This is a genomic window from Gordonia sp. DT219, from assembly GCF_049847065.1.
Lineage (GTDB): Bacteria > Actinomycetota > Actinomycetes > Mycobacteriales > Mycobacteriaceae > Gordonia.
The window spans coordinates 56,957-114,627 of record NZ_JBNCNR010000010.1 but is presented as its reverse complement, the minus strand read 5'-3'; the positions used below and the strand labels follow the sequence as shown (position 1 = coordinate 114,627).

The 57,671-nt window shown below is 67.6% G+C and carries 50 protein-coding genes and 1 tRNA gene (2 of these 51 running past the window's edge); 23 read left to right on the top strand and 28 right to left on the bottom strand.

Going from position 1 to position 57,671, the window contains the following annotated elements; genetic code table 11:
* From thrB to ACPXB3_RS13810, 7 genes are all read right to left on the bottom strand, one after another.
* On the bottom strand, nucleotides 1–393 hold the start of the coding sequence (gene thrB, locus ACPXB3_RS13840) for a homoserine kinase (protein ID WP_425727952.1). The gene continues 576 nt to the left of window position 1, outside the view; 393 of the gene's 969 nt are visible here — the first part of the coding sequence; the start codon lies at nucleotides 391–393; the stop codon falls past the left edge of the window.
* Nucleotides 374–1,468: a threonine synthase gene (gene thrC, locus ACPXB3_RS13835; RefSeq protein WP_425705530.1), complete on the bottom strand. Its 1,095-nt coding sequence runs from the start codon at nucleotides 1,466–1,468 to the stop codon at nucleotides 374–376. Before thrC ends, thrB begins: the two co-directional genes overlap by 20 nt.
* Nucleotides 1,461–2,795, bottom strand: coding sequence for a homoserine dehydrogenase (locus ACPXB3_RS13830; protein WP_425727950.1), 1,335 nt, complete (start codon nucleotides 2,793–2,795; stop codon nucleotides 1,461–1,463). The genes thrC and ACPXB3_RS13830 overlap by 8 nt, the downstream gene beginning before the upstream one ends.
* A complete protein-coding gene (gene lysA / locus ACPXB3_RS13825) occupies nucleotides 2,796–4,214 on the bottom strand; it encodes a diaminopimelate decarboxylase (RefSeq protein ID WP_425705528.1) in 1,419 nt (472 codons plus the stop codon).
* Entirely contained in the window at nucleotides 4,211–5,863 is a 1,653-nt protein-coding gene (gene argS, locus ACPXB3_RS13820) for an arginine--tRNA ligase (RefSeq protein ID WP_425727948.1), read from the bottom strand. Before argS ends, lysA begins: the two co-directional genes overlap by 4 nt.
* Before the next feature lie 102 nt (nucleotides 5,864–5,965).
* Nucleotides 5,966–6,556, bottom strand: a complete 591-nt coding sequence (locus ACPXB3_RS13815; RefSeq protein ID WP_425727946.1) for a class II glutamine amidotransferase — start codon at nucleotides 6,554–6,556, stop codon at nucleotides 5,966–5,968.
* 40 nt (nucleotides 6,557–6,596) lie between these two features.
* On the bottom strand, nucleotides 6,597–6,839 hold the full coding sequence (locus ACPXB3_RS13810; protein WP_425705525.1) for a hypothetical protein: 243 nt from the start codon (nucleotides 6,837–6,839) through the stop codon (nucleotides 6,597–6,599).
* A 172-nt stretch (nucleotides 6,840–7,011) separates the two neighbouring features.
* Here ACPXB3_RS13810 and ACPXB3_RS13805 point away from each other — a divergent pair, with 172 nt between their 5' ends.
* From ACPXB3_RS13805 to ACPXB3_RS13795, 3 genes are read left to right on the top strand one after another with little or no spacing between them, the layout of a single operon-like run.
* Nucleotides 7,012–7,389 carry a cupin domain-containing protein gene (locus tag ACPXB3_RS13805; protein WP_425705524.1) on the top strand — a complete coding sequence of 126 codons (378 nt, stop codon included), beginning with the start codon at nucleotides 7,012–7,014 and terminating at the stop codon, nucleotides 7,387–7,389.
* Between the two features lie 59 nt (nucleotides 7,390–7,448).
* Entirely contained in the window at nucleotides 7,449–7,952 is a 504-nt protein-coding gene (locus ACPXB3_RS13800; protein WP_425705567.1) for a helix-turn-helix domain-containing protein, read from the top strand.
* Nucleotides 7,909–8,631 (top strand): nucleotidyl transferase AbiEii/AbiGii toxin family protein, encoded by a 723-nt coding sequence (locus ACPXB3_RS13795; protein WP_425705523.1) that lies wholly within the window; start codon nucleotides 7,909–7,911, stop codon nucleotides 8,629–8,631. The genes ACPXB3_RS13800 and ACPXB3_RS13795 overlap by 44 nt, the downstream gene beginning before the upstream one ends.
* 108 nt (nucleotides 8,632–8,739) lie before the next feature.
* Here ACPXB3_RS13795 and ACPXB3_RS13790 read toward each other — a convergent pair.
* The 5 genes from ACPXB3_RS13790 to ACPXB3_RS13770 all read right to left on the bottom strand — a co-directional run bounded on the left by ACPXB3_RS13790 (nucleotide 8,740) and on the right by ACPXB3_RS13770 (nucleotide 15,345).
* Nucleotides 8,740–8,812: transfer RNA gene (locus ACPXB3_RS13790), tRNA-Arg, on the bottom strand.
* A gap of 56 nt (nucleotides 8,813–8,868) precedes the next feature.
* The gene (locus tag ACPXB3_RS13785; RefSeq protein WP_425727944.1) at nucleotides 8,869–11,835 is read right to left on the bottom strand and encodes an AAA family ATPase; all 2,967 of its coding nucleotides are present in this window, start codon (nucleotides 11,833–11,835) and stop codon (nucleotides 8,869–8,871) included.
* Between the two features lie 10 nt (nucleotides 11,836–11,845).
* Entirely contained in the window at nucleotides 11,846–13,045 is a 1,200-nt protein-coding gene (locus tag ACPXB3_RS13780) for an exonuclease SbcCD subunit D (protein WP_425705521.1), read from the bottom strand.
* Between the two features lie 69 nt (nucleotides 13,046–13,114).
* On the bottom strand, nucleotides 13,115–14,644 hold the full coding sequence (locus tag ACPXB3_RS13775) for an MFS transporter (protein ID WP_425705520.1): 1,530 nt from the start codon (nucleotides 14,642–14,644) through the stop codon (nucleotides 13,115–13,117).
* Nucleotides 14,641–15,345, bottom strand: a complete 705-nt coding sequence (locus ACPXB3_RS13770) for a helix-turn-helix transcriptional regulator (RefSeq protein ID WP_425727942.1) — start codon at nucleotides 15,343–15,345, stop codon at nucleotides 14,641–14,643. Before ACPXB3_RS13770 ends, ACPXB3_RS13775 begins: the two co-directional genes overlap by 4 nt.
* Nucleotides 15,346–15,447: 102 nt before the next feature.
* On the opposite strand from ACPXB3_RS13770, the gene ACPXB3_RS13765 reads away from it, so the two are divergent.
* The 4 genes from ACPXB3_RS13765 to ACPXB3_RS13750 all read left to right on the top strand — a co-directional run bounded on the left by ACPXB3_RS13765 (nucleotide 15,448) and on the right by ACPXB3_RS13750 (nucleotide 25,170).
* Complete coding sequence (locus ACPXB3_RS13765) at nucleotides 15,448–16,512, top strand: glutathione S-transferase family protein (RefSeq protein WP_425705518.1); 1,065 nt, start codon at nucleotides 15,448–15,450, stop codon at nucleotides 16,510–16,512.
* On the top strand, nucleotides 16,509–17,234 hold the full coding sequence (locus ACPXB3_RS13760) for a hypothetical protein (RefSeq protein WP_425705517.1): 726 nt from the start codon (nucleotides 16,509–16,511) through the stop codon (nucleotides 17,232–17,234). The genes ACPXB3_RS13765 and ACPXB3_RS13760 overlap by 4 nt, the downstream gene beginning before the upstream one ends.
* Nucleotides 17,231–21,115, top strand: a complete 3,885-nt coding sequence (locus ACPXB3_RS13755) for an ABC transporter ATP-binding protein (protein WP_425727940.1) — start codon at nucleotides 17,231–17,233, stop codon at nucleotides 21,113–21,115. The genes ACPXB3_RS13760 and ACPXB3_RS13755 overlap by 4 nt, the downstream gene beginning before the upstream one ends.
* A gap of 209 nt (nucleotides 21,116–21,324) precedes the next feature.
* A complete protein-coding gene (locus ACPXB3_RS13750; RefSeq protein WP_425727938.1) occupies nucleotides 21,325–25,170 on the top strand; it encodes a multifunctional oxoglutarate decarboxylase/oxoglutarate dehydrogenase thiamine pyrophosphate-binding subunit/dihydrolipoyllysine-residue succinyltransferase subunit in 3,846 nt (1,281 codons plus the stop codon).
* A 111-nt stretch (nucleotides 25,171–25,281) separates the two neighbouring features.
* Here ACPXB3_RS13750 and ACPXB3_RS13745 read toward each other — a convergent pair whose 3' ends face one another.
* Nucleotides 25,282–25,926 (bottom strand): TetR/AcrR family transcriptional regulator, encoded by a 645-nt coding sequence (locus ACPXB3_RS13745; protein ID WP_425727936.1) that lies wholly within the window; start codon nucleotides 25,924–25,926, stop codon nucleotides 25,282–25,284.
* Nucleotides 25,927–26,000: 74 nt separating this feature from the next.
* Between ACPXB3_RS13745 and ACPXB3_RS13740 the strand changes: the two genes are divergently transcribed.
* The 5 genes from ACPXB3_RS13740 (at nucleotide 26,001) to ACPXB3_RS13720 (ending at nucleotide 31,549) form a co-directional block, all read left to right on the top strand.
* The gene (locus tag ACPXB3_RS13740) at nucleotides 26,001–27,524 is read left to right on the top strand and encodes a flavin-containing monooxygenase (protein WP_425727934.1); all 1,524 of its coding nucleotides are present in this window, start codon (nucleotides 26,001–26,003) and stop codon (nucleotides 27,522–27,524) included.
* A gap of 29 nt (nucleotides 27,525–27,553) precedes the next feature.
* The gene (locus tag ACPXB3_RS13735) at nucleotides 27,554–28,384 is read left to right on the top strand and encodes an SDR family NAD(P)-dependent oxidoreductase (protein ID WP_425705514.1); all 831 of its coding nucleotides are present in this window, start codon (nucleotides 27,554–27,556) and stop codon (nucleotides 28,382–28,384) included.
* A 161-nt stretch (nucleotides 28,385–28,545) separates the two neighbouring features.
* A complete protein-coding gene (locus tag ACPXB3_RS13730; protein WP_425705513.1) occupies nucleotides 28,546–28,806 on the top strand; it encodes a FeoA family protein in 261 nt (86 codons plus the stop codon).
* Entirely contained in the window at nucleotides 28,803–30,863 is a 2,061-nt protein-coding gene (gene feoB / locus ACPXB3_RS13725; RefSeq protein ID WP_425727932.1) for a ferrous iron transporter B, read from the top strand. The genes ACPXB3_RS13730 and feoB overlap by 4 nt, the downstream gene beginning before the upstream one ends.
* Nucleotides 30,864–30,868: 5 nt before the next feature.
* The gene (locus ACPXB3_RS13720; RefSeq protein WP_425727930.1) at nucleotides 30,869–31,549 is read left to right on the top strand and encodes a NifU family protein; all 681 of its coding nucleotides are present in this window, start codon (nucleotides 30,869–30,871) and stop codon (nucleotides 31,547–31,549) included.
* Nucleotides 31,550–31,592: 43 nt separating this feature from the next.
* Here the strand turns inward: ACPXB3_RS13720 and ACPXB3_RS13715 are convergent, their stop codons facing one another.
* Entirely contained in the window at nucleotides 31,593–32,510 is a 918-nt protein-coding gene (locus tag ACPXB3_RS13715; protein ID WP_425727975.1) for a glycine betaine ABC transporter substrate-binding protein, read from the bottom strand.
* A gap of 165 nt (nucleotides 32,511–32,675) precedes the next feature.
* On the opposite strand from ACPXB3_RS13715, the gene ACPXB3_RS13710 reads away from it, so the two are divergent.
* The gene (locus tag ACPXB3_RS13710; protein ID WP_425705563.1) at nucleotides 32,676–33,755 is read left to right on the top strand and encodes a magnesium and cobalt transport protein CorA; all 1,080 of its coding nucleotides are present in this window, start codon (nucleotides 32,676–32,678) and stop codon (nucleotides 33,753–33,755) included.
* 25 nt (nucleotides 33,756–33,780) lie between these two features.
* On the opposite strand, the gene ACPXB3_RS13705 is transcribed toward ACPXB3_RS13710, so the two are convergent.
* Both ACPXB3_RS13705 and ACPXB3_RS13700 read right to left on the bottom strand, forming a co-directional pair.
* Nucleotides 33,781–34,356 (bottom strand): suppressor of fused domain protein, encoded by a 576-nt coding sequence (locus tag ACPXB3_RS13705; protein ID WP_425727928.1) that lies wholly within the window; start codon nucleotides 34,354–34,356, stop codon nucleotides 33,781–33,783.
* 71 nt (nucleotides 34,357–34,427) lie between these two features.
* Nucleotides 34,428–34,715 (bottom strand): FmdB family zinc ribbon protein, encoded by a 288-nt coding sequence (locus ACPXB3_RS13700; protein ID WP_425705509.1) that lies wholly within the window; start codon nucleotides 34,713–34,715, stop codon nucleotides 34,428–34,430.
* Nucleotides 34,716–34,865: 150 nt separating this feature from the next.
* On the opposite strand from ACPXB3_RS13700, the gene fmdA reads away from it, so the two are divergent.
* From fmdA to ACPXB3_RS13685, 3 genes are read left to right on the top strand one after another with little or no spacing between them, the layout of a single operon-like run.
* The gene (gene fmdA, locus ACPXB3_RS13695; RefSeq protein WP_425705508.1) at nucleotides 34,866–36,119 is read left to right on the top strand and encodes a formamidase; all 1,254 of its coding nucleotides are present in this window, start codon (nucleotides 34,866–34,868) and stop codon (nucleotides 36,117–36,119) included.
* A gap of 44 nt (nucleotides 36,120–36,163) precedes the next feature.
* The gene (locus ACPXB3_RS13690; RefSeq protein ID WP_425705507.1) at nucleotides 36,164–36,850 is read left to right on the top strand and encodes a metallophosphoesterase family protein; all 687 of its coding nucleotides are present in this window, start codon (nucleotides 36,164–36,166) and stop codon (nucleotides 36,848–36,850) included.
* Complete coding sequence (locus tag ACPXB3_RS13685; protein WP_425705506.1) at nucleotides 36,840–37,697, top strand: chromosome partitioning protein ParB; 858 nt, start codon at nucleotides 36,840–36,842, stop codon at nucleotides 37,695–37,697. The genes ACPXB3_RS13690 and ACPXB3_RS13685 overlap by 11 nt, the downstream gene beginning before the upstream one ends.
* Before the next feature lie 15 nt (nucleotides 37,698–37,712).
* Here ACPXB3_RS13685 and ACPXB3_RS13680 read toward each other — a convergent pair whose 3' ends face one another.
* The 5 genes from ACPXB3_RS13680 to ACPXB3_RS13660 form a co-directional block, all read right to left on the bottom strand.
* Nucleotides 37,713–38,927 (bottom strand): ABC transporter ATP-binding protein, encoded by a 1,215-nt coding sequence (locus tag ACPXB3_RS13680; RefSeq protein WP_425705505.1) that lies wholly within the window; start codon nucleotides 38,925–38,927, stop codon nucleotides 37,713–37,715.
* Nucleotides 38,928–38,930: 3 nt separating this feature from the next.
* Nucleotides 38,931–39,761 carry a carbohydrate ABC transporter permease gene (locus ACPXB3_RS13675; RefSeq protein ID WP_425705504.1) on the bottom strand — a complete coding sequence of 277 codons (831 nt, stop codon included), beginning with the start codon at nucleotides 39,759–39,761 and terminating at the stop codon, nucleotides 38,931–38,933.
* Nucleotides 39,762–39,767: 6 nt separating this feature from the next.
* On the bottom strand, nucleotides 39,768–40,952 hold the full coding sequence (locus ACPXB3_RS13670; protein ID WP_425705503.1) for an ABC transporter permease subunit: 1,185 nt from the start codon (nucleotides 40,950–40,952) through the stop codon (nucleotides 39,768–39,770).
* Complete coding sequence (locus ACPXB3_RS13665) at nucleotides 40,949–42,433, bottom strand: extracellular solute-binding protein (protein ID WP_425705562.1); 1,485 nt, start codon at nucleotides 42,431–42,433, stop codon at nucleotides 40,949–40,951. Before ACPXB3_RS13665 ends, ACPXB3_RS13670 begins: the two co-directional genes overlap by 4 nt.
* A 198-nt stretch (nucleotides 42,434–42,631) precedes the next feature.
* A complete protein-coding gene (locus ACPXB3_RS13660; RefSeq protein WP_425705502.1) occupies nucleotides 42,632–43,120 on the bottom strand; it encodes a general stress protein in 489 nt (162 codons plus the stop codon).
* Nucleotides 43,121–43,224: 104 nt separating this feature from the next.
* Between ACPXB3_RS13660 and ACPXB3_RS13655 the strand changes: the two genes are divergently transcribed.
* The 4 genes from ACPXB3_RS13655 (at nucleotide 43,225) to ACPXB3_RS13640 (ending at nucleotide 47,628) form a co-directional block, all read left to right on the top strand.
* Nucleotides 43,225–44,505: a magnesium transporter MgtE N-terminal domain-containing protein gene (locus ACPXB3_RS13655; RefSeq protein WP_425705501.1), complete on the top strand. Its 1,281-nt coding sequence runs from the start codon at nucleotides 43,225–43,227 to the stop codon at nucleotides 44,503–44,505.
* Nucleotides 44,502–45,041 (top strand): DUF1003 domain-containing protein, encoded by a 540-nt coding sequence (locus ACPXB3_RS13650; protein ID WP_425705500.1) that lies wholly within the window; start codon nucleotides 44,502–44,504, stop codon nucleotides 45,039–45,041. The genes ACPXB3_RS13655 and ACPXB3_RS13650 overlap by 4 nt, the downstream gene beginning before the upstream one ends.
* A 370-nt stretch (nucleotides 45,042–45,411) precedes the next feature.
* Nucleotides 45,412–46,449 (top strand): lytic transglycosylase domain-containing protein, encoded by a 1,038-nt coding sequence (locus ACPXB3_RS13645; RefSeq protein ID WP_425727926.1) that lies wholly within the window; start codon nucleotides 45,412–45,414, stop codon nucleotides 46,447–46,449.
* A gap of 36 nt (nucleotides 46,450–46,485) precedes the next feature.
* On the top strand, nucleotides 46,486–47,628 hold the full coding sequence (locus ACPXB3_RS13640) for an Mrp/NBP35 family ATP-binding protein (protein ID WP_425705498.1): 1,143 nt from the start codon (nucleotides 46,486–46,488) through the stop codon (nucleotides 47,626–47,628).
* Nucleotides 47,629–47,659: 31 nt separating this feature from the next.
* Here ACPXB3_RS13640 and tatB read toward each other — a convergent pair whose 3' ends face one another.
* The 4 genes from tatB to sigE all read right to left on the bottom strand — a co-directional run bounded on the left by tatB (nucleotide 47,660) and on the right by sigE (nucleotide 51,053).
* On the bottom strand, nucleotides 47,660–48,163 hold the full coding sequence (gene tatB / locus ACPXB3_RS13635) for a Sec-independent protein translocase protein TatB (RefSeq protein ID WP_425727924.1): 504 nt from the start codon (nucleotides 48,161–48,163) through the stop codon (nucleotides 47,660–47,662).
* A gap of 60 nt (nucleotides 48,164–48,223) precedes the next feature.
* Entirely contained in the window at nucleotides 48,224–49,813 is a 1,590-nt protein-coding gene (locus ACPXB3_RS13630; RefSeq protein WP_425727922.1) for a trypsin-like peptidase domain-containing protein, read from the bottom strand.
* Nucleotides 49,814–49,816: 3 nt separating this feature from the next.
* Nucleotides 49,817–50,344 (bottom strand): hypothetical protein, encoded by a 528-nt coding sequence (locus tag ACPXB3_RS13625; RefSeq protein ID WP_425705495.1) that lies wholly within the window; start codon nucleotides 50,342–50,344, stop codon nucleotides 49,817–49,819.
* 103 nt (nucleotides 50,345–50,447) lie between these two features.
* Complete coding sequence (sigE, locus tag ACPXB3_RS13620) at nucleotides 50,448–51,053, bottom strand: RNA polymerase sigma factor SigE (protein ID WP_425705494.1); 606 nt, start codon at nucleotides 51,051–51,053, stop codon at nucleotides 50,448–50,450.
* Between the two features lie 272 nt (nucleotides 51,054–51,325).
* On the opposite strand from sigE, the gene ACPXB3_RS13615 reads away from it, so the two are divergent.
* Complete coding sequence (locus ACPXB3_RS13615) at nucleotides 51,326–51,982, top strand: O-methyltransferase (protein ID WP_425727920.1); 657 nt, start codon at nucleotides 51,326–51,328, stop codon at nucleotides 51,980–51,982.
* Between the two features lie 68 nt (nucleotides 51,983–52,050).
* On the opposite strand, the gene ACPXB3_RS13610 is transcribed toward ACPXB3_RS13615, so the two are convergent.
* The 3 genes from ACPXB3_RS13610 to rfbD form a co-directional block, all read right to left on the bottom strand.
* Nucleotides 52,051–53,121, bottom strand: coding sequence for a sugar phosphate nucleotidyltransferase (locus ACPXB3_RS13610; protein ID WP_425705561.1), 1,071 nt, complete (start codon nucleotides 53,119–53,121; stop codon nucleotides 52,051–52,053).
* 56 nt (nucleotides 53,122–53,177) lie between these two features.
* Complete coding sequence (locus ACPXB3_RS13605; protein ID WP_425705492.1) at nucleotides 53,178–54,158, bottom strand: glycosyltransferase family 2 protein; 981 nt, start codon at nucleotides 54,156–54,158, stop codon at nucleotides 53,178–53,180.
* A gap of 71 nt (nucleotides 54,159–54,229) precedes the next feature.
* A complete protein-coding gene (rfbD, locus tag ACPXB3_RS13600; protein ID WP_425727918.1) occupies nucleotides 54,230–55,144 on the bottom strand; it encodes a dTDP-4-dehydrorhamnose reductase in 915 nt (304 codons plus the stop codon).
* A 220-nt stretch (nucleotides 55,145–55,364) separates the two neighbouring features.
* Here rfbD and ACPXB3_RS13595 point away from each other — a divergent pair, with 220 nt between their 5' ends.
* Together ACPXB3_RS13595 and ACPXB3_RS13590 are read left to right on the top strand one after the other, a co-directional pair.
* Nucleotides 55,365–57,179, top strand: a complete 1,815-nt coding sequence (locus ACPXB3_RS13595; RefSeq protein WP_425727916.1) for an LCP family protein — start codon at nucleotides 55,365–55,367, stop codon at nucleotides 57,177–57,179.
* Between the two features lie 40 nt (nucleotides 57,180–57,219).
* Nucleotides 57,220–57,671 carry the 5' portion of a TIGR03089 family protein gene (locus ACPXB3_RS13590; protein ID WP_425705489.1) on the top strand. It continues 268 nt past the right edge of the window, so 452 of the gene's 720 nt are visible here — the first part of the coding sequence; the start codon lies at nucleotides 57,220–57,222; its stop codon lies beyond the right edge, outside the window.

Here is a 57,671-nt window from a genome sequence, read left to right as displayed (position 1 = left end):
ACCCGAGGCGGCGGCGAGCCCCGACACCGCCGCGGCCGCCGACGATCCCAGCCCCCGGGAATGTGGAATGACGTTGGCGCAGCGCACATGCAGTCCCGGCGCCGAGAAGCCGGCGCGCGCCAGGCCACTCAGAATGGCGCGGACCACGAGGTGATTGGCGTCGAGCGCCACTCGGTCGGCGGCCTCGCCGACGACCTCCACCGACAGCCCAGAGTCGGTGGTCACCACGCTCACCTCATCGTGAACGCCCAGTGCGATACCCAGGCAATCGAAGCCCGGTCCGAGGTTGGCACTGGATGCGGGTACCCGCACTCGAGTCGAAATGCCTTCGGGCAGCTGCCTATAGACGGTATCGGGGGTGACCATGCGGGGCTCAGGCGACGCCGAGCGCATGAGCCACCGCCACCGGATCGACCTCGATCGCCTCGACATCGGGCATCCCCGACAACGCCGTATCGGGATCCTTGAGTCCGTTGCCGGTCACCGTGCACACCACGGTCTCACCGGCGCGAATCCAGCCGTCCGCGCGCGCCGCGAGCAGTCCCGCGACGCTTGCCGCCGACGCCGGCTCGACGAATACGCCTTCGTGTCCGGCGATCAAACGGTATGCCTCCAAGAGCTTTTCGTCGGTGGCCGCCCGGAACTGGCCGCCGGAGGAGTCCTTGGCGGCGACGGCCTGATGCCAGCTGGCCGGGTTGCCGATGCGGATCGCGGTGGCGATGGTCTCGGGATCGGCGACGGGCGCTCCGCTGACGAGGGGCGCCGCACCGGCCGCCTGCACGCCGAGCATCCGCGGCAGCGACGAGGCGATCCCGTCGGCGTGATACTCCGAGTAGCCCTTCCAATAGGCGGTGATGTTGCCCGCGTTGCCAACCGGCAACGCGTGCACGTCGGGCGCGCGGCCGAGAACGTCGACGATTTCGAAGGCCGCGGTCTTCTGGCCCTCGATACGCGCGGGGTTCACCGAGTTGACGAGCTCGATCTCGGTGAATTCCGCGGTGGCCTTGCGGGCGAGTTCCAGGCAGTCGTCGAAGTTGCCCTGCACCTGGATGATCTTGGCGCCGTGCATGACTGCCTGGGCAAGTTTGCCCATGGCGATCTTGCCCTGCGGAATGAGGACGGCGCAGGTGATCCCGGCCCGGGTGGCATACGCGGCCGCCGACGCCGACGTGTTGCCGGTCGAGGCGCACAGCACGGCGGTCTTGCCGTTGTTGACCGCATTGGACACGGCCATGGTCATGCCCCGGTCCTTGAACGAGCCGGTGGGATTGAGGCCCTCGACCTTCAGGTACACCTCGCACCCGGTCAGCTCGGACAGATACGGTGCCGCGACGAGCGGGGTGGCGCCCTCGAGGAGGGTGACCACCTTCCAGTCGTCGCCCACCGGGAGCCGTGAACGGTAGGCCTCGATGAGTCCGGGCCAGCCCGAATGCACGGGCGCGAGCGGGGTTGAGGGGGCGTCAGTCATCGGTACCTTCCATTCGCAATACGCTCGACACCATCAGCACGGCGTCCATGTCTTTCAGGGCCGCAACACATTCCGACTGCGCACGGTCGGGCGCCCGGTGGGTCACGACGATCAGCCGGGCGTCGTCGCCTGCGCCTTCCTGCCGCACGGCGGCCAGACTCACCGAACGCTTGGAGAACTCGTTGGCGATCTGGGCCAGCACGCCCGGACGGTCGGCGACCCGCATCGACACGTAGTAGCGGGTGGTCACATCGTCGATCGGGGCTACGGGCAGCTTCGCGTAGGTCGACTCCAGCGGTCCACGACCGCCGTGAACCTTGTTGCGGGCGGCCATCACCAGATCGCCCAGCACCGCCGAGGCGGTCGGTGCCCCGCCTGCGCCTTGTCCGTAGAACATCAGCCGGCCGGCGCTGCGCGCCTCGACGACCACCGCGTTGAACGCACCGTTGACCGTGGCCAACGGATGCGACAGCGGAATGAGCGCCGGATAGACGCGAGCCGAAACCCGTTGCTTGCCATCGGCGTCCCGAATCCGCTCGCAGATCGACAGCAGTTTCACGGTGCAGTCGAATTTCCGGGCGGCGACGAGGTCGGCGGCGGTGACCGAGGAGATGCCCTCCCGGAACACGTCGGCGGCGGTGATGCGGGTGTGGAAGGCAATCGAGGCGAGGATCGCCGCCTTGGCGGCGGCGTCGTAGCCCTCGACGTCGGCGGTGGGATCGGCCTCGGCATATCCGAGCCGCCCCGCCTCGGCAAGGGTCTCGGCATAGTCGGCACCGGTCTCGTCCATCGCGGAGAGGATGAAGTTGGTGGTGCCGTTGACGATTCCTGCCACGCGTTCGACGGTGTCGCCGGCCAGCGACTGCATCAGCGGCCGGATCACCGGGATCGCGCCGGCGACCGCGGCCTCGAAGTAGAGATCGACCTTGGCATCGGCGGCGGCCGTCGCCAGCTCACCGGTGTACTCGGCGAGCAACGCCTTGTTGGCGGTGACGACCGACTTGCCGCTCTCGAGCGCCGCGCGGATCAGTCCGCGGGCCGGATCGATCCCGCCCATCAGCTCCACGACGATGTCGACATCATCTCGGGTGACCAGGGATTCGGCGTCGTCGGTCAGCAACTCGGCAGCGATGCCACGCGCCCTGGTGAGGTCGCGGACGGCCACCCCACGCAACTCGAGCGGCGCACCGACGCGGGCGCGCAGGTCATCGGCGCTCTCGTCGAAAATGCGCACGACCTCGGTGCCCACATTGCCCATGCCGAGCACAGCAAGGCCGATGGGGCGCCCGCCCGTGCTCGCCCCGGTGGGGTCGTGTGTCGGGTTCACCTAGGTCACCTCCAGCCTCAGGAAATCGTCGATGGTCTCACGCCGCAGAATCACCCGGGCCTGCGCGTCGGCGACGCCGACCACGGCCGGGCGCGTCACCAGGTTGTAGCGCGAGGACATCGAGTAACAGTAGGCGCCGGTCGCGGCCACGCCGATCAGATCACCGGGTACCAGGTCTTCTGGCAGCCAGCAGTCCTTGACCACGATATCGCCGCTCTCACAGTGCTTTCCGACGACGCGGCTCACCGCGGCCGGGGCCTGCGACACCCGTGAGACCAGCCGGACGTCGTACTCGGCCTGGTAGAGGACCGTCCGGATGTTGTCGCTCATCCCGCCGTCGACGGAGACGTAGCGGCGGATCGCACCGCCACCGAGTGCGACGTCTTTGATGGTGCCGACGCGGTAGAGCGTGATGGTGCCGGGACCGGCGATGGCACGCCCGGGCTCGACGGCGATCGTCGGCATCGGCAGCCCGACCGCCGCCGACTCGCGGGCCACGATCTCGGCGAGCTTCTCGGCCACTGCGACGATCGGCAACGGGCGATCCTCGGGAACGTACGAGATACCCAGTCCCCCACCGAGATCCACGACAGATATCTGCGACGTCTTCTCGACGCCGAATTCGGCGACCACATCGTGGAGCAGTCCGAGAACGCGGTGGGCAGCGAGTTCGAAGCCGTCGAGATCGAAGATCTGCGAGCCGATATGACTGTGCAGTCCCACCAGCCGGAGGTTGTCGGTGGCGAAGACGCGGCGCACCGCGTCCATCGCCACGCCGCCGGCGAGCGCGAACCCGAACTTCTGGTCCTCATGAGCGGTGGCGATGAATTCGTGGGTGTGCGCCTCCACGCCGACGGTGACGCGGATCAGCACGTCGGCCACGAGTCCGCGTTCACCGGCCAGCGCGTCGAGCCGATCGATCTCGTTCATCGAGTCACAGATGATGTGGCCCACCCCCGCATCGAGGGCGGCAGCGAGTTCGGCAACGCTCTTGTTGTTGCCGTGGAACGCGATCCGTTCGGGCGGGAACCCGGCCCGCAGCGCGATGGCGAGTTCACCGCCGGAACACACGTCGATCGACAGTCCTTCCTCGTCGACCCAGCGCGCGATCTCGGTGCACAGGAAGGCTTTCGACGCGTAGTGCACACGGCCGTACGGGCCGAAGGCGTCGAGCATGTCCGCGCAGCGCGACCGGAAATCGGACTCGTCGATGACGAACAGCGGCGTGTCGAAGGTTTCCGCCAGTTCGGTGACGCCGACTCCCGCGATCTGCAACTCGCCGTCCTCGTCACGGGCGGCGTTGCGCGGCCACACCTGCGCCGGGATCTCGGCGAGCGCCGCCGGATCGTTGGGCTTCTGGGCCAGATGCGGTGCGGCCACCAGCTCCGCGTGCCGTGGCCCGGCCGGATGCGCGTTCACATCCGCTCCGGTGCGCTCACGCCGACCAGCTCGAGCCCATTGGCCAGCACCTGGCGGCTCGCCGCACACAGTGCCAGCCGGGCCCGATGGATGTCTCCGGGCTCCTCGTCGCCCTGCGGCAGTACCCGGCACCGTGCATAGAAGCGGTGATAGGTGCCCGCGAGGGTTTCCAGGTACCGGCACACGCGATGCGGTTCACGCAGGGCCGCCGCGGTCGTGACGACCTCGTCGAAATCGCCGATCGTCTTGATCAGGTCGCCCTCTTCGGCGGTGTCGAGCAGGTCGAGGTGCTCGATCTGCGGGGTGAGTCCCAGCTCGTCGGCGTTGCGCCCGAGCGCGGCGAGCCGAGCGTGCGCGTACTGCACGTAGTAGACCGGGTTGTCGTTGGATTGCCGCGCGAGCAGGTCGAGATCGATGTCGATGTTGACGTCGATGGACGAGCGGATCAGCGCGTACCGCGCCGCGTCCACCCCGACCGCGTCGACGAGATCGTCGAGGGTGATCACCGTGCCCGCCCGTTTGCTCATCCGCACCGGTTTGCCGTCGCGGACGAGGTTCACCATCTGCCCGATCAGCACCTCGACGGTGTCCGGATCGTCGCCGAGTGCGGCCGCCGCGGATTTGAGCCGCTTGATGTAGCCGTGATGATCGGCGCCGAGCATGTAGATGCACAGGTTGAAGCCGCGGTTGCGCTTGTCGCGGTAGTAGGCGATGTCGCCGGCGATGTAAGCGGCGTCGCCGTCGCTCTTGATGACGACGCGGTCCTTGTCGTCGCCGAACGCCGTGGTGCGCAGCCACCATGCGCCGTCGGACTCGTAGAGGTTGCCGTTGCCCTTGAGTTCGGCGATGCACTCCTCGACCAGCCCCGTCTCGAACATCTTGTTCTCGTGGGTGAAGACATCGAAGTCGGTCCCGAACTCGTGCAGGCTGGTCTTGATGTGGTCGAACATCAACGTGACGCCCTCGGCCCGGAACGTCTCCACCCGCTCGGCGGGCGGCTGGTCGAGCACAGCGGGAACCGTCTCGACGACCTGTTGGGCGATGTCGACGATGTATTCGCCTGCGTACCCGTTCTCGGGGGTGGGCTGCCCGAGCGCCGCGGCCTCCAATGACCGCGCGAAGCGGTCGATCTGGGAGCCGTGGTCGTTGAAGTAGTACTCGCGGGTGACCCGGCCACCGCGCGCGGCGAGCACGCGGCCGAGTGCATCGCCGACCGCCGCCCAGCGGGTGCCGCCGAGGTGGATGGGGCCGGTCGGGTTGGCCGAGACGAATTCGAGGTTGATCACCTTGTCGCCGAACTCGGTGCCGCGGCCGTACTCGCGGCCCTGCTCGAGGACCGTGGCCACCACCGTGTTCTGGGCGGCCGCGGCCAGCCAGATGTTGACGAAGCCCGGCCCGGCCACCTCGGCCTTGGCGATACCCTCCGCGGCCGCGAAGGCGTCGGCGAGCCAGCCGGCCAGATCGCGCGGTACGACGCCGAGCCGTTTGCCCAGCTGAAGTGCGACATTCGTGGCGTAGTCACCGTGGTCGGCGTTACGGGGTCGCTCCACGACGACGGAGTCGGGCACCAGCGACGCGTCGAGACCACGGTCGGCCACGACGGTGCGGGTGACAGTACTCAGCAACACGGCGAGATCGGCGGGAGTCACAACACACCATCCTATGGTCCCGACGCTGGTCGGGAACAATCGGCTCACCCGGTGCCCGGCCCCGCTCGCTCGCGCTGCGCGCCGTCCCGCGGATCGCCGTGCCTACGTCGCAGGTTCGAAGTCCTCGACGACGGGCTCGGCTCCCGCCCGGACGGTGACGAACGACCACTCCGGGATCTCCGCCCAGTGCGTGTCACGGTATTCCGGTTCCAGCGGCTCGGACACGATGATGCGCCCATCGTCGGGCAGCACGATCCGGCCGCCGTGATCGGCTGACGTGAGCCGCATGTGACCCACGGAGTGATACAACGTGCGCGACGACCGGTCGCTGGAATACCGGAGCGCGTGGATCGACTCGCCGTCGGCGGCACAGAACGTGCCGACGAACGGCTCGTCGATCCCGTGCTCGGCACGCGCCGCCTCGATGCGACCGACCATCCGCGCAAACGCATTCTTCGGGTCCGTCTCGAGGCCATAGGTCAGCGCGAGATGGAAGCACACCTCGGAGTCGGCGTTGCCCTCGACAAACGGGTACAGATCCGGCGAGATGTCAAAGGTCAACTCTCGCTTGAGTTCTGGAAAATGCGGGATTGCCCCGTTGTGCTGGAACAGCCATCGGCCGTGGTGGAAGGGATGACAGTTGACACGTTCGACGGTGCCGCCGAGCGCCGCGCGGACGTGTGCCAGGAACATCGGTGACCGGATCTGCTCGGCGAGACGATGCAGGTTGCGATCACCCCATGCGGGTCGGATGTCGGCGATACCTGCCCGGAAAGTCGCGGTCGCCGTACCAACCGAAACCGAATCCGTCCGCGTTGGTCGGCCAGTCGTGGTTGCGCATCATCTTTGTCATCGGCGAACCGGGAAGGTAGAGCTGGCGGGCCTCGAAGCTCTGATCCACCAGCGAGTGCGACGGCCGCGTCAGCAGGTCTTCGAGGTGGATCGGTGAACCTGCGTAGGCCAACCAGCGACACATGGACCGACGGTAGCAATCCACCGGTGCCGGCAACTGCTGTCCATGGAGTCGGCGGCAACGGAATCGGCGGCAACGGAATCGGCGGCAACCGAGTCGGCGACAAGGGAATCGGCAACAGCGGAATCGGCGGCAACGGTCGGCGTCGGACTCTTCTGATCGTTACCCTTGTCCCATGATTCGTGCGATCCGTCTCACCAATGACGCCGACGGCCGTTCCCACGTCGAACACGGCCACATCGACCTTGCGGAGAACGGCACGCGGTCGGCCGCTGTCGACACCACGACGTCGGTGTACCAGGAAACGAGAAGCGGCGGTTCCCTGGGCTGGCACACCGCACCGCGGCGGCAGTACGTCGTCACCCTCGCCGGAATCCTCGATTTCGTGACGCGCGACGGCGAGAGGTTCCGGCTCGAACCCGGTGTGGTCCTCGTCGCCGAGGACACCGTCGGCAGCGGACACGAGTGGACCTTGGTCGGCGACGATCCGTGGCGCCGTCTCTACGTCGGACTGGCCGAGGGCGTGGAGAGCGGATTCAGCGCCGACACCTGAGACGCGATGTTCACCTTCAACACCTGATCGCGGACTTCTTGCAAGCACCTTTGCATAGAATGAGATACATGCCTTCGAGGAATCCGGCCATATCCGATGCCGGTCATGCTGTGTTGGTCTCCGTCGGCGCGGCCATCCGTCGCCGCCGACGTCAGCTCGGGGTGAGCGCAGCCGTCACGGCGGAGTCCGCAGGAATGTCCCGAGTGACATTCCATCGAATCGAAAGCGGAGCGGCGTCGGTCACGGTAGGAGCGCTCGTGAATGCAGCCGAGGCTGTCGGTCTGCACATTCAGCTGACGAATACTCGTCCGCAGCCGGAGAAAAGCGGTGAGGTGGAAACTGCGAATCACGTCGTTCCGGAAGAAGTGAGGGTGGGCGACTACCCACTGTTGAGTGCCGCGGCCTGGCAGCTCGATGCCGATTGCCGACTGAGTGGATTCGAGGCCCTGAGGACCTACGAGCGCAACTGGCGCCACCTTGATCACGCCGCCATGGGTGACGAGGAAAGATCGCTGATCCATGCCCTCGCCGACAAGTACAGCAAGGGAGTGCTTCTTGTTTAACCGGGACCATCACAATCACATCAAGACAGTTCTCGAGTCACTGAACAGCGAATTGTTCCTCGACGCGAGGTGCTATCTCGGCGGCGGGACGGCGATAGCGCTCCGATTCGGAGAGTTCAGACAGTCGTTGGATCTCGACTTCATGGTGTCCAGTACAGACGGGTACCGAGAGCTGCGAGAGATGGTCAAGGGCCCAGGATTCGAATCCCTCACAGTTCGCGAGCTACCTCTGCTGCGCGAGCCCATGGTCGATCAGTACGGGATACGCGCAATACTCGAAGCAGCAGGCGTGCCCATCAAGTTCGAGATCATTTCGGAGGGGCGCATCAGCTTCGAGACCCCTGGCCCCGACGACGAGATCTGTGGCATGAGAACGCTGTGTCTTCTCGACATGGTGGCGAGCAAACTTCTAGCGAACTCCGACAGGTGGGCCGACACTTCCGTTTTCAGCCGAGACCTGATAGACCTCGCCATGATCGAGCCCGATGACAACCTCATGGATGAGGCGGTCAGCAAGGCAGAGGGAGCGTACGGGGTGTCTGTGGTCAGCGACCTCGACAAGGCCATCGACTATCACCGCGAAAACCCTCACCGCCTCGATCGGTGTATGCGTGAATTGCAGATGGATTCCACACCGAAGGCTCTGCTGTGGGACCGCATGCAGCGCCTGTACCGGTAGAACGCTCTAGCGTCCCGGGAAAACGGATGGAATCGACGATGCGCCTGCATGAATCTCTTTCAAACACAGTAGGCGCACACCGGCCGGAGGCCGGAAGGGATGTCACGGTGCCCCCGGTAGGATTCGAACCTACGGCCTTCTGCTCCGGAGGCAGACGCTCTATCCCCTGAGCTACGGGGGCTCATCGGGGCGGCACTCAGCGTAGCGCACCAACGGGTGGCGACCCAATCCGGCTGGTCATGACACGCCGAGCACACCGTGCATCCGGACGGTGGACCCGCTGGTTCCGCGCAGCACATGGAGTTGGGTCGGGATGCGCGCACGCATTTCGTCGACGTGACTGACCACCCCGATCACCCGCCCGCCGGAGCGGAGATCGTCGAGCACGCCCATCACCAGATCGAGCGCCTCCGGGTCGAGCGAGCCGAAACCCTCATCGATGAAGATGGTGTCGAGGACGCGTCCACCGGATTCGGCCGACACCACATCGGCCAATCCGAGGGCGAGCGCCAGCGAGGCGAAGAAGGTTTCGCCGCCCGACAACGTGGTCGCCGCGCGGACCGCGCCGGTGTATTCGTCGTGCACCTCGATGCCGAGGCCGCCGCGCCTGCCTCGCGGTCCCGCCGCGTCGGAATGGACGAATTCATAACGGCCCGACGACATCTGACGCAACCGTGCCGATGCCGCGACCAACACCTCCTCGAGCCGGGACGCCAGCACGTAGGAGTGCAGCGACATCCGACGTGCGTTCTGGCCGCGCCCGCCGACGAGATCGGCGAGGCCCTGTACCCGTGCGTGCCGTGCCCGCGCCGGGGCGAGAACATCCACCGCAGCCCAGAACTGGGGCACGAATTCTTCGAGCCGGGTGGCGATGCGCACGGCCAGGGCGTGTTCTCGTGCCGCCGTGTCATGGTGCTGCTGGGCTTCGGCCAGGACTGCCGTCAAGGCGGCGGTGTCGACCGGAGCGGCGGCCATGGCGGCGGCGACCTCGGCGTCGGCGAGCGTTTCTTGTGCACCGGCCCGTGCTGCAGCGGCCCGAGAGAGCACTTCGTCCCAGCCATCGATCTGCTGCAGGGGTGCCGCAGCCGCGCGCACCGCGACGACGTCGGCGAATCCTGCTTCACCGCACAGCTTTTGCAGCCGCTCCGTAAGGTCGTCACAGCGCCGCTGCGCACGCCCCGTCTCGGCCCGCGCCTCACGCAGCCCTTGCGCACGCCGACACAGTTCGGCGAGCTCGGCGCGTCGCTGGGCCACCCCGACGCGGCCGCCGGTGGCGTGCGCGACCTCGGCATCGAGAGCCTCGAGTTGTTCCTGCAGCGCGGCGCGACGCTCCACCCGACCCGATCTCGAGGCGCCGATCCGGCCCAGTTCGGTCCGCCATCCCTCGACCTCGGCGTCGATGGCGTTGACCGCGCGTTCGAGCGTCGGGATCGACGCCACCTGGGCCGTCGCGTCGGCGAGTTCGCGGGCGAGTGCGGCGGATCGTCGATCGACGGCCTCCGCCGATGCATCACCGATGACCTCGACAAGATGTGTGCGGCGTTCGCCCAGCGCTACCAGCGCGGTCTGCGCGCGGTTGCGGCGCTCGGCGGCACGGTCCTCGGCGCGCGCGGCGGCAGATTCCGCGGTCTTGGCGACGTCGATCTGCTCGCCTGCATCAGCCGGGGCCGGATGCGCGGCCGAGCCGCACACCATGCAGGGTTCGCCGTCGACGAGCGCTGCGGCCAGCTCGCCGGCCATCCCGACGATCCGTTGTTCGCGCAGGTCGAGGTGATGCTCACGGGCCGCATTGTAACTATCGTGAGCGGTCTGCAATTCTGCTGTGGCCGTGGCGATCTCGGTATCCAGAACAGCGCGCGACTCAAAGGCGGCGATCATCGCGTCGCATCGATCACGCTCGGTGTGCAACCGTTGCGCCACCGCCTTTGCCTCGGTCGCCGCACCCAGGGCGGCCACCGCGGCGGCCCGCCGGGCCGGTGCCGCCTCGAGCAGCGGCGTCAACTTCTCGGATCGCTCATGCGCCGAGGAGATCTCGATATCGAGCCGGCCGATGTCGGCCTGCAGGGCGGGTCGCTGCCCGACTCGCCGCGCGAGCGGCTCCCACCGTGCCGACTCCCCCGTCCAACGGTCGATCGCCGCGTCGAGGTCGGCGTCGGGTGCGAGGAGTGCGGCGCCTTCGGGCAGCTCGGCGAACTCTGTTGCGGCGCGCTCGGTTTGGTGCTGAGCGGCAGCCACCGCCGAGGCGGCGGCGGCGTGGTCGTCGGCCGGGCCCACGATGGGGGCCGCGGCACGGGCGGCGCGCGCGGCAGTACGGACGGCATCGAGCTCGGCAGCGCCGGCGTCGAGCTGCGTCAACCGCGCGGCCGCACCGGCTGCCCGACGCTGCAGTTCGGCCAACCGATTTCCGTGCGTGAGCGCGGCTTGTGCGCCGTCGAGTACCGCCCGGGCCGCGGTCAGTCGTTCATGTGCCGACCCGGCCGATGTACGTGCGTCGGCGAGACATCCGTGCGCCCAGTCGTAGTCGGGTTCGGCGGGCATCTCGCAGTCCGCCACGGCCGCGATCTGATTCGCGATCCGCTCGACTGCGGCGCTCTTGTCGCTCACCAACCGCTCCGCCTGGCGAGCGCGGTCCTTGAGCCACTCCTCGACACCGCCGAAGCGCTCGGTGTCGAAGAGACGCTCCAACAACTCTTCCCGTTCCTCGGAGCTCGCACGCAGGAACCTGGCGAAATCCCCCTGCGGCAGGAGGACGACCTGAAAAAACTGGTCGGCGCTCATCCCGAGCAACCGGGTCACCGCCTCGCCGATCTCGGGTAGGCGCGTCAGCGCGGGACCCGAATCGTCGACCCACGTCAGCGTTCCCTGTGCCTGCTCCCTGGTGAACCCGGTCCCGCGCTTCTTGGGACGGTGGAACTCCGGTGAGCGTACGATTCGCATCCGCCGGCCACCGATGGTGGCCTCCACTTCGACCTCCGGAACCTGTTGGGCGGGAGCATGATCGGAGTGCAGGCGCCGACCCTCCTGGCGTGCGCCGGGTACCCGCCCGAACAGCGCGAAGGCGACCGCGTCGAGCACCGACGTCTTGCCTGCCCCGGTCTGTCCGTGCAGAAGGAACAAACCGTCGGCGGCGAGCGCGTCGAAGTCGATCTCGGTGTCCTCGGCGAAGGGCCCGAAGGCACACATCCGTAAGCGATGCAGTCTCATCGGTACCCGATCACGCGGTCTTGGGTGTATCGGCGTCGAGGTGGAACAGCGCCCACTCGTCGGTACCGGATACGTCCGCCTCGGGTTCACCGACCACGTCGCGCAACGCGCGTTCGATCAGGTCTCGTTCGACCGCATCGGCCTCGTCGCGAACGTCGGCGACGAACGCGGCGATGATCTGCGCGTCGGTGCGGCCGCGAACGCGTGACGCATAGTCCAGGCGCGCAACGGGTTCGGGACGTTCCCAGTGCACGTGCACCGTGTGCGGGAACCGCTCACGCAGACGCCGCATCGCATCGAGCGGCCGGATGGCGTCGGTGAGCGTTGCCTCGATGTAGTGATCGCACACGTCCGCATACTCTGCCGCGGTCAGCAGGTCGTCGAGAGTGCCTGTCAGAGCGCTCAATCCGCGCACGGACGGCAGCTCATGCAGCCCTACGCCTGCTACCCCGCCGGCATCGAGATCGACGAGCCACACGCCCTTGCGGTGGGTGTTCTCGCCAAAGGAGTAGGGCAACGGCGACCCGCTGTAGCGGACTGCCGGGGTGATCTCCTGTGGTGAGTGCAGATGACCGAGCGCAACGTAGTCGATTCCGGAGAACGTCCCGGCGGCAACGGTTTCCACGCCACCGACGCTGATCGACCGTTCCGAGCCGGTACTCGCCGCCCCCACCACGAACGCATGCGCGGCGACCACCGAACGTACGCTCCGGGAGTCGGCATCGGCACGGACACGGTCCATCGCCGCCGTCAGCACCCCCTGATGTCCACACGGATCGTCGATTCCGAATTCGCGCCGGACGGCGTCCGGTTCGAGGTAGGGAATGCCGTAGAACGCCACCTCACCCCACTCGTCGGACAGCAGAACCGGGTCGTCGATGTCGGCGACCGACGTGCGCAGGTGCAGTCCACCGGCGGCGGCGAAAGATGATGCGGCACCGAGACGGGTCGCCGAATCGTGGTTGCCCGAGGTGATCACGATCTGCGCCCCGGCGTTCGCGATTCCCGCGAGGCCGTCGTCGTACACCGCGACCGCGTCGGCGGAGGGTACCGACCGGTCATAGACATCACCGGCCACCACGACCACGTCCACCGACTCGCCCGCGACGACCGAGGCGATGTCGGCGAGCATCTGACGCTGGTCGTCGAGGAGTTCGACACCGTGGAAGGTGCGGCCGAGGTGCCAGTCCGAGGTGTGCAGAATCCGCATGGACAACACCGTACGATCGGCCACCGACAGAACGGGGGAGGCACGAGCGCGCCTCCCCCGATCCCCTCGTCACACTGCGTCGGCGCCCCCGGCGCTCACACCCTCGGCGACCACACCGTCGGCGGCCGGAGCCACCGGTTTCGGCGCTGGGGCCTGATGTTTGGGCCGGACGAGGAACAGGGTGGCGACGACGCCGATGAGCAGGACCGCGGCGGGCAGGTACAGCGACTGCCCCATGGCCGTGGCGAACGGCTCCCGCACCGCGGCAGGCAACTGGCTCACCGCGCTGCTGTGTTCGGTGGTGTTCGCCCCGGGCAGCTCGGCGGCCAGCCGGGTCTGCATCAAAGCACCGACCGCGGCCGCGCCGATCACCGATCCGATCATCCGGGTGGTGTTGTAGACGCCCGCGCCCGCGCCGGCCTGATGCCACGGCAGGTTGCGGGTCGCGGTCGCGGCCAGCGGCGCCCAGATTCCGGCCGAGGCCACGCCCATCAGGCACATCGGGATGATCAACTGCCACACCGGGGTCGCCGGTCGCGCGATCATGCCGATCCACCCCACCGCGACGGCGTTGAGCAGCAGCGCCGAGGCGATGATCGCGCTGGGGTGGACCTTGTCGAGGACACGTCCGACGATCGGCGCGAGGATGCCGGTGAGCACCGCCATCGGGACCATCATCACCGCCGAGCGGGTCGGGGTCATGCCGCCGACCAGCTGCAGGAAGAACATCACCGGGATCATCAGGCCGGAGATCGCGAAGCCCATGGTGGCGATGCCGATGTTGGACAAGGTGAAGTTGCGTTCCCGGAACAACGACAGCGGCACCAGCGGCTCGGTGCGAATCCGCGACTGCCAGTAGACAAACAACGCCATCACCGCGATCCCGCCGATGATCAGCACCCAGATCCAGCCCGTCCAGTTGTACTTCTCGCCGTCCTGGATGCCGAAGACGAGGGCCGAGAGCCCCACCGCGGAGAGCACGACGCCGATCCAGTCGAAGGAGTGGTCATGGGTCTCGACCGAGGGCACCAGGGTCGCCGCCAGGATCAGGCCGACGATGCCGACGGGCAGGTTCACGAAGAAGATCCACTCCCAGCCGAAACTGTCGGTGAGGATGCCACCGAGCAACGGACCGACGAGCGTGGCGACGCCGGCGACGGTGCCCCACACACCCATTGCGGCGCCACGCTTCTCGGGCGGGAAGATGCGGGTGATCAGGGCCATGGTCTGCGGGGTGATGAGTGCGGCGCCGATGCCCTGCAGGGCGCGGGCGGCGATGAGCTCACCGATGGAACCGGAGAATCCACACCACACGCTCGCCGCGGTGAAGACCACCAGACCGATCTGATAGACGAGTTTCGGACCGTATTTGTCACCGAGTCTGCCGGTGACCAACAACGGAACCGCGTAGGTGAGCAGATAGGCGCTGGTGACCCAGACGATGCCGTTGACATCGGTGTGCAGCGCGACCTGGATCTGGGGCTGGGCGACGGCGACGATCGTCATGTCGACGAGAATCATGAAGAAGCCGACGCACAGCGCCATCAGGGCCAGCCATGGACGGTTGGTCACCGCCGCGGGTGTGGTGGACGAACTCATTTCCGGATCACTCTCTGTGAAGATCTTGCGGTGGACGGTTCGATTGCAGGCGCCGCCGGCGATTCCGGCGCGGGGGTCGAGAACGAGTGTTGCATGGCGGCCCAGCGGGATCCCGGGTCGTCGAGCCATTCGACGCCGCCTTCGGACAGCCGGTCCAAAAACTCTGCGAGCCAATCGATCTGGGATCGCAGAGTCACGATGCGGCAGCCGGCGTCGAGGTAGAACATCTCCGGGATGCCGCGCGCGCGCGCATCCGCGTCGGCCTCGACGATGTCCGACAACTCCGCGCGCATCGCCTCGATGCGCACCGACAGCAGCTCGATCACGCGCTGCAGCGGCAACGCGTGTGCCTCCGACAAGGCCAGATACAGATCGGGGTATTCGGTCGGATGGCGTTGGAGGATCTGTTCGATGTTGGCGACCAGCGCGCCGCGGCCGGTCGCGGTGATCGCATAGACGGTCCGCTCGGGCCGGTTGCCCTCCCGGCGCACGTCGTAGACCTCGATCAAGCCGTTGCCGGCGAGGCGGTCCACCGTGTGATAGAGCGTGCCGGGACGGAACTTGACCAAGCGGTCCTCGCGCCGCTCCATCGCCGTCTGCGCCATCTCGTAGGGGTGCATCGGTCGTTCGGCGACCAGCCCCAGGATCAGTACCGCCAACGGCGCCAGCGGACCGTCACACCCCGCGCGGCAGTTCTCCATGGCAAACCTCCGATGCCCCACATCGACCCAAATACTCCACGTGGAATATACGCGATGGAGTGATCGATGCCAATGTCGGTGATGCTCATTAATGTGAAGCCCATGGGCACCGACACCACTCCGGCCGACTCCGGCACCAACTCAGCGGGCACGCAGGCTTCCTACGTGACCGGCGGTCAGGAGTTCGTCCGCGACACCGCCTATATCGAGACACGCATCACCCGCGACGGCCGCGACGGCTACCCCGTCGAACCCGGCCGCTACCGTCTCGTCGCCGCCCGCGCTTGCCCCTGGGCCAACCGCACGCTGATCGTGCGACGGCTCCTCGGCCTCGAGGACGCCATCTCGCTGGGTCTGTGCGGCCCCACCCACGACGCCGACTCGTGGACCTTCGACCTCGACCCGGGTGGCGTCGATCCGGTTTTGGGCATCCCGCGACTCAAGGACGCCTACGAGAAGCGGTTTCCGGGTTACCCCAAGGGCATCACGGTTCCTGCGGTCGTCGACATCCCCACCGGCGAGGTCGTCACCAACGACTTCCCGCAGATCACCGTCGACTTCGAACTCGAATGGACGCAGTACCACCGCGACGGCGCACCGCAGCTGTATCCCGAGCACCTGCGAGAGGAGATCGACGCCGTCAACAGAGGCGTCTACACCGAGGTCAACAACGGGGTGTACCGCTGCGGATTCGCGGGTGATCAGGGCGCGTACGACAAAGCCTACGATCGTCTCTTCACCAAACTCGACGAACTCTCCGAGCGGCTGGCCACGCGCCGCTACCTCGTCGGCGACACGATCACCGAGGCCGACGTGCGCCTGTTCACCACGCTCGCCCGCTTCGACCCGGTCTATCACGGCCACTTCAAGTGCAACCGCTCCAAGCTCGCCGAGATGCCGGTTCTGTGGGCCTACGCCCGTGACCTCTTCCAGACCCCGGGCTTCGGTGACACCACCGATTTCACCCAGATCAAGCAGCACTACTACATCGTCCACCGCGACATCAATCCCACCGGGATCGTCCCCAAGGGACCCGATCTGGCGAACTGGCTGACCCCGCATCACCGCGCGGAACTCGGTGGCCGGCCCTTCGGGGACGGCACCCCGCCCGGCCCGCCGCGGCCCGCCGAGGCGGTCCCCGCCGATCATTGGGTGCCGGCGTCATGAACGCGAAAGCTGTCAAGAATCCCTCGGGCCGGTCGGTCGAGTTCGCGGGGAACATGCTCGACAAAGCCCAGCGCCTACAGGCGCCCGCGGTCGCGAGATACGTTCGCGGCCTGCAGCGCAAGCACCCCGACGACTCACCAGCGCAGCTCATCGGTCGCCTCGAGAAACGCTACCTGCATACGGTCACCGGCTCGGGCAGCGCGGTGGGTGCCACCGCGGCGGTTCCCGGCGTGGGGACGGTCACCGCCCTCGGAGCGGTGACCGGCGAGACCGCCCTGTTCCTGGAGGCGTCGGCGTTGCTGGCCCTGGCCATCGCCGAAGTTCACGGAATCTCGATTCACGACACCGAACGCCGCAAGACCCTGGTCCTCACCGTTGCACTCGGCGAAGAAGGCCTGGCCCGGCTGAGTGGTGTGGTCGGCGCCCGGGGTGGTGCGCTCCGCCGGCTCGGAATCGCGTCCGCGCCGAGTGGGACATTCGCGAATCTCAACAAGACACTGGTCAATCGGACCGTCAAGAAATATGCGCTCAAACGGGCGCCCGTGGTCGTGGGCCGCCTCCTGCCCGCGGGCATCGGCGCGGTCATCGGGGGCGCAGGTAACCGAGTCCTGGGCAAGCGCGTGATCGCCAACGCCCGCGTCGCCTTCGGTCCGCCGCCTGCGCACGCGACGATCGACGGCGTCGTCGTCACCGACCCCGGGTTGCCCCCGGGTCAGTCGTGACGGCGTCGACCCAGCGGGCCCGGACCGAACCATCGATCACCGACGACCACGCCCACGACGCCGCCGACCGCCGCCGGGGGCCCGGCGAACGCCCCGGATGGCTGCGCCGGCTGGGCGGTGAATGCCTGCGTCACCGCCGCCTGGTGATCATCACCGTCTCGGTCACCCTGGTGGCCGTCGCCGTCGACCTGGTCGCGCCACTGTTGGCCCGCGCCGCACTCGACACCGCCACCGGCGTCGCCGGTACGTGGACCATCCCGACCATCGTGACCCTGATGATCGGTCTGGCATTACTGCGTTACCTCTGCCAGTTCGGTCGCCGCCTGACCGCGGGCAAATTGTCGATCGACGTGCAGAACACGTTGCGGCTCAAGCTCTTGGGCACTCTGCTCCATCTCGATGGGGCCACCCAGGCCGACATCCGGACCGGACAGGTGGTGTCCCGCTCCATCTCCGATCTGCAGATCGTGCAGGGCCTGCTCGCGATGGCACCACTCTCGGTGGGGGCCGCCGTTCAGGTCGTCATCGCCCTGGGCATCATGTGCTACCTGTCACCGCTACTCACCCTCATCGCGGTGGCCATCCTGCCGCTGGTCGCCGTGGTCGTCCTCACCACGCGGCGCCGACTCTTCGCGGCGACGTGGTCGGCCCAGCAGGCCGCCGCCGACATCGCCCAGCACGTCGAGGAGACGGTCACCGGAGTCCGTGTCGTCAAGGGCTTCGGTCAGGAGACGCGAGCCGTCGACGAACTGGTCGGCCTCGGTCGTGACCTGTACGCCAAGCGCTTGCGCGCCGGGAAGATCAACGCGCGCTTCACCCCGACCATGTCGGCGATCCCGCAGCTCGGGATGGTCGCGGTGATCGCCGCCGGCGGCTACCTGACGCTGTCCGGGTCGATCACCGCGGGCACCTTCCTTGCCTTCGCCACCTATGTCACCTCCATGACCGCTCTCGCGCGGCTCCTGACCAATCTCGTCGTGAGTGGCCAGCTGGCACGGGCCGCGGTGGAGCGGGTGTACGACGTCGTCGACGCGCCCACCGATCCAGACGACGCCAACACCGCCACGCTGCCCGACGGCCCGCTCGGACTCGAGCTCTCCGGCGTCGTCTTCGGCCACGATGACCGAATGGTCCTCGACGACATCGACCTGCGGATCGCCCCCGGTGAATGCGTCGCGGTGGTGGGGCCCCCGGGTTCGGGCAAGTCCACACTGGCCGACCTGGTCAGCCGCCACCGGCGCCCGGACCGCGGCACGATCGATCTGCTCTCCGGCCCCGACGCGCAGACCCACCATCCGATCTCGGAGCTGTCCGGCGACTCGTTACACGGTGCCGTCGGGGTCGTCTTCGACGAGCCGTTCCTGTACTCCGACACCATCGCCGTCAACATCACCCTCGGCGACCGCCCCGACCGGTCCGGTCCCCGGGGCCACGGGCCGGTCGAACCGCGCCTGCTCGCCGCAGCCCAAGCCGCCGATGCCATCGACTTCATCACCGCACTTCCCGACGGCTTCGACACCATCGTCGGCGAACGCGGCCTGACGCTGTCCGGCGGTCAGCGGCAGCGGATCGCACTGGCGCGGGCACTTTATGCCGACCCACGGCTGCTGGTGCTCGACGACGCCACCTCGGCCCTCGACGCGTCCACCGAATCACGCATCCTGCGTCGTCTGCGCGCAGGCGGCGCGCACCGGCCGACGATGCTCGTGCTCGCACACCGACGGTCCACGCTGATGCTCGCCGACCGGGTCGCCGTCCTCGACGACGGCCACATCCTCGACATCGGCACCGTCGCCGAACTCGATGCCCGCAGCCCACGTTTCCGTGCACTCATGTCACCGATCCCGGCCACCGCCGATGCGGCAGCCGCCGACACCGCACCGGCCGGATCGTTCTCGCTCGATGCACTATGGCCAACCGAAACACCTGCGCCAGAACATATTTCGTCGTCGACACCACAACCGTCACCAGCTGGCGGACGAGGCGGTGGCCGCGGCGGCGGCATGGCCGGCGCCCTCGGCTCCATGCCCGCCACTCCCGCGCTGCTCGCGGCGGTCGACGAGCTGCCCGCAGCCGATGAGTCGCCACGGGTCGATGTCGAAGCCATGCGGACACAGAATCCCCATTTCTCGCTCTGGTCGATCCTGGCCCCGGTGCGCTGGCTCCTGGCCATCGCGATCGTGGCAATCGGCGTGGACACGCTCACCGGTCTGGTCTTCCCGTCACTGGCGCGCACGGTCATCGACGCGGCCACCCACACCGATCAACGGACCCTGCTCATCGCGACCGGCGTCGGTGTGGGCACCGTCGCCCTCGGCTGGGTCGCGGCCGCGGCGATGACGCTCTATTCCACCCGCGCCGGCGAGCGGGTCCTGTTCGGCCTGCGGGTGCGCAGTTATGCCCACCTGCAACGGCTCGGTCTGGACTACTACGAACGGGAACTGTCCGGGCGGATCATGACGCGCATGACGACCGACGTCGATGCGCTCTCGACATTCCTGCAAACGGGCCTGTCCACGGCCATCGTCGCAGCGCTGACCCTCGTCGGCGTCACCGTCGCCATGCTGTTGACCGACGTCGAACTGGGTGCCCTGATCCTGCCGGCACTCCCGGTGCTGATCGTGGCGACCCTGGTGTTCCGCCGGATCGCCGCGCGCGCCTATACGCGATCCCGGGAGCTCGTCAGCGCGGTCAACGCCGACTTCCAGGAGAACATCGCCGGCATCAAGACGACCCGGACCTACCGCAACACCGCTCCGGCCACCCGCCGATTCACCGGTCTGACGAAGACGTGGGTGTCGGCGCGGATGACCTCACAGCGCGCGATCTCGGTCTACTTCCCGTTCATCACGCTGATGAGCGACCTGGCCACGGCAACGGCCATCGCCGTCGGCGCGCACCAGATCACGACGGGCACGTTGTCGGCCGGCACCCTGGTGGCGTTCATCCTGTATCTGTCGCTGCTGTTCGGACCGGTGCAGCAACTCTCGCAGGTCTTCGACGGTTACCAGCAGGCGGTGGTCGGCCTGCGGCGCATCGCCGATCTGCTGCGCACCCCGACCACCGTTGCCGAACGCCGTGACGCCGTCGACCCCGGCGACACGCGCTTCACCGGGGACGCATGCCTCGACGATGTCTCGTTCCGCTACGCGGGCGCGGCCGTCGACGCACTCGCCGGAATCGACCTCCGAATTCCTCCGGGGACGTCGCTGGCGCTGGTCGGCCGGACCGGCGCGGGCAAGTCGACGATCGTGAAACTTCTTGCGCGCTTCTATGATCCGACCGCCGGCGTGGTGCGTATGGACGGCACCGACATTCGCGAGTTCACGCTGCGCGGTTACCGGCGCCACCTCGGGATCGTGCCCCAGGAACCCCACCTGTTCACCGGCACCGTGGCCGACAACATCGGCTACGGTCGACCAGGAGCCGATCGCTCGCAGATCGCCGCCGCGGCGGCCGCGGTCGGTGCGGTGCCGATGATCGCCGGACTACCCGGCGGCATGTTGCACCCGATCGGCGAGCGCGGTGCCGGACTCTCGTCGGGCCAGCGGCAACTGATCGCCCTGGCCCGTGCCGAACTCGTCGAGCCGGACCTGCTGCTGCTCGACGAGGCGACCGCCACCCTCGATCAGCAGACCGAGGCGATGGTCCTCGCGGCCGGCGACGCCGTCACCCGCCGCCGTACCTCGGTCATCGTGGCGCACCGGCTGGCAACCGCCGCGCGCGCCGATGCGATCGCGGTGGTGGACGACGGCACGATCGTCGAGCTGGGAACACACGAGTCCCTTCTCTCGTTGGGCGGGAGGTACCGCGTGTTCTGGGATGCCGGTGTCGACCCGGATGCCGACGGTATCGAACCTGCCGACGAACTGATCCGCTGAGCTTCGTTCGCCTGTCGTGCACGCCCGTCCTGCACGCCTGGCGACCCGGCTCGCGGCATCCGATCCGCCGTCGGAGACGGCCGGGACTGGTCGGGCTCACAGCGTGGTGAGCGCGTACCATCGGCAGGTGGTTCACGACGATCTTCACAAGAGAACACCGTTGTGAGTTGGCGACCCGACACCATAGGGAATTGAGGCGAGAAACCGCTGTGAGCAGTTCGACATCCGAGACCGATTTCGGACAGAACGAATGGCTGGTCGAGGAGATGTACCAGCAATATCAGAAGGACCCGAACTCGGTGGATCCGAGTTGGCACGATCTTCTGAAGAACTACAAGCCCGACGGCGCGGGCCGGTCGTCGAACGGGGTGAGCGCCCACTCCACATCCACCGGATCCCCATCCGCCTCTGCCCCACCCGCCCCTACCCCGGCTGCCGACCGATCCGCACCGGCCCGCCCCACCTCCGCCGACGGGTCCGCCCCCGCCGATGCCGCGCCGCGACCCAAGCGCGGCGTGACCCTCGACCAGGGCCCGCAGCCCCGTACCGCGAGTGTGCGCAAGACACCCGCTCGCGAGGCCCCGGCGACCAAGGCCGCCTCCGGACGCAGTGTCGCCAGCCGCGACGGTTCCGCACAATCGCAGAAGGACCGCGCACCGGCCGAGAAGACCTCGGCCGGTGCCGCCGAGGACGAGACCAAGGTCCTGCGTGGACCGGCCGCCGCGATCGCCAAGAACATGGCGGCGTCGCTGCAGATCCCGACCGCCACGAGCGTTCGCGCCGTGCCGGCGAAACTGATGATCGACAACCGCATCGTCATCAACAATCACCTGGCCCGCACCCGCGGTGGCAAGATCAGTTTCACCCATATCCTCGGGTACGCGATCGTGCAGGCGATCAAGTCGTTCCCGAATATGAACCGGCATTTCGCCGAGGTCGACGGCAAGCCGAACGTCGTCACCCCCGCGCACACCAATCTCGGCCTGGCCATCGATCTCGTCGGCAAGGACGGCAGCCGCACTCTCGTCGTCGCCGCGATCAAGAAGACCGACACGATGGGATTCGCGGAGTTCTACACCGCATACCAGGACATCGTCCGTCGGGCCCGCGACGGCAAGCTCGGAGCCGAAGACTTTGCGGGCGTGACGGTTTCGCTCACCAACCCCGGAACCATCGGTACCGTGCACTCGGTGCCGCGCCTGATGACGGGCCAGGGCGCCATCATCGGCGCCGGGGCGATGGAATACCCCGCGGAGTTCCAGGGCGCCAGCGATGAGCAGATCGCCGAACTCGGCGTCGGCAAACTGATGACACTCACCTCCACCTACGACCACCGCGTCATCCAGGGCGCCGAGTCCGGTGACTTCCTGCGCCGTATCCACCAGCTACTGCTCGACGACGCGTTCTACGACGAGATCTTCACCGCCTTCCACGTGCCGTATGAGCCGATTCGCTGGCGTCGCGACATCCCCGCAGGCCTGGTGGACAAGAACGCCCGCGTGCTCGAGCTGATCGCCGCGTACCGCAACCGCGGACATCTGATGGCCGACATCGATCCGCTCATGATGGACAGTGATGCGCGCACCAGCCATCCCGATCTCGACATCCTGACCTATGGGCTGACGCTCTGGGATCTCGATCGGACCTTCAACGTCGGCGGCTTCCACGGCCAGCAGAAGATGAAGCTGCGCGACGTGCTCTCGATTCTGCGCGACGCGTACTGCCGGCATGTCGGCGTCGAGTACACCCACATCCTCGAGCCCGAGCAGCAGCGTTGGCTCCAGGAACGGGTGGAGATCAAGCATGTCAAGCCGCCGGTGGCCGAGCAGAAGTACATCCTGTCCAAACTCAATGCCGCCGAGGCCTTCGAGACGTTCCTGCAGACCAAATACGTTGGGCAGAAGCGCTTCTCGCTCGAGGGTGCCGAGGCGGTCATCCCGATGATGGATGCGGTGATCGATCAGGGCGCTGAATTCGGCCTGAACGAGGTCGTCATCGGAATGCCGCACCGCGGGCGCCTCAACGTGCTCGCCAACATCGTCGGCAAGCCCTATTCGAAGATCTTCACCGAGTTCGAGGGCAACCTGAACCCGTCGCAGGCGCACGGCTCGGGCGACGTCAAATACCATCTCGGCGCCGAGGGCAAGTACTACCAGATGTTCGGGGACAACGAGATCAATGTCTCGCTGACCGCCAACCCGAGCCATCTCGAGGCCGTCGACCCGGTGCTCGAGGGTCTGGTCCGCGCCAAGCAGGATCAACTCGACGAGGACGACGAGTTCTCGATCCTGCCGCTGATGCTGCACGGCGACGCCGCGTTCGCGGGTCAGGGCGTGGTCCCGGAGACGTTGAACCTGGCGATGCTGCCCGGCTACCGCACCGGCGGCACCGTGCACATCGTGGTCAACAACCAGGTCGGTTTCACCACCGCGCCCGAGCACTCCCGCTCCTCCGAATACTGCACCGACGTGGCCAAGATGATCGGTGCGCCGATCTTCCACGTCAACGGTGACGATCCGGAGGCCTGCGTCTGGGCCGCGAAACTGTCCGTGGATTACCGCGAGGCCTATCACAAGGACGTGGTGATCGACCTCGTCTGCTTCCGCCGTCGCGGTCACAACGAGGGCGACGACCCCTCGATGACCCAGCCGGCGATGTACGACGTCATCGACACCAAGCGCGGCGTTCGCAAGTCCTACACCGAGGCCCTGATCGGCCGCGGTGACATCTCCACCAAGGAGGCCGAGGACGCGCTGCGCGACTACCAGGGCCAATTGGAGCGGGTGTTCAACGAGGTCAAGGAGCTCGAGAAGTTCCGGCCGGAGCCCAGTGAGTCCGTCGAGGCCGATCAGCCGTTGCCGCAGAAACTGGTGACCGCGGTCGACAAGTCGGTGCTCGCCGAGATCGGCGATGTCTTCTTCAACGTGCCCGAGGGGTTCACCCCGCATCCACGCGTCAAGCCGGTGCTCAAGCGCCGCCACGAGATGTCGACCAACGGCGGCATCGACTGGGCGTTCGCCGAACTGCTGGCTTTCGGTTCGCTCGTCCGGGAGGGCCGTACCGTTCGGCTATCCGGCCAGGATTCGCGCCGTGGCACATTCACCCAGCGTCACTCGGTGCTCATCGACCGCGACAACGGGTCGGAGTACACGCCGCTCAATCACCTGACGCCGCGCGACGGTGCGGATTCACTGGGTCGCTTCATGGCCTACGATTCGCCGCTCTCGGAGTTCGCGGTCGTCGGGTTCGAGTACGGCTACTCGGTCGGCAATCCCGACGCATTGGTGTTGTGGGAGGCGCAGTTCGGTGACTTCGTCAACGGCGCACAGTCGATCATCGACGAGTTCATCAGCTCCGGAGAGGCCAAGTGGGGCCAGCGGTCCGACGTCGTGCTGCTGCTTCCCCACGGCCATGAGGGCCAGGGACCCGACCACACCTCGGGCCGCATCGAGCGGTTCCTGCAGCTGTGCGCCGAGGGATCGATGACGGTCGCACTGCCGTCGACGCCGGCCAGCTACTTCCATCTGCTGCGCCGCCACGTCCTCGACGGCATCAGCCGGCCGCTGATCGTCTTCACCCCGAAGTCGATGCTGCGCAACAAGGCCGCCGTCTCCCCGGTCGAGGATTTCACCGAGGACAAGTTCCGCTCGGTGATCGACGACCCCCGGTTCACCGCGGGCGCCGATCGCGACGCCGTCAAGCGGGTGCTGCTGGTCAGCGGCAAGCTCTACTACGAGCTGGCCGCCCGCCGCGACAAGGACGAGCGCGATGACGTCGCGGTCGTGCGTGTGGAGCAGCTCTACCCGGTGCCCCATCGTCGTCTGCGTGACACGCTCGATCGGTACCGCAACGCCGACGACTTCGTGTGGGTTCAGGAGGAGCCGGCCAACCAGGGTCCGTGGCCGTTCCTGGGTCTGTGGCTGCCCGAGTTGCTGCCGGATGTTCTCAAGGGTCTGCGTCGCGTGTCGCGGCGTCCGATGTCGGCCCCGTCGTCGGGCTCGAGCAAGGTGCACGCCGTCGAGCAGCAGGAGATCGTCGACGGAGCATTCTCCTGACGTGAGCGCCTGAGCGACAAGCGCTTTCAGGCCCAGGCCGCGGCCCACGGTCATCCGAGGGCCGCGGCTCTGCGCGACTACGGTTCGGCGCGTCGGCGCCAGCGCGTGGGGTCAGGGTGCGGTCGGCAGCACGGCACCGACTGCCGATGCGAGCGCAGGAAGCGCCGAGCTGATGACGGCCAGCAGTTCGTCGCGGGTGATGAGCGGGTCGGTGAGCCACGAGATGGTGGTCTGTTCGACGAACGCGATCCAGCCGTGCACCGTCATCTCGACAACCGGTGTCGGCTCGATCTCCAGCGCGGGCGCATGATCGAGAACCCGGCCGGCCATCACCGAGCGGGTGTGGTCGAAGACCTCCCGCATGGCCGGATCGGCGCTGGCCGCGCCCCGGATCAGGGCCATGTAGGCGCTACGGTTATCGGTGACGAAGTCGACGAATGCCGACATCGACGCGGTCAGGATGCGCAGCGGATCGCCGAGCGACTCTTCGGGTGCGGTGCATTCGAGCATCGCCTCGGCCTGGGCGCGTGCGATCGCCACGTGGAAATCCTGCTTGGAGTCGAAGTAGTGGAACAGCAAGGCCCGCGAAACCCCGGCCTCCTCCGCGATCGCATCTATCGACACCTGCTCCAGCGGCCGCTCCCCGACCATCGCCAGTCCGAGGGCGATCAGTTGGTCGCGTCGCGCCTGCGGACTCATGCGGGTACGCCGACCCGATGCGGTGGCGGCCGATGCCGCAGAGTTCCTCGTGGTCACAGGCCCACCCTAGCCTATTGATCGGCGTTCAATAGTTATTGACGAACGTTCAATAGATCTCTATCGTGAACACCATGACAACACATGATGTAGAGATCGCCATCGTGGGAGCCGGCTTCTCCGGCCTCGGTGCGGCCATCGCGCTCGCGCGCACCGGTGTCGGCGACTACGTCATCCTCGACCGCGGGCGCGATTTCGGTGGCACCTGGCGCGACAACACCTATCCCGGCGCCGCCTGCGACGTGGCGTCGAACCTCTACTCCTATTCCTTTGCCCCCAACCCACGATGGTCACGATCGTATTCGCACCAGCCCGAGATTCACCGGTACATCAACGCGGTCGCCGACGAGTACGACGTGCGGCCCAAGGCGCGTTTCGACACCGAGGTCATCGAGGCGCGGTGGGACGAGGATGCCGCCCGCTGGGTCGTCGACACCCTGACCGACGGCGACGAGAACACCTACCGCGCAAGACATCTCGTCGGCGCCGTCGGCCCCCTCTGCGAGCCCAACCTGCCCGACATCGACGGTATCGACTCCTTCGGCGGCACCATCATGCATTCGGCTCGCTGGAACGACGAGGTCGACGTCACCGGCAAACGGGTCGCGGTGATCGGCACCGGCGCGTCGGCGATCCAGATCGTTCCGGAGCTGGCCGCCATCGCCGGTCACCTCGACGTCTACCAGCGCACCGCGCCATGGATCGTGCCCCGCACCGAGCGTCCCTACACGCGGGCCGAACACTGGATGTACAAGCACCTGCCCGCCGTCCAAACTGCTTCTCGGGCCGGCATCTACGCCTTCAACGAGTTCGTCGCCTTCGGGATGACCTATTCCCCGGCCGCCCTCAAACCGGTCGAGATCCTGGCCCGCGCCAACATCTTCCGCGGCGTCCGCGACCCGCAGCTGCGCGCCCGGGTGACCCCGCACTTCCAGATCGGCTGCAAACGCATCCTGCGTTCCAATGCCTGGTATCCCGCCCTCGACCGCGACAACGTCGACGTGATCACCGACCCGATCGAGCGGATCACCGAGACCGGGATCGTCACCGCCGACGGCACTGCGCACGACGTCGACATCCTGGTCGTGGCCACCGGCTTCCACGTCACCGACTCGCCGGTGTTCTCCCGCATCGCCGGAGTCGGCGGACGCAGTCTCGCGCAGGTGTGGGGCGAGACCGGCATGCAGGGCTACAAGGGTTCGTTCGTGCACGGATTCCCGAACATGATGCTGATGATCGGCCCGTCGACCGGACTGGGCCACACCTCGATGGTCTACATGATCGAGTCGCAGCTGAACTACCTGGCCGACTACATCGCCACCGCCCGCGCGCGCAACGCGCAACGCGTGGAGGTGACCGCCCAGGCCCAGGACCGATACAACTCCGGTATCCAGCACAAATTGCGCAACAGCGTGTGGGTCAACGGCGGCTGCGCGTCCTGGTACAAGGACGCCAAGGGCAACATCACCACCCTGTGGCCCGGTTTCACCTTCGACTTCCGCCGCGAGACAAAGAAGTTCGACACCGCTGCATATGACATCGTCGGAGCGGATGCCGTCACGGCCACCCCGGCCGCCCCGGCCACCGTCGGCGCCTAACCTACCCGAACACACGAAAAGAGGCTCACATGAAGGACTTTCACGACAAGGTCGTCGTCGTCACCGGAGCAGGATCGGGGATGGGCCGTGACCTCGCGGTCAAACTGGCCCGGCTCGGCGCGAAACTGGCCATCTCCGATGTCAATCCCGAAGGCCTGGCCGAGACCGAACGGCTGATCACCGCGATCGGGACACCGGTACACACCCAGATCCTCAACGTCGCCGAACGCGAGGCGGTCCTCGACTACGCCGAGACCGTCGTCGCCCACTACGGCAAGGTCAACGTCATCTTCAACAACGCCGGAATCGCCCACCACGGCGAGATCGAACGCACCGAATTCAAGGACATCGAGCGTGTCCTCGACGTCGACTTCTGGGGAGTCGTGAACGGCACCAAGGCTTTTCTGCCGCACATCATCGCCTCCGGAGACGGCCACATCGTCAACACCTCGTCGCTGTTCGGTCTGCTGTCCGAGCCGGGTCAGGCCGCCTACAATGCCGCCAAGTTCGCAGTGCGCGGTTTCACCGAGTCGCTGAACCAGGAGATGATCGTCGCCAAGCATCCGGTCAAGGTGTCCTGTGTGCATCCCGGCGGGATCAAGACCGCGATCGCCCGCAACGCGACCGTCTCGGGCGATCACGACGCAACCGCCACCGCCAACTTCTTCGACCGCTACCTGGCGCGGACGACCTCCGAGGACGCCGCCGACATCATCTTGAACGGTGTCCGCAAGAACAAGGCACGGATCCTCGTCGGCACCGACGCGAAGATCCTCGATCTGTGGGTCCGGCTGGTCGCCTCCAAGTACCAGTGGATCACCGCCAAGGTCACCGCGCTGGCACTGTCGAAAGCGTCCTGACCCCGCATACCTCGAACAGGGGCCGTCCCGCCGGGACGGCCCCTGTTTCGCGCCCATGATCTTCTCACGCCGTTGGTGACCATCGGCCCTGTCAGCTCAGGTAAGCCGATCCTATGATGTAGTGGTATCACGGGATGGGTACCCGAAAGGAGGCAGCGGCGATGACGAACCCTGAGGTCGGCACCACGATCGGGATGAACCGGCTGACGGTGCGCGAATCGGCGCGCGTCGTCGGCTACGTCGATTCCTGTCCGCCACAGGTCCGCCGCCGCATGGTCAGCCTCGGATTCTCCCCGGGTGCCACGGTCACCAAGGTGCGGCGCGCGCTCCTCGGCGACCCATGCGTGTACCGGGTGGCCGATTACGAGATGTGCCTACGTGCCCGCGAGGCGGCCCACATCGAGTGCGCGGTGCAGTCGTGAGCGACTGCCACGCGCCCGGGTCGGACGCCTCCGACGTCGACGAGGTCGGCTCCCCCATCGAATCCGTGGCGCTCATCGGCAGCCCGAACGCCGGCAAGACCTCGGTGTTCAACGGGCTGACCGGGCTGCGCCTCAAGACCGCCAACTATCCCGGCGTCACCCTGTCCCGGTCGGTCGGCCGCTGCCGGGTCCACGTACCCGAACACTCCACTCATGCCGAGGGCCGGGGCGTCGGCACGGCCACGACGACCGCGATGATCAATCTGGAGGATCTGCCGGGCGCGTACAGCCTGGACCCGATCTCCCCCGACGAACGGGTCGTGGCCGATCTGCTCGCCGGCGACCTCGACGGTGCCCTCCCACCGGACGCGGTGATCGTCGTCGTCGATTCGACCGTGCTACAACGCTCACTGACCCTGGTCGCCGAAACGCTGAATCTCGACATCCCGGTGGCGATCGTGCTGACGATGACCGACGAGATGGAACACCGGGGCGGGCGGATCGACCCGAGCGGCCTCGGCGACGCGCTCGGCGTGCCGGTGCGGGCGGTCGTCGGAACCAAGAAGTCGACCCTCGAACCCGTGCGCACCCTGCTCGGCGATCCGGATTCGTGGAGTCGTCCGGCCGTGAACCCGCCCACCGATTCGGGACCGATGCTCGCCGATTGGGCCGCCTCGGTGCTCGCGATGGCGGACTATCAGCCGCCGCGCGCACACTCGGCGACGTCGCGGGTCGACCGGGTACTGCTGCATCCGGTCTTCGGCACGCTCGCGTTCCTGGCCGTCATGTTCGTGTTCTTCCAGGTGGTGTTCACCGTCGCCGCCCCGTTCCAGGACTGGATCGAGGCATTCTTCGGGTGGCTCGGAACCGTGGTCGGCGACCATGTGACCCAGCCGATTCTCGGCGACTTCTTGTCGACGGCGCTGATCGGTGGGGTCGGCGGCGTGCTCGTGTTCGTGCCGCAGATCGTGTTGATGTTCCTGTTGATCGCCCTCATGGAGAACGTCGGCTACATGTCGCGCGCGGCGTTCCTCACCGACCGGGTGATGAGCCGCGCCGGTCTGGAGGGACGTGCCTTCGTGGCGATGCTGTCGTCGTTCGCCTGCGCGGTGCCGGGAATCATGGCCGCGCGCACCCTCCCGTCGTCGAAGGATCGCATCGCGGTCGCGATGTCGGCACCGCTGGTGACGTGCTCGGCGCGACTGCCGGTGTTCGTGCTGCTGACCGGGCTGCTCATCCCGTCGGATGCACGTTTCGGCCCGATCCACGCCCAGGGTGCGGCGATGTTCGCGCTGTACGTACTCGGCGGGGTCTCGGCGATGGCCGCCGCTGCGGTCTTCAAGCGCAGCCGCCCACTGCGCAGCGGGCTCATGCCCTTCTACATGGAGATGCCGCCCTACCGGCTGCCCGCGGTGAAATCGGTGGCCCTGATGATGTGGGACTCCACCAGGACGTTCCTGCGCAAGGTCGGCAAGATCATCCTGCTCACCTCGATCGTGCTGTGGATTCTGCTGTCGCTGCCCGCGCACACCGCACAGGCCGAGAAGGTCCGGCAGGACGCGACCGCGGTGGCCGTCGCGCACGGCGCGAGCCCCGACGACGCCGCCACCACCGCGGACGCGCAGGCTCGCTCCTACGTGATGGACAACAGCTTCGCGGCGTCGATCGGCAAGGCCGTCGAGCCGGTCTTCGCGCCCCTCGGCTTCGACTGGCGCATCGACATCGGCATTCTCGGATCGTTCTCGGCACGGGAAGTGGTGGTGTCGACGCTCGGGCAGATCGGCGCGGCCCAGGATGCCGACGATCCCTCGGCGGCGCTGGCGGGGATGACCTACACCGACGGGCCACACGAGGGACGCCCACTGTTCGGCCCGCCGACAGTTGTGGCGCTGCTGCTGTTCTTCGTCTATGCGCTGCAATGCATGTCGACTGTGGGCACGATCCGGCGCGAGACCAACTCGTGGCGCTGGCCGCTGATCGCGTGGACCTACATGTTCGTCCTGGCATGGGTGGCCGGCTTCCTGGGATACCAGATCACCGCCGCGATCACCGGGTGAACGCCATGACCATCATGCTGCTGCCCGCACCGCTCGATCGCGACCATCCCGACGTGATCCGCTGGCGCGTCGGTCCGGGCCTCATCCGCACCGAGGCCACCCTCGTGGCCGGTGACCCCGCCGACGTCGGGTTCCCGCCTGCGGTGGCCGACCTCGTCGGTTCCGCGACCCTGCGGTCGGTGCACGTTGCGCCGGGCGCCATCGAGACCACGTTCGCCGCCGGCCACACGGCACGGACCAGCGGTGCCCGGGTACGCGCGGCATTGTTCGAGGCGCTGTCGCAGCCCGGCGGGTGGCCCGAGCCGGGTGTGACCGAGCCCGACGGCGGCCCGGACGTGCCGGCCGCCATCGCCGCGGTGCGCCGCGGCGGGGACCGGGAACTCGAGGCGGGTGTTCGCGAGGTGCTGGCCGGCGAATTCGGTCTGTACACCGCGGCGCACGGCGGGCGCGTCGAATTGGTCGACGTGACCGGCGGTGTGGTGACCGTGGCCCTGCGCGGTCAGTGTCATGGATGTGCCGCCGCGTCGATCACCTTGCGCGAGAACCTGGCGACGCACCTACGCCGCTTGCCTGCGTTCGTCGAGCTGCGCACGACCGGCGAAGACAACTGCACCAGCCCACCGGGGCGGACGATGCTCGGCTCGATCCGCCTGCGGTCGGCGGACCGCCGCGCCCGGGGTCAATAAAGCACCTGGTCGCCAGATTCCCCGTCGCCAGATCCCCCGGTCGCTAGATCCCGTGTTCGTTGAGCCAGTCGACCGCCAGGCCGGCCGGATTCGACCCGGCCCGGACCCTTCCGGCGAGGGTGGCGAGGTCGGCGGTCGTGATCTCGCCGGCCACCCGGTTGATCGCCTTCACCTGGTCACGGGTCAGCGCGGCGGTGCGATACACCGGCACGAGCACCTCTGCCGGTGGACCGGCCGCCGCACCCTGGGAACCCGACGGCGCCGACAGCGCCTCGACCTGCCCGGCCGGGCCCGATGCGGTGTCACCGGCGATCTGTAACGGCGTCAACAAGCCGAGCGCGTTGCCCGCCGCCACGCGCTCGAGCACCGTGCGCGCGTCACCCACGCGTGCCACCGGCCCCAACCGGCAGCCGGCATCGGCGAATGCATGCAGCGTCCGGGCGTCAGGCTCGTCGGTGGTGACGACGAGCAGCCCGGCGGGCAGCCGCGCGCACCCCGACAGGTCACTCACCCCGGCCGCCGCCGCGGTGGCATTACTCACGAACAACTGCGGCGTGACGCTCACCGGCGTCGCATCACCGACCGAAACACCTTCTGGCAACGAGCGATTGAGAGCCACATATCGGGCGTCGGCATTGGGATCGGCCGCGGCGGGTCCGTCTCCGGCCGCGTTACCGGAGTCGGGGGTGGCAGCCGATGCCGGTGCCAGTTCGGCGAGCAGCCGGCCGGTGAACGCCGGGAAGAGGTCGACCTCGGAGCGGCTCATCGCATCAAGCAGTGCGCCGTCGTCGCCGATGCGCGGGTCCGGCGACACGTCGGCGCCGGCACCGCGCAACGCACCGGCGTAGATCTGTGCCATCACCAGCGACTCCGGTGTGCCCGACGCGCCCATGACCAGCGGCCGGCCGACATCGCCGTTGTCATCGCTCGCGCATCCGGTGAGTACCGCGAGCAGCAGCATCAACGCCGCCACGAAGGTCGCGGCCGTACCGCCCGTCACTCGATGTCGCACGGCACTCACCGTATCGTGCGACATGTTTCGGACCGACTGCCACGCTCTGCGCGCCCATCGGTCGTGGCGACCCGCCTGCACAGTCCGACGCGTAGCATCCCAACCGTGCCATCGATGCCCCACCTGCGGCCCAGCCTCGGATTCACCACCGGTCGGCGTGAGCGCCCACCGCTGCCCCGGATACCGGTGCCGATCGCACGTGCCGTCGTCGATTGCGCGGTGTACATCGAAGGGCATCGACAGCCCGGACGTATCGGGTATGCCGAGGCCCTCGAGCAGGTACGCGGCAGCGGGGAAGGGTTCGTGTGGCTGGGCCTGCACGCTCCCGACGACGAGCAGATGACCGGTGTCGCCGAGGTGTTCGGGCTCCACGAACTCGTCGTCGAGGACGCCGTGCACGCCCATCAACGGCCGAAACTCGAGATCTACGACGACACCCAGTTCCTGGTGCTGCGCACCGTGAAATACGTCGAGCACGAGTCGATCGAGAAGGCCAGCGAGGTCGTCGAGAGCGGCGAGATCATGATCTTCACCGGGCCCGACTTCGTCATCACCGTCCGGCACGGCGATCACACCCATCTGTCGGGCCTGCGCCGGCGGCTCGAGTCGCGTCCGGAACGTCTCGCGCTCGGGCCGACGGCGGTCATGCACGCCATCGCCGACCTCGTCGTCGACAGCTATCTCGTGGTGAGCGAACGGATGGAGACCGATGTCCTCGCCGTCGAGGGAACCGTATTCGGCAACAAGCAACGGTGGCTCGGGATTGAGCCGGTCTACCTCCTCAAGCGCGAAGTCCTCGAGTTGCGCCGCGCCGTCACTCCGCTGGCCACCCCGCTGTCGCGGCTGACCGCAAACAATCCGCTGGTCCCCAAGGAGGTCCGGCGTTACCTGCGCGATGTGGCCGATCACCTGACCACCGTCATCGACCGGGTCGTGGAGTACGACGAGGTGCTGTCGTCGCTGCTCGACGCCGCAGCGGCGAAGGTCGGCATCCAGCAGAACAGCGACATGCGCAAGATCTCCGCATGGGTCGCGATCGGAGCCATCCCGACCATGGTCGCCGGGCTCTACGGAATGAACTTCGACGTCCTGCCCGCCATGCACGACGCGCAGGGCTTCGGTGTGGTGTGCCTGTTTCTGGTGATCGTGTGCGGCGGTCTGTGGCTCGTGCTGCGCCGCCACCACTGGCTCTGACACGCCACTGCCCGTGGCGCGGCGATCACATCGTCGCCGGCGACCGGTCCGGGTCGGCGAGGTCGATGCCGGCTTCATTCCACGCCTCACGCAATGCGTCGACGCCCTTGAGGCGTAACCACGCGGCCTCGTTGGCGGTGATCGGGATCGCTCGCAGGAATCTCGCCGGTTCCATCGGATCGGGCAGCGCCACGCTGCCGAGTTCGTCGTCGACGATCATCACCGCGGTGAAAGGCGCTCCATCCCATAGGGGTTCACCGAGGTCGAGCAGTGCATCGGCAGTCAGTACCAGACCTTCGACGGCCGGTGCGGCGGCCAGGGCTGCCAGCCGCCGGTGCAGGCCGGGCAGCGGCGACGCGGCGTGCATGCGGATCACCAGTTCGGCGCGTGGCCCACGTACCGGGTCCGGGTTGAGGTCGGCGGGATCGGCCATCGGATGCCGCGCGCAGCCGAGGGTCACGTAGAGGACCTCGGCGCCGACGACGAATCGGGCCACCTCGATGGGCTCGACGCCGAGGAAGGTCACCGAGGCACGCTGCGGTTGAGACCCGAGCGTCTCGACGAGATACCCGTTGATGTTGTCGGTGATGGACTGGCTCACGGTTGTCGACGGTATCGTCCGCACGACCCCGGCGTCTCGCTCGGGCGCACGTCAGCACCGGCCGGGATCGATCACGGACGCGGAAGACGTTGGTGCAGCGGATTTCTGGACACCGGGGTCGGTGTGCCCGGCGACCCGGGAACGGAGGTGACCACCGCGGGACGCTCGGCGGTGGCCCGGGTGGCATCGGCCAGACGCATCGCCACCGACCGCCCGGCGCCCAGTCGCGGTGCCGCAATCGTACGACGCGCGGTGGCACCGCAGTCGGGGCAGATCACCGCCTCGGGGATGTCGGTCATCGGATGACTCTGCTCGATGTCGGCGCACTCACCGGCACACCGGAAGACATAGGTGGGCACGTCTCGAGGGTAAGACATCGGCGCACCCCGCACCGGGCCCCCGCCGCCTTTCGCAGGGCGCGGGCGGGTTGCGCGCGGTAACGTCACCGGACACATGGTCGCATCAGCATCTCGATGAGTATCGAATCGCCCATACGGTGTGGAGGCACAATGCCCGAGTTGATCTTTCCGCTGGATTCGTCGAAGTCGTTCACCGATCAGCCGATCGTCGGACACAATCGCTGGCACCCCGACATCCCACCGGCGGTGACGGTCAAACCGGGTGACACCTTTCGCGCGCATTGCCGCGAATGGTTCGACGGTGCGATCCACAACGACGACTCCGCCGACGACATCCTCAACGCCCCGCTCAACAATGTGCACACGCTGTCGGGTCCGTTTGCGATCGAGGGCGCCGAGCCGGGTGATCTGCTGATCGTCGACATTCTCGATGTCGGACCCATCCCCCAGGAGGACTCCGGGCCACTGGCCGGCCAGGGCTGGGGCTACACCGGGATCTTCGCCAAGCTCAACGGCGGCGGCTTCCTGACCGAACAGTTCCCCGACGCATACAAGGCCATCTGGGATTTTTCCGGCCAGTCGGCGACGAGTCGGCATGTGCCCCACGTGAAGTACACCGGCATCGTGCATCCGGGCCTGATGGGCACCGCGCCGTCGACGGGATTGCTCGGCAGGTGGAACGCCCGGGAGGCCGCACTGATCGCCACCGACCCGGAGCGCGTGCCACCGCTCGCGTTGCCGCCCGAGCCCGACGGCGCGATCCTCGGTGCGCTGGCCGGCGACGAGTTCACCCGCGTCGCCGCCGAGGCGGCGCGCACCGCTCCCCCTCGGGAGAACGGTGGCAACCAGGACATCAAGAACCTCAGCAAGGGCACGCGCATCTTCTATCCGGTGTTCGTACCCGGCGCGAACCTTTCCTTCGGCGATCTGCATTTCTCGCAGGGTGACGGCGAGATCACCTTCTGCGGCGCCATCGAGATGGGTGGATTCCTCGATCTGCACGTCGACCTCATCAAGGGCGGCATGGCGACCTATGGCGTACACGAGAACGCGATCTTCATGCCCGGCAACGTCGAGCCCCGCTATTCGGAATGGATCGCCTTCTCCGGCACCTCGGTCACCCTCGACGGAGAGCAGCGTTATCTCGACTCCGACCTGTCGTATCAGCGCGCCTGCCTCCATGCCATCGACTACCTGACGAATTTCGGCTACAGCCCTGAGCAGGCCTATCTGTTGCTCGGCTCGGCTCCCATCGAGGGCCGGCTGTCGGGGGTCGTCGACATCCCCAATTCGTGTGCGACGGTGTATATTCCGACGGCCATCTTCGATTTCCCGGTGGCCCCGAGCAAGGACGGCCCGGTCCGGATCGATCCGGGCATCGGCGCTGCGCACGCCGCCTTCTGAGTCACCCGAACACCCGCCGCCGGCCGGTGGCCTACCGTGAGGGTGTGGTGAGCATCCTGGCGGTGGCCGACGAGGTGGTGGACTCGCTCACCTTCGGGGTGGGCCTCGAAGCCAAGCCGGACCTCATCCTCGGTGCCGGTGACCTGCCGTTCGACTATCTGGAGGTACTCGCCGGGCTGTGTGACGCACCGTGCGTGTTCGTACCCGGCAACCACGACCGTGAGCTGCGCGGTTACCGTCGCAGCCGGGCCGGCTGGACGCGCGCCGGGCTGCCCAGTCCCGATCCCGGCCCCCAGGGAGCGGTCAACGCCGACGGCCGGACCGTGACGGTGGCCGGGGTGCGCATCAGCGGACTCGGCGGCAGCATCCGCTACAACGGTGGCGCCAATCAGTACACCGAAACCCAGCAGCGGATGCGATCGTGGGCCTTGCGCGCGCGCCGCGGCCTGGGGCAGCCGCGGCCCCACATACTGCTCACCCATTCCCCGGCCCGCGGGGTCGGCGACGCCGACGATCGCCCACACCGGGGGTTCGCCTGCTATCACCGGTTGGTCGCGCGGCTGCAGCCGAACATCATGGTGCACGGACACATCCATCCGTACGGCGCACATCCACGCGACCTCATCATCGGCGAGGGCACCGTCTCGATGAACGTGGTCGGCTATTGTCAATTCGACTTCGACACCACCACCGGCGATTTCGCGATCGTGAGGCGCAGACATGGCTCGTGACACCGGATTCCCCGACGCCGATGCCGACGCCGACTTCGCGCGGATGCGTCGCCGCGCCGAGCTGGCCCGGCTGACGCAGTGGTTCACGCGCCAGCCGGCCGACGTCAACACCATCCTGCCGTTCGACGAGGTGGTGGCCGCGCTCGGGCGCACCGGCGAGACCTTTCTGGGCCTGCAGACCGTCGAGGTGGCCTCGATCGTCGGAAGTGTGGACCGCACCAAGGATTTCGACCGCTACTTCCGCCCGACGTCTCCGCGGATCCGCAGCCGGTGGCAGCGCTTGGCGGCCGCACAGCGGCGCGGTGAGTCGATGCCGCCGGTTCGGCTCTACCGCATCGGGTCGATGCATTTCGTCATCGACGGCCACCATCGGATATCGATCGCGATCGCGCGTCACCTCGACACGATCGACGCCTATGTCACCGAGATCCACACGCGGATCTCACCGGAGGGCATCAACATCCCCGCCGATCTGATCCTCAAGGATCACCGCAGGCTGTTCCTCGCCCGGGTACCACTGTCGGGCGCACAGGCCGACACGATCCGCTTCGCCGACCCCTTCGACTATGCCGAACTCGCCGAGGCGGTGGAGGCCTGGGGTTTTCGGCTCAGTCAGGAGATCGGCGAGTTCCTCGGACGTATCGATGTGGCTCGCCGCTGGTTCGGCGAGGAGTTCCTCCCGGTGATCCGCATGGCACGCCGCGCCGACGTCCGGCCCGACCTCGACAGCGATGCCGAACTCTACCTATGGCTTGCCGGCGAACGATATCGGCTGGTGCGCAAGCACATCTGGGATGACACCATCATCGACGAACTCCGCGATCAACCTCATCGGCGACGCCGCTGAGAGTGCGCAGGCGCCTCAGCTCGTCACGGGCACCCCGGCGGCAGCCGCAGGCCGATCGGTTCCGCGCAGACTGGCCCCGGACTGCTGGTCGAAGACGGAGATCTTCGCCGGGTCGAAGAACAACTCGGCGCTCGATCCACGGCGTACCTGCGATTCCGGTGACAGCCGGGCGATCATCTCACCACCGCCGAGAGTCGCACCCGAATCCGCCGACAGCTCGGCCAGCGCGTCGTTGGCCGAGGCCTGCGAATCGATCCGGAAGTAGGCGTAGTTGTCGGAACCCATCGATTCCAGGACATCGATTCCGACGGTGAACTTCATACCGCGCGAGAGGGTTTCGGAATCGATGAGGGTGGCATCCTCGAGGTGTTCGGGACGGATGCCGACGAGCACCTCACCGTTGCTGTGGACCTGTCCCGCCGCGGCGGTCACCGCACGCTGGTCGTGCAGGCCGATCGTCCCGACCGGTGTCGAGATGCCGTCGCTGCCGAGCCGGCCGGGCAGAAAATTCATCGCCGGGGAGCCGATGAATCCGGCGACGAAGACGTTCTCCGGATTGTTGTAGAGCTCCTGCGGGGAGCCGACCTGTTGCACATAACCCGAACGCATGACGACGACCCGGTCGCCGAGCGTCATCGCCTCGGTCTGATCGTGGGTGACGTAGACGGTGGTGGTACCCAGTCGTTGTTGCAGCCTGGAGATCTCGGCCCGCATCTGCACACGCAACTTGGCATCGAGGTTACTGAGCGGCTCGTCCATCAGAAATGCCTTGGGCGAGCGCACGATTGCACGCCCCATCGCCACCCGCTGACGCTGACCGCCGGAGAGATTGGCGGGTTTACGGTCGAGGTAGGCGCCGAGGTCGAGGATCTTGGCTGCCTCGTCGACTTTCGTGGCGATCTCGCTCTTCGACAGCTTCGCCAGGGTGAGCGGGAAGGCGATGTTCTCCCGTACCGACATGTGCGGATAGAGGGCGTAACTCTGGAACACCATCGCGATATCGCGATCCTTGGGTGCGCGCTCGTTGACGCGCTCCCCGCCGATGCGCAGTTCACCGTCGGTGATGTCCTCGAGTCCGGCGATCATGTTGAGCGTGGTGGACTTTCCGCAGCCGGACGGGCCGACGAGGATGATGAACTCGCCATCGGCGATGTCGACACTCACCCCGTGTACCGCGACCGAACCGTCGGGATACCGCTTGGTGATGTTGTCGAGGACGATCTCTGCCATGGCTTACCCCTTCACCGCGCCGGAGGTCAAGCCGGCCACGATTCGACGTTGGAAGAAGAGTACGAAGATGATGATCGGAATGGTGATCACGACGGCGGCGGCGGCGATGGAACCCGTGGGCTCCTCGAATTGCGAACTGCCCGTGAAGTTCGCGATTGCCACCGGCGCGGTGATGGCCCGTTCGGTTGAGGTCAGCGACAACGCCAGCAGCAGGTCGTTCCACGCGAAGATGAACACCAGGATCGCCGCGGTCACCACACCCGGCGCGGCCAGCGGCGCGATCACCCGGCGGAACGCCTGCCACGGGGTCGCGCCGTCCATCTTGGCGGCCTTCTCGAGCTCCCACGGGATCTCCCGGAAGAACGCCGAGAGGGTGTAGATCGCCAACGGCAGCGCAAAGGTGATGTACGGCAGGATCAGACCCGGCCACGTGTCGAACAGCCCCACTTTTCGCTCGATGTTGAACAGCGGCGTCACCAGCGAGATCTGCGGGAACATCGCGATCAGCAGGGCCGCCCCGACGAGCAGTCGCTTACCCGGGAATTCCAGGCGGGCAACGGCATAGGCCGCCATCGTGCCGAGCACCACCGCGATCACGGTCGTGATGAGGCCGATCCCGATCGAGTTGATCAATGCACTGGTGAATGCGCTCGTGGAGAAGATGGAGGAGTAGTTGTCCCAGGTCCACTCACGCGGGATGAAGTTGCCGTCGGTCACGCTCGAGGCCGGCTTGAACGACAGGCTGAGGATCCACAACAGCGGAATGACCGCGTACAGGACCACCAAGATGTTGGCGATGGCCCACCAGAATTTCGGTTTGGCTCCGGTTCTCACCGCGACCTACCTCCCCTCGCTGTCGGAACCCGGCGCCGCGGTGCCGAATCCCTTGATGAACACGAACGCGATGATCGCCACGCAGATGAATATCAAGATCGAAATCGCCGATCCCACACCCAGATTGAACGCCTTGAACAGATTGTCGTAGCCGAGCATCGAGACCGAGTAGGTGGTGTTCGAGCCGCGCGTGAGGACGTAGATGTTGTCGAAGACGCGGAACGCATCGAGTGTGCGGAACAGCAGCGCCACCAGAATGGCCGGCTTCATGAGCGGCAAGATGATGCGCCACAGGCGAGTCCACGGGCCGGCGCCGTCGACCTGCGCGGCCTTGAGCAGATCGTCGGGCACGAGGGCGAGACCGGCGAGCAGCAACAGCGCCATGAACGGCGTGGTCTTCCACACCTCGGCGAGGACGATGATTCCCAGCGACGGCCACTGCTCGGTGAGCGGCGCACTGCCGTCGGGTAACAGATTGGCCAGATATCCGGTGCCCGGCGTCCACGCGTAATACCAGGAGAACGCCGCCGCCACGGTCACGATGCCATATGGGATCAGTACCAGGGTTCGAATGGTGCCGCGCCCGAAGAGAGTTCGGTGCATCACCAGGGCGATGGCCATGCCGAGCACCAACTCGATGATCACCGACACGACGGTGATTCCCACGGTGACACCGAGTGCCGTCCACCAGTAGCTGTCGGACAGCACCGTCCCATAGTTGGAGAACCAGACGAACTCACGCTGACCCGGTGCCGAGAGGCTCGACTTGTTCAGCGACAGCCAGACGGCATAGATGATCGGATAGCCGGTGACGACGGCCATCATCACCACCGCGGGCAACACCAGCCAGAAGGCCAGTCGCCGCTCGGCTTTTCGGCCCTCGCTGAGTTTCGCGGCCGGCTTGGGTGCCGGTTGCGCCGGACGATCGGCCACCGCGGTCACCGCTCCCGCGCCCGCCGATTGGGGCGAGGCCGCCGGTGCCGGCACCTCCGCCGGCGGTTGCCCCGACGGAGACTGTCCTGACACCGACTGCGCCGGGGGCTGCCACACCGGCGAATGCACCGCGGGACCGAAGGTCTGCGGGGACGTCACATCCAGGCCGGGCTCCGCGGGGCCCGGCTGCTGCTCACCCTCGGGCAACGCGTGGCGGCCGTGACGCGTGTTCTCGTTCTCCTCGTCACCGGTGGTCATGGGATGAGCCCCTCCCCGTTGATCGCCTTGTTGACCGCGTCGGCGAGCTGGTCGACGAGCACCGCCGGATCCCACGCCCCGACCGGCGACAGCTTCGCCTGGAGCAGTGTCGAGATCGCCTGGTAGTCAGGCGACTTCGGCCGCAGCGCGGCGTTGTCGGCCTCGAGCTGCCGCTTGATCAGATCACCCATCGGATAGGTTGCCCGGAATTCCGGGTCGTCGTAGAGCGCCCGATTGACCGGCGGCGTACCGGCATTGATGGAATAGAACTTCTGCGCCTGCTCACTGGTCAGGCAGAGCGCCGCCTTGAAGGCGAGGTCACGCTGCTGCGAGGTGCTCGCGACGGCGATGTTCAGGCCACCGAGCGTGCTCCGCGGCCGGAGCCCGTCTCCCACACCGGGATACGGCGCAAAATCGAACTTCTGCCGGATCTCGTCATTGATCGGCACCAGCTCCTTGAGCTGGTCGGGCGTCGGCGGATCGGCCAGGTTGGTGAGGAAGTCGTTGTGTCGGGTCATATCCGGCAGGAACGGCACCGAACCGGCCGCCGCGTTCTCCCGGATACCGCTGAACACGAAGGGCCAGTTGACCTCATAGAGCGCACTGCCACTCTCCATGCCGAGCCGCGAGGCGGACTCGTCGGAGTTGCTCAGCGACGGGTCGTGGCCGGGCGCGGTGGCCACCGCTTTCATGACCTGCAATGCCTTCACGGTCGCGGCGCGGTGTGCGGGAGTGTCGTTGAGGGTGACCTTGCCCGGGTCCTGTGGATCGACGACCTGACCCCCGGCGCTGGCGAGCAACGAGTTGAACCACACCATCAGACCCTCGTATTGGCGTCCCTGCACCATGATCTGGGTGGGTCCGCCGCGGGCGCCACTCTTGACCGCCTCGGCGATCATGCCCTGCCAGGTCGTGGCCGCACCGCGCTGACCGAGGTCGTGCACGGCATCCTTGCGGTACCAGAGCAACTGGGTGTTGGTCCAGATCGGCATGGCGTAAAGACGCTGGTGATCGTCGGTGGGCGTGCGCCACAATGCGGTTTCGAGCGGACCGCCCAAGGTGGCGGCGGTGACCTGACCGACCTGGTCCTGCGGAACCGGCACGAGCCAACCGGCATCGGCGAATTCGGCGGTCCACACCACGTCCATGCCCATGAGGTCCAGACCGTGGTCGTTGCCCGCGAGCCGCCGCGCCAACTGGAGTCGCTGGTCGTCGGCGGCCTTCGGCAAGGGTGTGGTGACGATCCGATACTGGCCACCGGACTCCTGCGAGCACCGATCGGCCTGGATCTTGACCGAATCCGCGCCATCGGCAGGCGGATACAGGTTCAGCACGCCTTCTTGGTAACCGGAACCGCACGCGGTCACGATCGGCAGCATCGCGGCGAATGCGGCCGCGACGATGACCGCCTTGCCGCGTATACCCAATGATGCCTTCCGATTTCGCGTCCCCTCTCCGGGGTCACGTCTCACCCCGCCCATCCTCCGCCGCACGCAGCCTCCTCGATGTCCCCGGCGCGGCGGCGCGATATGTGTCTCGCGTCACCGTCGACTCTGGAGGTTACGCTATCGCGCCGGATATGTGACGATCAACACAAAGTGTTCGGCCGTGCCAGAACGGGGACCGCTCGCGATCGGTGAAGGCCTCTCAGCGGCGGGAACCCGAACACGGCCCGTCCATCAGGGATTGAGGCGCGCCAGCATGTCGCGGGCCTTCTCGGCACTCTTCGGATCGCAGAGCACGTCGTAGCGTCCGGCGACGAGTTGCATGGTCGAGGCGAAGTCACGCTGTCCGCGGGTCGCGGCATACGGGATCGTCGCCGAGATCAACCCGAAGATGATGCCGCCGACCAGACCGAACAGGATCGGCACCAGCGGACTGCCCGTGACGACCAGAGACACCAGCAACCCGAAGAACAGGCCGAGCCACGCACCGGACACGACGCCACCGCCGACGACCTTGCCCCAGGTGAGTCGTCCGATGACGCGCTCGACCTGCATCAGGTCGACACCGACGATCGTCACGTCCTCGACGGTGAAATGTTCGTCGGAGAGATGGTCGACCGCGCGTTGCGCCTCGGCATATGTCGAATACGAGCCGATCGGCCAGCCCTGAGGCGGTGTGGGCAGTCCCGGGGTCCGCCGCGACGGCTGGATCGGATTGGTCATTTCTCACTCCTTGCGGTTCGGCGCGTCCGCAGCCGGCGGCGGCGTCTCGACCCGCCACCGGGCATGCGCACGTCCCGGGGTGCGATGCAATTACCCTTACTCCCATGTCGGCGGTGAGCAAGGTGTTCGTGGCCAGGTTAGTCGGATTGGTGGTGCTCGGTCCGGACGGCGAATCGATCGGGCGTGTACGTGACGCGGTGATCTCTGTCCGATTACCCGGCCAGCAACCGCGTGCCCTCGGTCTGGCGGTCGAGCTGACGACCCGACGCCGCATTTTTGTGCCGATGCTGCGCGTGACCTCGATCGAGCCGAATGCGGTGACGCTCAACACCGGAACGGTGAGCCTGCGTCGGCTGCACCTGCGGCCGGGCGAGGCGCTGGCGATCGGACAGATCCTCGAAACGCGGGTCCGCGTCATCGACCCGGATCTGCCCGATCTCGCCGACCACGACGTGACCGTCGTCGATCTCGGCATCGAGCGCACCCGCACCCGGGACTGGGTGGTGTCGCGTGTCGCCGTGCGCGCCGGCCGGCGCGGACTGCGGCGCGGCGAGACCCACGTCGTGGAATGGGCCAACGTGCACGGCATGACCCAGAGCAGTTTGAATCTGCCCGGCCAGGGTGTCGCCCAGGCCCTGTTGCAGTTCGAGGGCATGCGCGCCGCCGACGTCGCCAACGCGTTGCGGGAGTTGCCGACCAAGCGCCGGGACGAGATCGCCGCGGCACTCGACGACGAACGGCTGGCCGACGTCTTGCAGGAGCTGCCGCCCGACGATCAGAAGGACTTGCTGGGACATCTGGAGCTCGACCGGGCCGTCGACGTCCTCGAGGCAATGGATCCCGACGACGTCGCCGACCTACTCGGCGAACTGTCCGACCTCGAGGCCGAATCGTTTCTGGTCCGGATGGATCCCGAGGAATCCGAGCCCGTGCGGCGGCTGCTCACCCACTCCCCGGACACCGCAGGCGGTCTGATGACCACCAAACCGATCATCGTCACCGCGGCGACCACGGTCGCCGAGGCACTTGCGCGCATACGCAACCCCGATGTGAACGCGGCCGCCGCGAGCATCGTGTTCGTCGTCCGGCCGCCCACCTCGACCCCGACCGGGAAGTATTTGGGCTGCGTGCATATACAGGCGTTGCTGCGGGAACCACCAGCCAACATCGTCGGCGGCATCCTCGATGCCGACCTGGCGCATCTGCAACCGGAGGACTCGCTGAATACCGTCACCCGATACTTCGCGACGTACAACCTGGTGTGCGGACCCGTGGTCGACGATCAGCAGCACCTACTCGGTGCGGTCAGCGTCGACGACCTCCTCGACCAGCTGCTGCCGCGTGACTGGCGCGAGACCGAGCCGGCCGACGAGGTGACCTCGTGAGCGAACCGCGGGGCCGCCGGCTCGACACGCCGCGCGAGCATCGTCGCCCGGCCTTCAACCTCGACTCCGACGTCGTCGGCGTCTACAGCGAACGCGTCGCCCGCTTCTTGGGCACCGGGCGCTATCTGGCGATCCAGACCGTCATCGTCATCGTCTGGATCGGGCTCAATTTGTTCGCGGTGGCAATCCGCTGGGACCCGTATCCCTTCATCCTGCTCAATTTGGCCTTCTCGACGCAGGCCGCCTATGCCGCGCCGCTGATCCTGCTTGCCCAGAACCGACAGGAGAACCGCGACAAGGTCTCGCTCGAAGAGGACCGGATGCGGGCCGCGCAGACCAAGTCCGACACCGAGTTCCTCACACGCGAACTGGCCGCGGTCCGACTGGCCGTCGGCGACACGGTGACCCGCGACTACCTGCGCAAAGAACTCGACGATCTGCTCGACGACCTCGTCGACCGGCTCGCCGACCGCGAGCTCGACCAGCCCGCCGAGCCCCGCGCGCGCCGTGGCAGCCCCGGTCGCCCCGGGTCGTGATCGGCCCGTCGCCCCGCTGCCGGTGACAACCGGCGTAACGACGAGAACCGGCTCGGCCGATCAAACCCACGGACCGACTTCACCCGGAGACGGTCGGACGGTCGGACGGTCGGAGAAAGATGACTCGGTACCCGAGCAATCCTGGGGTTCGCAATCTTGGACATCCGACCCATATGTATGGTGGACCACATTGCAGGTCGATGGAACGACTCGTCACCACAGCCGTCATCGATCGCGACGCTCCTCGGGGGCAGTGGTGTGAAGTCGACAACGGAGTGGACGACGTGACGAGGCTGGCAACGGCGTATGGGGACCTGGTCGATTCGGCGACGACAGGTGACACGACCAGATCCGGCGATCGGGGTCGGCGATGAGGATTCCGCATCCCTTTCACCGGTCTCGGGGCCCGCACCGCGGCTCGGTCCTTTCGCGTCGGGCGATCTCGCTGGGCGCAGGTAGCGCGCTCGTCGGCGTGATGGTTCTCGGCGCCGCGACCTCGAGCGCCCATGACGGCGGCGGGCTGCCGGTCGCCGCCGACGCCCCGGTGAACATCGCGGGTATCGCCGCAGCCCAGCCCGTGTCGTTGCTCGGCTTCGCGCCGCCACCCGCCCGGACCACTGCCCCGCCGGCCTCACCGCAGTTCCGGCTGTCCGCCGGATTGCCGTCGGGGCCGCTCGGCATCCCCGGCGTGGTGTTGCAGGCCTACAAACTCGCCGCGGACCGGGTGGCCTCGGAGAACCCCGCCTGCAAGTTGCCGTGGTTTCTCCTCGCCGGGATCGGGCGGATCGAGTCCAACCACGCCGACAACGGTTCAGTCGACCAGTACGGGACCACGATCAACCCCATCGAAGGACCGGCGCTCGACGGGTCGCTGGCAGGCAACGAGGTGATCAGGAACACCGACGGATCGCACGCCCGCGCACTGGGCCCGATGCAATTCATCCCCAGCACCTGGGCGGCATGGGGCACCGACGCCAACGGCGACGGCAAAGCTGATCCCAACAACATCTTCGACGCCACCTACTCCGCGGGGCGTTACCTGTGCGCGGGCGTCTCCGACATCATGTCCGACAAGAACAAGGTCGCCGCGGTGATGCGCTACAACCACTCGCTCGAGTACGCGCAGAACGTGCTGGCCTGGGCGGCGGCGTACGCCACGGGCGTCATGCCGACCAACCCGATACCCGAGATGCGGCGTCCACCGAGTTCGTCGTCGAGTTCGTCATCACGGCCGTCGACACCGCCGGCGAGCGGTGCACCGTCTTCGGGCTCCCAGGCCCCGTCGGGCACCACACCAAGTCAGCAATGTCTCGGCATGATCTGCCTGCCACCCGGGATCACCCTGCCTGGTCAGCCCGCTCCGGCACCGGCGCCGCGGAACACCCCGCAGACCACTCCGGCGCGCTGATCGGCGGGTCCTCACCGACGGCTAAGCTGGTCGGTGATGACTACAGGAGTGACACCCAGCGAATCGGCGGTCCGCGCGGCCCTGACGAAGGTCCGGGATCCCGAGATCGGCAAACCCATCACCGATCTCGGAATGCTGAAGTCGGTGACCGTCAACGATGACGGCAGCGTCGATGTCGCGGTGTATCTGACCGTCTCGGGTTGCCCGATGCGCACCGAGATCACCGGACGCGTCGAGACCGCCGTCTCCGACGTGCCGGGAGTGGGCGCGGTACGAGTGGACCTCGACGTGATGGACGACGAGCAGCGAACCGAACTGCGCAAGAAGTTGCGCGGCGACTCCGCCGAGCCGGTCATCCCCTTCGCGCAGCCGGGATCGCTGACCCGCGTCTACGCGGTGGCGTCGGGAAAGGGCGGCGTCGGCAAATCGTCGGTGACGGTGAACCTTGCGTGTGCGCTGGCCGAACGCGGACTCTCGGTCGGCGTGCTCGACGCCGACATCTATGGCCATTCGGTCCCGCGCATGCTCGGCAGCGACGCCAAACCCACTCAGGTCGACAAGATGATCATGCCGCCGACCTCCCATGGCGTGCGGTTCATCTCGATCGGGCAATTCACCAGCGGCAACACCCCGGTGACCTGGCGCGGGCCGATGCTGCATCGCGCATTGCAACAATTCCTCGCCGACGTGTACTGGGGCGACCTGGACGTCTTGCTGCTCGATCTGCCGCCGGGGACCGGTGACATCGCCATCTCGGTCGCCCAGCTCATCCCGGGTGCGGAGATCCTCGTGGTCACCACCCCGCAGCAGGCCGCCGCCGAAGTGGCCGAGCGAGCCGGTGCGATCGCCTTGCAGACGCGCCAGAAAATCCTCGGCGTCGTCGAGAACATGTCATGGATGGAGCTGCCCGACGGCACGCGGATGGAGCCGTTCGGATCGGGCGGCGGCCGGCGCGTTGCCGATCGACTGACGCAGATGGTCGGCTCCACAGTGGAGCTTCTCGGTCAGGTGCCGCTCGAAACCGCGCTGCGTGAGGGCGGCGACGCGGGCACGCCGGTCGTCCTGTCGGCTCCGGAGTCGGCGTCGGGCTCGGCGCTGCGTGCCATCGCCGGCACCCTCGCCGTGCGCCGTCGTGGACTGGCCGGGATGAGCCTCGGCATCGACACCACCCGGCACTGACCCCGCATTGCCGAACCGGTCGATCGCCGAATCAGGTTGCGTCCCACTGGGACACATCGTGATGCCCGCGCGCGGGAACATGCCTCGTCGGCACATCGGGGGTGGCGGGCACGGGCGGCGGCGCTTCGGCGGCCGGTTTCGTCAGTGATGGCCCCGGCTCGGCGGCCGGACCGGTCGGCATCGGCGCGGACACGGGCTTGATCGACGGGACCTCGGTGGCCGAGGTGAGGGCCGTACCGGCGTCGGTGAACGTCTTGAACACCGAGTCATCACCGTTGAGCAGATGCTTGGTGATCATCGACTTCGGCGTCATACCCCGCAGTTCGTTGAGATCTGAGAGCGGTTTGCGCAGGTCGTCGAAGTCGGTGCCGAGGTCGTTCTTGAGTTGATCGGTGGCGCCGGTGGCGTACTCGCGCACCTTGCGTAGCGACTGCATCGTCCACGAGATCGCCCCGGGTAGCCGTTCCGGTCCCAGGATGACGAGACCGGCGACGATCAGAATGAAGATCTCGCCCCAGCCGACACTGTCGAACATGGCACTTCCCCGCTTTCGCGCGCCCGATCACCTGCGGACGCCTCTTCACTCGTGGGCATCTCAGTCACTCGCGGGCGTCATCGTGCCCTCGAAAGTACGTCCGTCACGCCAGTACGTGAACTTGACCGGCTCCCCGATCTTCGCGGTCCGCACGGCCACCGTCAATTCGTCGGCACTCTCGATCGTGCGGCCGTTGAAGTCGACGATCACGTCGTTCTCGCGCAGGCCCGCATCCGCGGCCGGGCCGCCTGCGACGACGTTGCGAACCTGTGCGCCGAGGACACGGTCATTCCGGACGTCACTGGCGTTGATCCCGATCTGCGGGTGATTCACCTTGCCATCGCGGATCAATGCCTGCGCGATCGGAACGGCCTCGTCGATCGGGATGGCGAAACCGAGACCGATCGAGCCGCCGCCCGGAACGAGGCCGGCGGTGTTGATGCCGACGACCTTCGCGTCGGAATCGACGAGCGGACCGCCGGAGTTGCCCGGGTTGATTGCGGCATCGGTCTGGATAGCGTCGATCACCGCGTCGGTGTCGGACTCGGCGTCGGGCCGCAGCGGAACCGCGCGGTGCAGAGCGGAGACGATACCGCTGGTCACAGTGCGGTCGAGGCCCAGGGGCGACCCGAATGCCACGACATCCTGACCGATCCGCAGGTCGGTCGAATTGCCGAGCTGGGCGACGGTGAGGTTGTCGACGTTGTCGACCTTGAGCACGGCGATGTCGGTTCGGGGGTCACGGCCGGCGATTCGCGCAGGGACCCGGTTGCGGTCGGAGAAGACGACCTCGAGCTTGGCGGTGCGATCCGACGCGGCCAGGGAGACCACGTGATTGTTGGTGAGAATGTAGCCATCGCGATTGATGACGAAGCCCGATCCGGTGGCCGAACCATTCGCCAGCCGCACATCGACGGAGACCACCGACTTCTCCACGGCGTTGGCGACCCGCTCCACCGGGGAGCCCTGCGTCGCACCGCTGCCCCCACCGTCGGTGGACAGCTTGACGGTATCGCTGTTGAGGGGGGCGGCCACCTCGGCGGTGAACCGGCCCATGAGCCCACCGACCACGCCGATCAGCAGGGCGATCACGGCCAGCGTCGCCAGCGCATGCCACGCGATCCGGCGGCCGAGGAGAACTTCGCGGATACCCAGTTTGGGTCCGGGGGCCGAGGGCGGCGGGGCCGCGGGCTCGGACACCGCGGGCCCGGCCAGCGCCGCCGGGCTGTCCGGGTCGCGCCATGGGTCGGCCGGCGGCTCGGGTTGCTCGTCTGCGCCGTAGGCGGCCAGCGGATCGCGCTGGAGGGCTTCGTCGCTGCCTTCGGGGCGGCCGAAGGCCTCCGCGAGTACCGGATCCGGCGCCGCTAGCATCGGTGCGGGGCGTTCAGAGGTCCCACCGCCCGGCGCGAAGGAGCCGGCGACCCCGGTGGGGCGACCGAAAACCTGCGCGGTGGCCGGGGACACCGGAGCGTGCCTCACCGCACGTGTCGGGACATCACCGCCAGGATCACTGCTGCGGACATCACCACCGGGAGAACCGGCACTCCCGGCGTGGCCGGCGGACCATTCGACGCCGGGCTCCGAGTTCGCAGCAGGGTTCTGGGATCCCGGGTTGTGGGCTGCGGGGTCCTGGGGTTCTCGAGAATCCACGTGTCAGCGGCTCCGCCAGCGCAGCATGCGTCCACGGGTCGAGTCGTGGCCGGGTATCGCCGAGGGTTGGCCACCCGGCATCACCTCGGGGTGTGTGCGGCGCGGGCTGCGCGCCGAATCGGCGTGGTCGGTCATGTCGAACTCGCGCGTCGGGATCTGGCTGAGCTGACCGAGGAGTCCGGAGGGCAGGGACATGGTGCCCGACGACCGCAGACGAGTCCGTGCGGCCATCTGCGCGTCGACCGCCGCCCCGCATTCGGGGCACAGTGCCAGATGGTGGGTGGCACGCATGTGGGCGGTCATCCCGAGTTCTCCGTCGACGTAGGCGGCGACGGCCTCGGGTGCGAGATGCTCGGTGGGTGCGAACCGGCGATCGCGCGGTGCACTCGGCCGGCGGTTGGGGGTGAACGAGGATCGTGCGGGTGTCCATGCCGCCGGGTTCCATGCGCGGCGTCGGCGAAGACTGTCCGGATGTTCGCTCGGAACTCCGGCCTCCGGCTGCCGTCGCTGGCCATCCATCATTGTGTTCATCACCCCTTCGGCCGATCGTGATCCCACCTCGCCGGGGACGACGCCCCAGCCTACCGAATGACTCAACGGCCCGGCGGGATGCGGGGTTCCCGCCACGACGGGGTCAGTTCCCGACCACCACCGAACGGCGGTCGCGGTGGCCGCGAGTCAAGAGGAAGTCCCGGATACTCTGCCGGCCGCGGTGGATGCGGCTGCGTACCGTTCCCAGTTTGACGCCCAGTGTGGCGGCGATCTCCTCGTACGACAGACCCTCGATGTCGCAGAGCACCACGGCGGCGCGGAACTCGGGGCTCAATGAATCGAGTGCGGCCTGCAGGTCGCCGTCGAGATTGGCGTCGGCGTAGATCTGTTGCGGGTCGGGGGTGTCGGCAGGCATCCGGTCGTATTCCTCGGGGAGCGCCTCCATCCGGATCTTGTTGCGGCGCCGGACCATGTCGAGGAAGAGATTCGTGGTGATGCGGTGCAGCCAGCCCTCGAAGGTGCCGGGCCGATAGTTCGACAATGATCGGAACACCCGGATGAATGTCTCTTGCGTGAGGTCCTCGGCGTCGTGCTGATTGCCCGACAGGCGGTAGGCGAGCCGGTACACGCGGTCGGCGTGTTCCCGGACGAGTTCGTCCCAGGTGGGCATCAACATGTCGTTGCCGGTGGCGTCGAATCCCGCGGTACCACCGGGGACCGTGTCAGCAGCCGCCTCGAGATCGTTCATCGTTCGGTGACCGATTCCCTTCTCTACCTTCATCGCAGCGACGCCGGATGAATTAACCATACTGAACCGGACACACAGCGTGGGTATTCCCGCATAGGTATCCCCGCACCATCTCCGGCCGACGCCCTAACCCTCTCCCATCGGAGTGTGGTCGTCGTATGAGCGCCCTGTGTGTTGTCTGAGGAAGCCGATCGGCGCTCTGCTCGGGCGCTCCGGGCACACTCCGGGCGCGCCGTGTGCCGTCGTCGGGGCGGCATGTCTAACCTCGGAGCATGACCGAAACCCAGCCGAGCGACCCACGGGCGGCACTCATCGACTACGCCGAGTCGGCGATCGTGGAGGATGACGCGCTCGTCGCCGCGCGGGCCCGCGGCATCGAACTCGGCGCCACGCCGGTCAGTCCGGCGGTCGGTGCGCTGCTCGCCGTTCTCGCTCGTGCCGTCGACGCCCGTGCGGTGGCCGAGATCGGCACCGGCACCGGTGTCAGCGGCCTGTGGTTGCTTGCGGGGATGGCCACCGACGGTGTGTTGACCACGATCGATCCCGAACTCGAGCATCATCGGGCGGCTCGGGCCTCGTTCGCCGGCGCCGACATCAGCCCCGGGCGCACCCGGCTGATCAACGGCACCCCGCGCGACGTGCTGCCCCGTTTGTCGGACAGCACCTACGACCTGGTGTTCATCGACGGTCCGCGTCTGGACCTGCCGCGCTTCGTCTCCGAATCGGTCCGGATGCTGCGTCCCGGCGGGGTGCTGGTCATCCACGATGCCGCCGCCCAAGGGGCGGTCGCCGATCCGGCCCGCACCGACCCGATGACCAATGCGGCCCGGGAGGCGGCGATGCTCGTCGCCGACGATGATCGGTTGTTGCCGGTCGTCATCCCGCTGGGTCCCGGGGTGCTCACCGCGGCGAAGTCGCGCGACGAATAGAGCGGCGAAGTCGCGCGACGAATAGAGCGGCGAAGTCGCGCGACGAATAGAGCGGCCCGGCCGCCACCCTAGACGTCGGTGGAGAAGCGCACCCCGCCATCGGGGATCTGCACGCCGGGCCATACGCGTGCGCCGCGCAGCAACTCGCAGCGGGCACCCACCTCGGCGCCGTCGCCGATGACGGTGTCGCGGACGAGGGCGCGCGGTCCGATACGCGCACCGAATCCCACGATGCTGCGTTCCACGACGGCACCGGCCTCGATGACCGCGCCGTCGAAGATGACGGCGCCGTCCAGTCGGGCCCGTGGCCCGATCTCGGCGCCGCGGCCGACGACCGTGCCACCGATGAGAACGGCGCCGGGTCCGACGCCGGCACCTTCGTGGACGAGTGACTCACCGTGGCGGTCGCCGAGTGCCGGCGAGGGCGCGATGCCGCGGACCAGGTCGGCGGACCCGCGGACGAAGTCCTCGGGGGTGCCCATGTCGCGCCAGTAGGCGTGGTCGACGTAGGCGTGAATGTGGCGGCCGTCGGCGAGTAGACCGGGAAACACCTCGCGCTCCACCGACACCTCACGACCGGCCGGGATGTCCTCGATCACCGACCGCCGGAACACGTAGGTGCCCGCGTTGATCTGGTCGGTCGGCGGATCCTGGGTCTTCTCGAGGAAGGCGGTGACGCGGCCGGCGTCGTCGGTGGGGACCGATCCGAATGCCCGGGGATCGGAGACGCGCACCAGGTGCAGGGTCACGTCGGCGCCGGACTCGCGGTGTGTGTGCACGACGTGGCGGACGTCGGTGCCGCCGAGCACGTCACCGTTGAACACGACGACCGTCGAGGCGGTCAGCTCGGAGAGCACGTTGCGGATGCCACCGCCGGTGCCGAGCGGGTCTTCCTCGGTGACGTAGCGCAGGTTCAGGTCGAGTTTGGATCCGTCCCCGTAGTGTTCGGAGAACACGTGCGCCTTGAACGACGTACCCAGGATGACGTCGCGGATCCCGGACTGCCGGATGCGTGAGAGCAGATGTGTCAGGAACGGCAGGCCCGCGGTCGGCAGCATCGGCTTGGGCGCCGACAACGTCAGCGGGCGCAGCCGGGTGCCCTTGCCGCCGACGAGCACCACGGCCTGTACGTCGGACATGTCGACGTCGGGTACCTCCTCGGGGGGGACTCTGGGGTTGCTCACCGAAAAGTGCGTCACGGGGTGTTCCTCTCCGAAGTTCCACGATCGGGGGTTCCACGATCCGAAGTTCCACGATCGGGGGTTCCACGATCGGGGGTTTGCCGATCGGCGGCCGCTGCCGACCCGGTTGGTGAACTGCCGGACCGGGCGGCTGCACGTACGGCCAGCCGGGACCGTACCGCCAGTCCGGCCCGCAGCGCCCACCGGATCGGTGCGCGGAGCACTCCGGGGTGGCGATCGGCCTGGAATCGGTAGGCGCTGCGGTGATGCGCAGGCAGCATCGTCTCGGGCCGCTTGTCGGCGCTGTGTCCCTTCGTGTGGACCACCTCGGCGCCGGGGACGTAGACGTTGAGCCATCCGGCGCGGCCGAGCCGGTCGCCGAGGTCGACGTCCTCCATGTACATGAAGTAGCGCTCGTCGAATCCGGAGATCTCGTCGAAGGCGTTGCGGCGCACCAGCAGACACGACCCCGACAACCAGCCGACGGGCCGCTCGCTCGGCGCGACGTCGTCGGCGCGGTAGGCCGCGGTCCACGGATTGCCCTTCCAGATGCCACCAAGCAACGCATGCCCGGTGCCGGAGACGAGGTCGGGGACGCGGCGCGCCGACGGGTAGACCGAACCGTCGGGTTCGCGGATCAGTGGTCCGAGTGAGCCGGCCCGCGGCCACCGGGCGGCCGCGGCGACGAGTTCGTCGATGGATCCGGGTAGCCACTCCACATCGGGGTTGGCGATCACGACGAAGTCGACGTCCTCATCGATCGCGGCAACCGCGCGGTTGATCCCGCCGCCATATCCGACGTTCCCGCCGGAGTGGACGAGGGTGACGTTGTCGTATGCACGCTCGGCCGCCTCCGGCGCACCGTCACCGGACCCGTTGTCGGCGATCACCACACGCGGTGGCGCGGACGTGGCGTGGCCCAGGCTCGTCAGGAATGTCTGCAGGTGGGGACCCGACCAATAGGTCACCGTCACCACGGCCAGCTTCGAGGTCACCGGGTCAGCGTAGCCAACCGGAGTTCCGGTCTCATCAACCGTCGCATGTGGGGGCCGGGCGGTGTTCGGCGTCACCGGGCGGCCAGTGCGTCGGACAAGGCGATCGACCAGTCCCGCAGTGGGGTGAGTCCGGCCTCGGTCCACGATCGCGGCGACAACACCGAGTACGCCGGGCGTGGCGCCGGACGCGGGAATTCGTCGGTGCGGCACGAGTGCACGCGCCCCGGGTCGGCACCGAGTCCGGCGAAGACCGCGCGGGCCACCTCGAACCAGGTCACCTCACCGGCGTTGGTGGCGTGCAGGATCGCTCCGGCCACCCCGGGCCGGTGGCCACCGGCCACGAGTTCCCAGAGTCCGGCCGCGAGATCGGGGGCGTAGGTGGGCGAACCGGTCTGGTCGTCGACCACGTCGACGGTGTCGCGGGTGCGTTCGAGTCGGCGCATCGTGCCGACGAAGTCCGGGCTGTCGGGCCCACCGGTGTACACCCAGGCGGTGCGCACGATCGTCGCGTCCGGGTCGGCGGCCAGGGCCGCGATCTCGCCCGCACGTTTGGTCGCGCCGTACACGCTCGGCGGAGCGGCATCCGGGTCGGTGTCGCCGGGCTCGTACGGGGTGTCACGCTCCCCGGCGGCATCGGCGAAGACGTAGTCGGTGGAGATGTGAATGAGCCAGGCCGACGAGGCGGCGGTGATCTCGGCGAGCACTCCGGGGGCGAGCGCATTGACCGCGGCGGCGCGCTCCGGCTCGGATTCGGCCCGGTCGACCGCGGTATGGGCGGCGGTGTTGAGGACGACGTCGCCGGTACGCACGTCACGCAGCGCGGTGCGGATGGACTCGGCGTCGGCGAGGTCGACGTCGGCGGAGGTCAACGCCCGGATATCCCGCTCACGGGGTGCACCGGCACGCAACGCGGTTCCCAATTGGCCGGCCGCGCCGATCAGCCAGATGGTCGGGAAGGGCTCGAGGGGCTGCTGGTCGCTCTGCACGGGGTCAGTCTGCCCGGCGGCCCGGCTGCACACCAACGCGCTCGGGCGCCGGGTGGCGATCCCACCGCGAGCGGTGGCGGAAGTCTCTCGGCGTTGCGTCACTGACTTCACGTCCGACTTCAGTAACGTTGGCTTTCGCAAACCACATCAGAAACGTCAGAAACTCAGGCAACTGCTGCCCCGCAGAACAGAAGCCTCGACCGCAAAGGACTGCCCACCCGTGGACTCCCGCCCCGATGGCGCGCGCAGACGACCCGCCGGTCGCCCGCGTGACAACGAGGTCCGCGCGCGCCGTCCGCAGACCTCCGAATCCGCTGCCGAGAGCCCCCGGCGCCCCGGGCACGAGCGCTCCGATCGCAGACCTCGCACCGGGGAGGACGCCGACGGGCGGCGCCGTCCGGCCGATCCCGGGACCCGGCGTGGCCCCCGGCAGCGATCCTCGGGTGAGATCCATACGCGCGGACAATCCGGCGGTGCCGCCGCGGGCGCCACCCCGAAGTCGATGAAGCAGCGCGAACACCGCACTGCCGCGGCCGGCAGCGCGAAGCCATCCGGGCCGCCGCCTCACGCCCCGCGTCCGGGCGGCATCCTTTCCGGCTGGCGTGGTGGGCGGGCTGCGGTGCGCAGTGTGATCGTCATCCTCTCGACGGTCGTCCTGGTGTGCACCGGATATGCGTGGAGCAGCATCAACAATCTCGAGTCCGACATCACCCGCCTCGGCGGGCTGGCGCTCGGCGGTGGCGACGACGGCGCGGTGGACATCCTGCTCGTCGGCACCGACTCACGCACCGACGCCAAGGGAAATCCGTTGTCGCCGGAGGAACTCCGCTGGCTGCGATCCGGCGATGACGTCGCAACCAACACCGACACCATCCTGCTGATCCGCGTGCCAAACGACGGCTCGTCGGCGACGGCGATCTCGATCCCCCGCGACTCCTACGTCAACGTGCCCGGTATCGGGATGAGCAAGATCAATGCCGCCTACGGGACGACGCGAGAAGGCGCGCGGCGCAAGGCCGTCGAGGCAGGCAAGAGCGAGGGCGAGGCCGAGCGTCAGGGCACCCAGGCGGGGCGCAAGGCACTGATCGACACCGTGGCCACTCTCACCGGCGTGCGCGTCGACCATTACGCCGAGGTCGGCCTGCTCGGTTTCGTACTCCTCACCAAGGCGGTCGGCGGGGTCGACGTCTGCCTCAAACAGGCTGTCAACGAACCGTTCTCGGGTGCGCGGTTCCACGCGGGCAGGCAAACCCTCGGTGGCCCACAGGCATTGAGTTTCGTCCGGCAGCGCCACGACCTGCCACGCGGCGACCTCGACCGGATCACCCGCCAGCAGGCGTTCATGGCCTCACTCACCCAGAAGATGCTCTCGGCCGGCACCCTGGCCGACCCGACCAAACTGAAGCAGCTACAGGCCGCGGTGTCACGGTCGGTGGTCATCGACAACGGCTGGGACGTCCTGTCCTTCGCCGAGCAGCTCAAGGACCTCAGCGGCGGCCACGTGAAGTTCGCGACGATCCCCGTCACCGACGATCACGGTTGGAGCGACGACGGACAACAGAGCGTCGTCACCGTCGATCCGACCAAGGTCCGAGCCTTCACCAGCTCGTTGCTCGATCCCGCCCGCAACACCGGACGCGCCGAATACACCGTCGACGTCAACAATGCGGGCACGATCGAGGGCCTCGCCAAGAACGTGGCAGGCCTCCTGACCGCCAAGGGATTTCACCAGGGCAAGCTGATGAGCGATCCCGCGAACGAGCGGGATTCGGCCGTCTTCGCCCACAGTGCCGACGACCTCGGCGCGAAACTGCTCGCCAAGGATCTCGGCGGCCTGCCGGTCATGGCCGATTCCACCCTCGGCGAGCACGAACTGCGTGCGGTGCTGACCAACACCTACGACGGTCCCGGGTCGGTATCGGATGTGGGCGGCGGCTCCGGTGACGGCGGGGGCGGCGCGTCCGGCCCAGGTGCCGCGCCGGACGGCAATTCCGCCATCACCGCCGGCTCCGACGGCCCGATGTGCGTCAACTGAACACGCGAACTCCCACATACCCCACCCGGAAGCCGAAGTCGTGACGAACTCCCCCACCATCAGTGCCGCCATCTTCGGCGCCATCGAAGATCAGTCCCGTCCGGCGCTCACGTTCTACGATGACCGCAGCGGTGAGCGTACCGAACTCAGCTGGGCGACCCTGGGCAACTGGGCGGCCAAGACCGCGAACTTTCTCACAGACGAACTCGGTTGTGTCCCAGGAGATGCCATCGTGGTCGACTTGCCCGAGCACTGGCAGAGCGCCGGAATCCTGCTCGGCTGCTGGTGGGCCGGCGCGCATGTCCACACCCGCGCCACCGCTGCGACCACCGACGTACCGGTGGCGGTGTTCACCGACCGCACCGGACTCGACTCGTACCCCGACGCGGATGAGCTCATCGTCGCCCCGCTCGATCCGTTCGCCCTGCCGGTCGGCGGTCTGCCGCCCGGGGTCTCCGACTACGGCAGCCGGGTGCGCATCCACGGCGATCA

Coding starts and splice junctions, on each gene's coding strand:
- ACPXB3_RS13770 (WP_425727942.1), bottom strand. CDS start 15,345: ATGGAGAACTGCCGCGCGGGGTGTGACGGTCCGCTGGCGCCGTTGGCG.
- ACPXB3_RS13800 (WP_425705567.1), top strand. CDS start 7,449: ATGAGATACATGCCTTCGAGGAATCCGGCCATATCCGATGCCGGTCAT.
- ACPXB3_RS13795 (WP_425705523.1), top strand. CDS start 7,909: ATGCCCTCGCCGACAAGTACAGCAAGGGAGTGCTTCTTGTTTAACCGG.
- ACPXB3_RS13645 (WP_425727926.1), top strand. CDS start 45,412: ATGAGGATTCCGCATCCCTTTCACCGGTCTCGGGGCCCGCACCGCGGC.
- ACPXB3_RS13625 (WP_425705495.1), bottom strand. CDS start 50,344: ATGAACACAATGATGGATGGCCAGCGACGGCAGCCGGAGGCCGGAGTT.
- ACPXB3_RS13640 (WP_425705498.1), top strand. CDS start 46,486: ATGACTACAGGAGTGACACCCAGCGAATCGGCGGTCCGCGCGGCCCTG.
- ACPXB3_RS13685 (WP_425705506.1), top strand. CDS start 36,840: ATGGCTCGTGACACCGGATTCCCCGACGCCGATGCCGACGCCGACTTC.
- sigE (WP_425705494.1), bottom strand. CDS start 51,053: ATGAACGATCTCGAGGCGGCTGCTGACACGGTCCCCGGTGGTACCGCG.
- ACPXB3_RS13665 (WP_425705562.1), bottom strand. CDS start 42,433: ATGGGCGGGGTGAGACGTGACCCCGGAGAGGGGACGCGAAATCGGAAG.
- ACPXB3_RS13740 (WP_425727934.1), top strand. CDS start 26,001: ATGACAACACATGATGTAGAGATCGCCATCGTGGGAGCCGGCTTCTCC.
- ACPXB3_RS13715 (WP_425727975.1), bottom strand. CDS start 32,510: ATGCTGCTGCTCGCGGTACTCACCGGATGCGCGAGCGATGACAACGGC.
- ACPXB3_RS13785 (WP_425727944.1), bottom strand. CDS start 11,835: ATGAGACTGCATCGCTTACGGATGTGTGCCTTCGGGCCCTTCGCCGAG.
- tatB (WP_425727924.1), bottom strand. CDS start 48,163: ATGTTCGACAGTGTCGGCTGGGGCGAGATCTTCATTCTGATCGTCGCC.
- ACPXB3_RS13775 (WP_425705520.1), bottom strand. CDS start 14,644: ATGAGTTCGTCCACCACACCCGCGGCGGTGACCAACCGTCCATGGCTG.
- ACPXB3_RS13760 (WP_425705517.1), top strand. CDS start 16,509: ATGAACGCGAAAGCTGTCAAGAATCCCTCGGGCCGGTCGGTCGAGTTC.
- ACPXB3_RS13610 (WP_425705561.1), bottom strand. CDS start 53,121: ATGTCCGACGTACAGGCCGTGGTGCTCGTCGGCGGCAAGGGCACCCGG.
- ACPXB3_RS13765 (WP_425705518.1), top strand. CDS start 15,448: ATGGGCACCGACACCACTCCGGCCGACTCCGGCACCAACTCAGCGGGC.
- ACPXB3_RS13680 (WP_425705505.1), bottom strand. CDS start 38,927: ATGGCAGAGATCGTCCTCGACAACATCACCAAGCGGTATCCCGACGGT.
- ACPXB3_RS13660 (WP_425705502.1), bottom strand. CDS start 43,120: ATGACCAATCCGATCCAGCCGTCGCGGCGGACCCCGGGACTGCCCACA.
- ACPXB3_RS13655 (WP_425705501.1), top strand. CDS start 43,225: ATGTCGGCGGTGAGCAAGGTGTTCGTGGCCAGGTTAGTCGGATTGGTG.
- thrC (WP_425705530.1), bottom strand. CDS start 1,468: ATGACTGACGCCCCCTCAACCCCGCTCGCGCCCGTGCATTCGGGCTGG.
- ACPXB3_RS13670 (WP_425705503.1), bottom strand. CDS start 40,952: ATGACCACCGGTGACGAGGAGAACGAGAACACGCGTCACGGCCGCCAC.
- ACPXB3_RS13710 (WP_425705563.1), top strand. CDS start 32,676: ATGCCCCACCTGCGGCCCAGCCTCGGATTCACCACCGGTCGGCGTGAG.
- ACPXB3_RS13720 (WP_425727930.1), top strand. CDS start 30,869: ATGACCATCATGCTGCTGCCCGCACCGCTCGATCGCGACCATCCCGAC.
- ACPXB3_RS13805 (WP_425705524.1), top strand. CDS start 7,012: ATGATTCGTGCGATCCGTCTCACCAATGACGCCGACGGCCGTTCCCAC.
- ACPXB3_RS13615 (WP_425727920.1), top strand. CDS start 51,326: ATGACCGAAACCCAGCCGAGCGACCCACGGGCGGCACTCATCGACTAC.
- fmdA (WP_425705508.1), top strand. CDS start 34,866: ATGCCCGAGTTGATCTTTCCGCTGGATTCGTCGAAGTCGTTCACCGAT.
- ACPXB3_RS13730 (WP_425705513.1), top strand. CDS start 28,546: ATGACGAACCCTGAGGTCGGCACCACGATCGGGATGAACCGGCTGACG.
- ACPXB3_RS13735 (WP_425705514.1), top strand. CDS start 27,554: ATGAAGGACTTTCACGACAAGGTCGTCGTCGTCACCGGAGCAGGATCG.
- ACPXB3_RS13780 (WP_425705521.1), bottom strand. CDS start 13,045: ATGCGGATTCTGCACACCTCGGACTGGCACCTCGGCCGCACCTTCCAC.
- ACPXB3_RS13815 (WP_425727946.1), bottom strand. CDS start 6,556: ATGTTCCTGGCACACGTCCGCGCGGCGCTCGGCGGCACCGTCGAACGT.
- ACPXB3_RS13810 (WP_425705525.1), bottom strand. CDS start 6,839: ATGTGTCGCTGGTTGGCCTACGCAGGTTCACCGATCCACCTCGAAGAC.